The sequence below is a fragment of the Paenibacillus pedocola genome (genome assembly GCF_031599675.1).
GTDB lineage: Bacteria > Bacillota > Bacilli > Paenibacillales > Paenibacillaceae > Paenibacillus_AQ > Paenibacillus_AQ pedocola.
Window position 1 is genome coordinate 4,151,410 of the sequence record NZ_CP134223.1, and the last position, 56,256, is coordinate 4,207,665.

The window sequence follows — 56,256 nt, forward strand, 5'->3', positions numbered from 1 at the left end:
ACCCAAAAGCTGCATGCCCGCGGCCCGATGGGTCTGCCCGCACTCACCTCGTGCAAATATAAAATCCGCGGCAACGGTCAGATTCGGGGATAACAGGCATACTTCCGCAGTAAATTTGCCGATGTTTATCGGCGGCAGTATGCTGAACAATACATTTAGGGGGAACTTATTGCATGTGTCAGCAACCGACTATTCCACTTATTAATGATAAAATCGTCTTCTATGGCGCCGGGTCGATGGCCGAAGCAATTGTACGGGGTATGATAGCCCGCAGCGTAATTGCTTCGGACAATATCACGATGCTCAACCGCAGCAGCAGCGAACGGCTGGCTGAGCTGCGAAGCCGTTACGGCGTAAGGGGCAGCAATGATTCCGAACAGAAAGCTGAAATTCTGGCAAATGCTAATGTGATTGTCCTGGCGATGAAACCAAAGGATGCCGCTGAGGCGCTTCGCGGACTCGCTCCGCTGCTCTCACCCGGACAGCTCATTGTCTCTGTTATTGCAGGCCTGACGATCCGTACGATTCAAGCCCTGCTCGGCACAACACAGCCTGTGGTGCGCACGATGCCCAACACCTCCAGTACGATCGGACTTGGAGCGACCGGCATTGCCTTCTCCAAGGAAGTTGACGACTCCGGCCGCCGCCTGGCGCTCAATATCTTTGAATCCGTCGGCATCACTTCCGTGATTGAAGAAGAACGGATGGAAATCCTGACCGGGATCTCCGGCAGCGGACCAGCTTACATCTACTACATGATGGAAGCGATGACCGCCGCGGGTATCCGGGGCGGACTGACACCGGAGCAGAGCGCAGAGCTAACCGTGCAGAGCGTACTGGGGGCAGCCCGTATGGTACAGCAGACAGGTGAAGAACCGGCTGCCTTGCGGAAAAAGGTTACATCTCCAAACGGTGCAACACAAGCCGCGATTGAAACCCTTGAAAAAGGTGATTTCTTCGAGACGGTTATTGCAGCGGTGAACAGCTGCGCCGAACGCTCCCGTGAAATGGGCGCAGCCGTTGAGAAAGAACTACTCTAATCTTGCCCTTTATTATGTAAAACCCGCAGGTGCTCCTCATTAAGGATGCGCCTGCGGGTTTTTTATTGTGTATCCTATTCAATCCGAATCACATAAACATACAGTCTGGTTATTAATCCTCCACCGTAAAAAATAACCCTATTGCACTTGGATCAACCCAAGGCAATAGGGTTATTGCATATCATCAATTCTTATCTTCCGCGGAAGTTCTGTGAGTAGTTCTTCACATCCTGGGCATTCTTTACCCGGTTGCGTGCCCATTCGAGCAAAATCCGGTCAATGTAGCGGAAGTGCACCTTCCCAGCAAATACGGATTCTTTGAGCGCAAGCAGGATGAGCTCCTCCGGATAACGGTCCTGATCTACCCAGCCGGATATCGTCTCACATTCCATCGGCGACAGCGGACGGCCAAATTCCTTCTCAAAAATACTGAACAGGTTGCGGCTCTCCTCGGCTTCTCCGGGCGCTGCTGCAGCCGGATTTCCGGCATATCGCCCAGCTGTCCTGCTTGTCTGCGCATGACCCGCAGTCTTGCCTTGAGCAGCTTCCTGTGCAGCCTCCGCAAGATAAGCACCAAGCTTGCTGTACAATCCCGAGAAATTGTACTGCTCATAATGAATATCTCTCAGCTCGTCATTATCTCCGTCGATGCTGATGAAACCTTCCTTCATCAGCTTCTGCAGCTCCCCGGCGATTACGGATATGCTCCGTCCGGTCACATTTTGCAGTTCCTCCAGCGACGGGAATTCGATGCCTTCCACCTGCCGGAAAGACAGCAGGTGGATAAGCAGCATCGCTTCGCTGCCGCTAAGATTCAGCTTCCGGTAATATTTTAAGAGTGCATAAGGAATGACGGCCATCCCGTTCTGAAGACCGAAAGCTGCGCCTTCACCCCAGGTATTCCATCCTTTGCCGTCCATACTCCAGCCCCCTTTGCGTTATTTACGGGTAGAGACGGTACAAGGTACGCGGGAACGGTATCGTTTCACGCACATGATCCAGGCCGCAAATCCAGGCTACCGTACGCTCAAGTCCAAGGCCGAAGCCGGAGTGAGGCACAGAACCGTAGGTCCGCAAATCCATGTACCATTTATAGGTATCCATTGATAGATTATGCTCTTTGAAACGTTGCTCCAGCAGCGCAGGATCGTCGATACGCTGCGAACCGCCAATAATCTCACCATAACCCTCAGGTGCGATCATGTCTGCGCAGAGTACAACCTCTGGGCGCTCAGGATGCGGCTTCATATAGAATGCCTTGAAGGAAGCCGGATAATGCGTAATGAACACTGGTTTATCATTGGCCTCCGCAATTGCAGTTTCATGCGGTGCGCCGAAATCATCGCCCCAGGCAATCTCATGGCCATTCTCATTCAGGAACTTAATCGCATCATCATACGTAATCCGCGGGAACGGCGCTTTGATGTTCTCCAGTTTGGAGATATCACGGCCTACCGCTTCAAGCTCAGCGCGGCAGTTGGTTAATACGGATTGCACGATAAAGCTGATGAAGTCTTCCTGCACCTTGAGACTTTCTTCGTGATCCGTGAAGGCCATTTCAGGCTCGATCATCCAGAACTCAATTAAGTGACGGCGGGTCTTCGATTTTTCCGCACGGAAAGTCGGACCGAAAGAATACACCTTGCCCAGTGCCATCGCAGCAGCTTCCATGTACAGCTGGCCGCTCTGTGTCAGGTAGGCGTCCTCATCAAAATACTTCGTGTGGAACAGATTCGTGGTTCCTTCAGCCGAGGTTGGTGTCAGGATCGGCGGATCCACCTTCGTAAAGTCATTCTGATTGAAGAACTGCTGAATCGCACGGATGATCTCCGCACGGATAACGAGTACCGCACGCTGCTTCGCGGAACGCAGCCAGAGATGACGGTGATCCATCAGGAAGTCCACGCCATGCTCCTTCGGGGTAATCGGATAATTTTCGGTGAGATGCAACACTTCTATTCCGGTAACAGTCATTTCATACCCGGATTGGCTGCGCGGTTCCTCACGGATAATGCCGGTCACATACAATGAGCTTTCTTGGGTGAGGCTTTTCGCATCATCCCAGACCTGCTCAGGCACTTCCGATTTCACCACAACACCCTGGATATAGCCTGTACCATCCCGAAGCTGCAGGAATTGAATTTTACCGCTGGAGCGTTTGTTGTTAACCCAACAGCCGATAACAACACTCTCTCCGACATGCTCATTCACATTCTTGATTACACTCTTGTTAGCCATGCCTAAGATCTCTCCTCTAATTTAGCCGTTAATTCCTTGCACAAGGCGATAGGTATCGCGTGCAATGACAAGCTCTTCGTTTGTCGGAACCACAAGCACCTGTACCTTGGAATCAGCTGTAGAGATGCGGCGCGGATCGCCGGAACGAACCTTGTTGGCCTCAGCATCAAGCTCAATGCCAAGGAAGGTAAGATTATTCAGTACTCTTTCGCGCAGCAGCGATGCATTCTCGCCGACACCTGCTGTAAAGACGATGACGTCCACACCGTTCATAGCGGCTGCATAAGAACCGATATATTTGCGCAGGCGGTATTCGTACATTTCAAAAGCAAGCGTGGAGTTAGGCTCGCCCTTCTCCGCACCATCGATAATATCACGCATGTCGCTGCTCACACCGGAAATAGCCAAGAGACCGCTGTGCTTATTAAGCATGGAGTTCACTTCGCCAACGGACAGCTCTTCCTTGTTCATCACATAAGGAACGATAGCGGGATCAAGGTCACCACTGCGTGTACCCATCATCAGACCTTCAAGCGGGGTCATCCCCATTGAGGTATCGATAGATACTCCGCCTTGAACCGCAGTTACGCTTGCGCCGTTACCGATATGACAGGTAATGATCTTCAAGTCCTCGAGCGGACGGTCCAGATATTCGGCTGCAGCTTTGCTGACGAAATCATGGGATGTGCCGTGTGCGCCGTAGCGGCGGACTTTGTATTTGTTGTACAGCACTCTAGGAATTGCGTACATATAAGCTTTTTCAGGCATAGTCTGGTGGAACGCAGTATCGAAAATAACAGCCTGCGGAACACCCGGCATATTGTTTTCAGTAGCTGTGATCCCCATTACTGCAGCAGGATTGTGCAGCGGTGCAAGGTCAAACAGCTGGCGGATCTTCGATTTGGCATCGCCGTCCACCAGTGAGGATTCCTTGAAAAATTCTCCCCCGTGTACAACACGGTGGCCCACAGCATTGATTTCATCAATGGAGCCAATTACACCATGCTCACTGTCGGTCAGACACGCCAGTACTTTGCGGATCGCCGTATTATGCTCCAGGATTTCACTAACTTCCGTCACATCCGGTTTACCGGTCGGTTTGTGGGTCAGAATGGATGAATCCATCCCGATACGTTCTACCAGACCTTTTGCCAGAACGGATTCATCCGTCATATTGTACAGCTGATATTTTAAAGAAGAACTACCCGAGTTGATTACTAAAACGTTCATATCCGGTCACCATCCTTGTCATACTTGAAGAAGCCTTCGCCCGATTTTGCACCCAATTGTCCTGCACGTACCATCTTCTTCAGAATAGTCGATGGACGGTACTTCAGTTCACCGTATTCACGGAACATGTTTTCAAGTGCGGCAAGCACGGAATCCAATCCGAAACGGTCAGCCATTTCAAGCGGTCCATGCTGGAATTGGTAACCAATTCGCATTGCATCATCGATATCTTCAGGAGAAGCAACACCTTCTTGAAGCACATGCATAGCTTCGTTAATGAACAAGCAAATGAGGCGTGAGGATACAAATCCTGGGGATTCGTATATCATTACGCCTTTTTTATCAACGATTTCATCAACAAAGGCTTTGGTATCTTCAAAAGTGCTGTCGGAAGTTTTCAGACCGCGCACGATTTCAACAAGGTCCACCTTACCTACAGGATGTATAAAGTGCATGCCGATTACGCGTTCCGGATACATTGTAGAGCTGGCAAGCTCTGTCAAGCTGAGTGTCGACGTGTTGCTGGCCAGAATAATGTTGCTCGGACACACTGCATCCAGCTGATTAAATACTTTTTGCTTCGCTTCCAGGTCCTCGGTAATGGTCTCAATGACCATATCACACGAGCTGAGCTCCGCGAAATGTGTCACTTTTTGAATACGGCTCAGAATCAGTTTCTTCTCAGCCTGGGTAATTGCCCATTTCTCCAACTGTTTGTCGAGACTTGTCTCGATCATTCCGTAAGAGTAATCCAGTCTTTCTGCAGTTTTCTCCACCAGCATAACATCCAGGCCCTTGGCTGCCAGCATTTCAGCAATCCCTTGACCCATGGTTCCACCGCCGATGACGCCGATTTTTTTAAAATTCATGTAAAAGTCTCCATCCTTTCAGGTATCTATACTTTTGTATTGTACCTTGTCTGTCGTAAAAAATATGTAGCCCGACATATAATAATATCTTAGCATGTCTGAAAAGTAAAAAAAAATAACCGGCATAAATAATTATGCCGGTAATCTCACACTGTCACGAAATTGACAACGAAATTGCTCTCCGGAGAGGACTTCCTCCTTCATTAATATATCCAAAGAGTAGTCAAACACATTCCGCTGTTTCTCCAGCAGGTCTCGGGTGCGAATCATAAGCTCATCTAATATTTTACTATTTTCCTTCATTAATTCTTCTGTGGTAACCATTTCCAGATTAGCAATACCAAGCGAGGTAAGTCCGGATTTCATCATCGTCTCCACAATATTCAGCGCCTGGTCAAAATCGCCGCGTGAGCCGGTGCTTCTTCCGCCGTAATACATCTCCTCCGAAGCTGCCCCTCCAAGGGCAATCATAATCTGATGCTCCAGATAATCCTTGGTGTAGAGGTATTGCTCAGTCTGCGGATTATGTCGTACATACCCCAAAGCCTGTCCGCGCGGAGTCAGGGTAACCTGGCTTACACTTCCCGGACGCAGCAGCTCTGCCATAATTGCATGGCCAAGCTCGTGGATCGCCACCCGCTGCTTTTCTTCCTGGTTCGTCTCACGGTCTGTCTTTTCGCCCATCATCACCTTGTCGATGGCCAGCGAGAGATGCCGCTGTTCCACCTCTGTGAGGTTCTCACGCATCATGTAAATCGCAGCCTCGTTCATTACACTTTCCAGCTGGGCACCGGAGAACCCGTAGGCTTCCTCTGCTACCTTGTCCAGATTCACATCCGCGTGCAGCGGCTTATTCTTGGCATGCAGATCGAGAATCGATCTGCGCCCCTTCTTGTCAGGCATATCGACCTGGATATGACGGTCAAACCGGCCCGGACGGAGCAGGGCGGAGTCAAGCATTTCCTTACGGTTCGTCGCAGCAACCAGCAGGATGCGCGGGGTGTCGTTGTTGTAGATCCCGTCCATTTCAGTCAGCAGCTGGTTCAGCGTCTGATCATACTCGCGCTGCTGGCCGCCTTCACGCTTACCGCCGATTACATCAATTTCATCGATAAAAATAATTGCGCTTTGCTTGTTTTCTTTTAAGGCGCGGTTGCGGGCATCCTTAAATAAATCACGGATACGTCCGGCTCCGACACCCACGTACATTTCTACAAACTCACTGCCGGATGCCGCTACAAACACGGAATTAGTGTAATGCGCCGCCGCTTTGGCCATCAGCGTCTTCCCTGTTCCCGGAGGGCCGGTAAGCAGGATACCCTTCAACGGGCGAATCCCGAACTTGCTGATTTCCTCATGCCGGATCAGAAAATCCAATGCTTCGCGCAGCTCCTGCTTCGCATTGTCCTGTCCGCCGATTTCTTCAAAGGTAAGCTTGGAAGGACCGCTCTTCTTACGCTTCTTATCCCCGCCCGCATTTACGGTCAATCCTCCGCGCAGGTGGGCAATGAGCAGCAGTGCGCCGATCATGCCGGCGGCAATAATCACCGGAAAAATATTGATACCGACAAACGCCATAAAAATCAGCAGCACCGGAACAAATCCGGTCAGAACTTCTTTCCAATACTTAGGCATTGTTCCACACTCCTATCGCTCCTGGAACCCGGGGTAAAATAATAAATTTGCTCTCTTTACCGTTAGTAAGGCTTACATATACGTTGCTGTCATCAATTTCTGTCGTTGCAGTTACATCTTTATATTGCGAATATTCCGCGATAAGTCCATCCAGCTTGGCAGGGATAAGTGTATATTTACGGCTCTCCATCGCTTCAGCGACAGAGAACATCGCCTTGTCCCAATATTCGTCAAGCAGGGCGCTGGAGTGCTGATTCACATCAATCTTCAGGGTGCGTCCGTCAATAGCGGAACTGCCCTCTGTGTTCACATACTGCACCAGCTCACGCAATTTCGTGCCGGGTGCGAGATCCAGTTTCAAAGTGACCTCGTTACGGTTAATAGTAATATGTGAATCGTTGACTCCTTCGTAGGATGATACAATCTTTTGGAGCGGCTCCTGCACAGCGAACTGGCGATAGGAATACCATCCGCCAAAGAGCAGCGCAGCAGACAACAAAGACGTTAAAAGCACAGGCACAAGACGTAATTTCAAGAAACGTCCTCCTCTCAGATTTGGGGCTATAACTATATGAATGCAATAGATAGCGTGTCAAACAGGTTTCCGATTCTGACATGCTCTTCGGCATGTCTTAATACAAATAGTAGTATATCATATGTGTATATACGAATCCGAATAAAATTGTGAATATATTTAAAATTTTCGATACTAATTTCTGGGTGTTTTATTGCTCTTTGCCCCTTTATCGACAAAAAAGACCTGAATGATTAGTTCATTCAGGTCTTTTTGCCGATCATTTGCAAATTCGCGTTAATATTATTTAAGCAAGATATTAATTTTACTAGTCATATAAACGGGGAAGTCCCGGCATTCTGTACTGTAACCTCATCATCGCAGGATGCTTCGCTATACTCCGCAAAACTAAGATATGTATTACTGGTACTTATATATCAATCATATATATCATTTTCTATATCAAGCATCATCAATACAACTTTATCAGAAAAGAAAACAGCAGGTAAACAGTTGCCTGTCCACCCGCCGCTCGTTCCTCTTATGCTGTCTTATTTGCTTGGCAAACTGTAGCCCTCGCCGATCGCCGTACCATCCGCGAACCGGTAAAACTGGTAATAATACCTGTTGTCCAGCTTGTAAAAGACCTGCCAGGCGTATTCACCGTTAAACACACCCGGAAGGAGCCTCTTAATTGCTGCACCCGGTAGCTGAGCGGCTATAATAGCGCGGATTTCCTGCTCCGAGGTCCCTTTTGACAGCTCCTCCGCATAGATATCGTTGGCGCCTCCAGCCGGCTTACCGTCAAGTGTAAAACGGACCCAGACCATAAGCTTCGTCCCGGCACTGTTTTTTCCCGTTAGCACCCAGTAGACCGAGTTTTCATCCCAGACCGATTTCTGCGCTTTTGTGATCTCCGTCAGTCCGGCACGGGACTTAGCAACTTCCTTGGCTGCATTCCGTTCATTCCACTGGTCCTTCATGATATAGGCATAGAACTGCCCGAGTCCGAACAAAAGGAGCAGCACCACGCCAATCCCCAGCGGAAGCCATTTTTTCCTTTTCCTCAAAGTGCAGCTCCCTTTCCTTAAAATAACAACCTCAAATTACCGTTTGAGCAGGCTCTCGAAGGTTTCCTGCGCCTTACGGCGGATTTCTTCCTCATCCAGCGTCAGGCATTTACCGTGCTTTACAACCTGCTGGCCGTTAATCCAGACATGCTCTACATCCTTGGCACTTGCCGAATATACGGCATGGGAGAGCAGGTCAGAGTGCGGCAGCAAATGAGGCTGGTCAATATCAATAGCGATAAAATCTGCCTTCATGCCTGTGGCAAGACGCCCGACATTGTTCAGATAGATCGAGGCAGCGCCATATTCTGTCGCCATCAGCAGTGCTTCCGGTGCCGGTACTGCAGTAGGATCTCCGCTTACGCCCTTATGGATCAGCGCTGCAAGCCGCATTTCCTCGAACATATCCAGGTTGTTGTTGCTAGCTGCTCCGTCAGTTCCGAGCGAGACCTTCACTCCGGCTCTCAGCAATTCAGGCACACGGGCAACTCCGCTTGCGAGCTTCAGGTTACTGCCCGGATTATGGGATACGCCAACCTTATAACGGGCCAGAATCTCAATTTCTTCATCATTCAAGTGTACACCATGGGCAATCAGGGATGGTCTGGTGAACATACCGAGCTTCTCCAGATGGGCCACAGGGCGCAGGCCGTAATCGGCTACGTTCTGCTCCACCTCATGGCGCGTTTCGGACATATGCGTATGCATCGGCAAATCCAGATCATGGGCTGCCTGCACAAATTTCATGAAAAATTCCGGCGGACAGGTGTACGGAGCGTGGGGCGAGAGCATTGCCGTAATCCGGCCGTCTGCCTTGCCGTGCCAGTTCCGGGCGAACTCTACGGCTTCGGCAAGCTTCTGGTTCTGCACATCCTCCGGACATAGACCGATCGCGCCGCGCATCAGCACCGCACGGATGCCCGACTGCTCTGTTACCTCTGCAACACGGTCCATATGATCGTACATATCCAGGAAGGTCGTTGTGCCGCCCTTCAGCATCTCGAGAACAGACAAGGCAGTCCCCCAGTATACATCATCTCCGGTGAATTTCGCTTCCATCGGCCACATTTTTTCCTGCAGCCAGCTCTGAAGCACCATATCATCACCATAGCCGCGCAGAAGCGACATCGCCGCATGGCCATGAGTATTGATCAGACCCGGCATAAACAGCAGGCGGCTGCCGTCAACGGTCAGGACACCCTCTTCAAAGGCGGGTTTGTCTTCCCCTATGTATGTGATCAGGTCATTTTCTATAGTCATATAACCGTTCAGGACGGGTTGCACCGAACCAGGTACGAGGAAGCGTCCATTTTCGATTACTGTCTTATTGCTGCTCATCCGTATGTTCTTCCTTTCCATCATGCAAATAATATGCCAGACTCTGGAGGTCGGTTGTAAAATCCGCTGCATGAATGCGAATCGTTGGCGGGGTCTTTAAAATTACCGGTGCAAAATTCAGGATAGCTTCGATCCCCGATTCCACCAGAATATCAGCTACATTCTGCGCTTCGCTGTCCGGAACGGTGATAATGCCAATCCGGATACCCTGCTCACGAATCGTCTGGCCCAGCTCTTCCATTGGCTGAACAGTCAGGGAGTTGATCTTCTGTCCCACTTTAGGCGCATAAGAATCAAATACAGCTGTAATTTTCATTGTATCCTTCAGATAGGCGTTATAGTTGGACAAGGCATGACCGAGGTTACCGGCACCGACCAGAGCCACGTTGATTTGCTGGTCAAGCTTAAGGATATGGCGGATTTTCTCGATCAGGTAGGATACATCATATCCAATGCCCTTTCTGCCAAAATCACCGAAATAAGCCAGATCCTTACGGATCTGCGCCGGGTTAAGATCCAGCTTCTGCCCCAGCTCCTGAGAGGAAACTGTGGCGATTTCACGTTTCTGGAGATCGTTCAGAAAACGCAGGTACACAGGGAGCCTGCGAACAACTGCCTCCGATATTTTATCTGATTTCATGTTTTCTCCTCCTAAAATAAAATCACTCTGATGCGCAGCTTATGAAATCCGCAAGGCGCGTTCCAGCAGCATAACCGGGAACGCGCATGCGGAGATTAGAACATTTATGATCAAACGATCAGAACAAAACAGTACAAGATAATTGCAATTCCCGGTTCCTGAAGGAGGTCATTGAATGTTGGACTCATTGCCGCCTTCAAGCCATTCTTCAATTCTCGGAACCATCTGATCAGTCAGCATATGCTCCATTTTGGGACCCGGAAGAGAATACAGGAAATACTTCCCGTAATAAGCTTCGATGACCCTGGTATCATATACAATGACAATTCCCCGATCCTGAGCCGTCCGAACCAGCCGGCCAAAACCCTGTTTGAAACGGATAACCGCCTGCGGAACAGACAGCTTCATGAAAGGATTCTTCTTCTGGGCCTGTAACAGCTCGGACTTCGCCTCCGCAAGCGGATGGTTCGGCGGCTGAAACGGAAGTCTGACGATCGCCAGGCAAGTCAGTGCCTCTCCGGGGATATCCACACCTTCCCAGAAGCTGCTGGTCCCGAGCAGCACCGAAGCCGAACTGTCCTGAAACCTCCGGATCAGCTTACTGCGGCTGCCTCCCTCCACGCCTTGGCCAAGGACCGTAATATCCTCTGATGCCAGTGCCTCCTTAAGCGGGTCATAGACCTGACGCAGCATCTTATAAGAGGTGAACAGCACAAGCATGCGGCCTTTGGTTGCGACCGCAGTTTCCGCCAGTGAATGCACCAGCTTATCCACAAAGCGGGCATCACCCACACTGCCTTTGACACTTGGGAAATCACGCGGAATAACAAGCAGCGCCTGTTCGCGGTATTTGAACGGCGAAGGCAGCAGTGCTGTCATCAGACGGTCTTGTTCGGCAGCCTCGTTAAGCCCAAGATTATCGATCATGAACTGGAAGGATTTATCCACGGAAAGTGTCGCAGATGTCAGCACAATACTCTTCTTCTTGTCGAAGAACAAATCCTTGAGCTGTGTACTGACATCGACCGGAACGGCATACAGCTGCAGTGATTTGCCGCGGTAGTTGCCGCTACCCTCCATCCAATAAACGATATTCTCATCATTTAAACCCATGAAGAAACGGATCTGTTCACGGATTGAGGCTAAATCCTTAAACAAGCCGCCAATATCCGTCACCAGACTGTCCGAGGAGGACTGGCTTTCTGTATCACGCATCTCGCTGAGCATTTTATCGCCTCTGCGGATAATATCGCTAAGGCTTAAATTCAGCGTATTCTCTAATGCTGCCAGCTCTTCCCAATCCTTCGGCTTCTTACCGGGATGAAGGCGTGTCACCAGCTGCCCGGCTTCACCCGCCGCTGCGTCACTTCGTTCAGGCAGGAGACCAAACAGCTTGTCGCTGAGCGCATCCCAGGTTTCCTTAACCGTCAGCAGGTCCGGATAGATCCTGTCGATCACACCGCTCCACTCGGAAGCCTCTTCGCTGCCGGAGGATTGCAGGGTCTGCCGCAGCGCCGGCAGCTGTCCGTTACGGCTGTCTTTATACAGCCGCGTCAGGGTGTGGGCTACCGTGAAATACTTCATCTGCATGCCAAGATGCTTGCCTGCCACATCCTCCAGATGATGAGCTTCATCAATCACAAGATGTTCATAAGCAGGAAGCAGCTGATGTCCGGCCTTCACATCGGCGAACAGCTTGGAATGATTGGTAATGACCACATCCGCAATGCCGGCTTCATGCTTGGCCCTGTGGTAATAGCATTTGCGGAACCATGGACAGGCGCGGCCCAGGCAGGAGTCCGTATCACTGGCCACAGTCTCCCAAAAGTCGCCGCCACGGCCGTTCAGATTCAGCTCCTCGTCATCACCCGATTGGGTCTGGGTCAGCCAGACAATCATTTGTGCCGCGGTGAGGGCTTCTTCTCTGGGGCTTACAAAGTCTCTTTTATTAATTTTGTGTTCAAACTTGCGCAGGCACAAATAATGCCCTCTTCCCTTAAAGATTGCAGCTTTGAACGGAAACGGCACCACGCTCGTAAGCAGGGGGATGTCGCGCTCACGCAGCTGATCCTGAAGATTGATGGTGTGGGTGCTGACCATTACCTTCTGGTCAGTGCGCACGCTCTGATAGATTGCCGGCAGAAGGTAGCCCAGCGATTTACCGGTACCGGTGCCCGCCTCAATCAGCAGATGCTTCTCCTCCTGAAGAGCGGTCTTCACCTCACCGATCATAATCTCTTGGGCTTCCCGGCTTTCATATTGCGGCAAAGTATCTTTAAGGCGTTTGGTTACTTCAGCCATATAGTCTTCAAAGGATATATTCTCCAAAGGATTGCTGGCACCTTCTTCCCTCGGCGGGACAAGCTCAGTCCAGTCTCCTACAGCCAGTGCCAGCTGCCGGTGAAAGGTCAGCTCGCCTTCCGGCTGAAAGGTCTCCATTTCCCGTTCCCGCAGGAGGCCGTCAAAATACCAGGCGAGATCACTGTCTTCTTCAGCAAACAGCTCAGTCAGCCGCTGGATAGTCAGCAGAGGCAGGCTGTATAGCTCTTCCAGACATTGAAGCAGCACCAGGGCTGTTGCCAGTGCATCACTGTCCGCCTGATGCGGACGTTCATGAGTAAGCCCGAAATGCGAGCTAACCGCTCCCAGCTGGTAGGTCGTCAGTGACGGAAAGCAAATTTTGAGAAAATCAATCGTATCGAGAATTCTTCCCTGAAACGGCAAATAGCCGCAGCGGTCCAAAGCACTCTGTAAAAAATGAAAATCAAAAGCGACATTATGTCCAACAAGCACCACATCATCCAAAAGCGGGACAAGCTCCATCATCATTTCGTCCAGCTCCGGGGCATTCGCTACATCCTCATCGGTTATGCCAGTCAAGCCCGTAATAAAAGGTGGAATCGGCGTTCCGGGCTTGACATAGGAACCATACACCCGGGAGATGGACCGGTCTTCTTCTATAATGGCAAGGCCAACCTGGATGATCTCACCCACGGATTGGGTTCCCGTAGTTTCAAAATCAAGCACGGCAAATTTCATTATAAGTTCTATTCCCTTTCACTTGAGACTCCTTATCAGCATAACAGAAGTTACGTAAAAAGGCGATGCAAGCCGCTTGTTCAAGTGGGTGCATCGCCTAAATGAATGGCTATAATTACAACAGCGAAACAAGCTGATTCCCAAAATGAAGCTTCCCGCCCCTTTTGCGGCAAACCTCCAGATTGACACTCGGCTCCGGTAAAGCGGGATCATGCAGCAAAGAAAGGCTGAACAATTCACTTGCTTCCTTGAAGCGCTCCTGTGAGGCTCTGATGCAGCCCAGAGCATTATAGATCATTGCCTTGAGCTTGCTCTCGCGGATCAGCGCCAGCATATGGTTCAGATGGCCCCAGGCCGTCTCTCCGTCACCTTCCTGCAAGTAGGCCATGGCCAGGTACAGGCGGGCTGCCAGACTGTCCGGATGCTGCTGAATCACTTCCTTGAACTGCTCAATACATTTGCCGTACATCAGCAGCTTATAATACCCCTGTCCCCTGACAAAAGAGTCCATGGCAAGCTCAGGAGCTTCGTGCTGCACCGCTTCCTCCGGCTGAACCGGAAAATCGGACTGCTCCCGGAATTGGCTTAATTTCTCGGCAAAGGCCAGCCACTCATCCATCACTTCATCGCTAAGCCTGTGAAGCATATTGTACTTGCATAACAGATCATTCCGGCGCGCCCCTTCCGCAGAAGGATAGTCCGTGACAATCTCCTGGAGCATCTTGTTCATCTCAGCAAATAAATGTTGAAACATCGGGACATCCCCCTTTACTGAAAATGAAATCAGCCTAAGCTTGCCTGCCTTCATTTTTCGCAAAGTACGGGTACTTCATCCCTGCCATTGATTACATGGCTCAAAAAACAGCTGGTTAAGCGATAGTTGCGTGCACTTCATGATCAACCAGCTTCACCGGCTTGTTGCCGGCATCCACAAACACTACAGTCGGCTTATGTCCGGCCAGCTCTTCGGATGACAGCATGGCGTAGGAAATAATAATGACCGTATCACCAGGCTGCACAAGCCGGGCGGCTGCTCCATTGAGACAAATCACTCCGCTGCCGCGCGGTCCCGGAATGACGTAAGTTTCCAGACGCGAGCCGTTATTGTTGTCAACAATTTGTACCTTCTCGTTCTCAAGCAGATCAGCGGCCTCCATCAGGTCTTCATCGATGGTGATGCTGCCCACATAGTTCAGATTAGCTTCGGTCACCGTTGCACGGTGAATTTTGGACTTCATCATATGTCTAAACAAGAGCATGAGCCTCCTTAGGGATAAATACATTGTTATCAATCAGGCGGGTTCTGCCGAACTTCACAGCCAGTGCCATGATGATTTCACCGTCAGCATCCGTTAAAAGTGAGCTTCCGTCCAGTGTCTCCAGTTCAGGGAAGGTCAGGATTTCCGCGTAATCGATCACTGCAAGCGGAGAAGAAGATATCACCGAAACGAGCAGCTCCCGAGCTTCATCTACGGTACGGACTTTACCTTCCTCCATGGCCTGGCGTACGCTCTGAAGTGAGCGGGACAGTACAAGTGCCTGGCTGCGCTCCTGCGCCGACAGATAGACGTTACGCGAGCTGAGCGCGAGCCCGTCATTTTCACGGACAATCGGACAGGCGATAATTTCCACATTCATGTTCAGATCAGAAACCATCCGGCGGAGTACAGCCACCTGCTGGGCATCCTTAAGACCAAAGAAAGCATAATCCGGCTGTACCATATTAAACAGCTTGCTGACAACCGTGGTTACGCCGTCGAAATGGCCCGGACGGGAAGCACCGCAGAGCTGGGTAGTCAGCGAGGATACCGACACCTTCGTGCGGATCGGCTGCGGATACATTTCTTCCACACTTGGAATAAATACAATATCCGCCCCTTCGCGTTCCGCAAGCTCCAAATCCCGGGCTTCATCGCGCGGATAAGAGGCAAAATCCTCATTGGGTCCAAATTGCAGCGGATTGACAAAAATGCTCATTACAACCGTGCTGCTCATTTCCCCTGCCCGCCGCAGCAGACTGGCATGTCCTTCATGAAGATATCCCATGGTTGGCACAAAACCGATGGGAGTATGCCCTCCTTGACGCATATATTCAAGCGCTTCACGCAATTGTGCTACTGTTCTGACTACTCTCATCTTATTTCGCTCCTTTTCCGGAGGCGCCGTATAAAGACTCCAATACATGCTCATCCGCATTAAAAATATGATTCTCGGCAGGGAAGGAACGCTCCTTCACTTCTTTAACGTAGGTGCTGATTCCTTCACGGATTAGGCTTCCCACATCAGCATAGGTTTTGACGAACCGTTTCTCCCGGTAGGGTGAGGCATACCGGAGTATATCATGGAATACCAGCACCTGACCGTCGCAATACCGGCCTGCACCGATGCCGATCGTCGGAATGCTGAGCGCCTTCGTAATGGCTTCCGCCACCTCTTCGGTTACCAGCTCCAGCACAATCCCGAATGCCCCGGCCGCTTCAAGCGCTTTGGCCTCGTTTATCAGCCTCCGGGCATCCTCAGGATCTTTACCTTGGATCCGGTAGCCGCCGATCATGTTGACAGACTGCGGAGTAAGACCAATATGTCCAAGCACAGGCACACCGGCCTTCACCACAGCAGAGACCGTATCACAAATTTCCAGCCCGCCTTCCATCTTGACGGCTTGCGCCCGGCCTTCCTGCATCAGCCGGCGCACACCGCGCAGGGTCTCATCAACGCTGCCGTGGTAAGTCATAAAAGGCATATCCGTTACAATAAAGGTATCCGGTGCCCCCCGGACGACTGAACGTGTATGGTACACCATATCGTCTATCGTTACCGGCAGGGTAGTATCGTAGCCAAGGACCACATTCCCTAAAGAATCTCCGACCAGGATCAGATCAATCCCTGCCTCTTCAGCTAAACGTGCCGACGGATAGTCATAAGCGGTCAGCATGCTCAGGGGCACACCGTCCGCTTTCATTTTTTTCATTTTCACAATATTAGTAGCGTGTTTTTCAGCCATTCGCTCCCGTTCCCCTTTTCGCAGTTAAATTACGCGTAAACGCGCAAACAAAAAAAACCCTTTAGCATAGTCCGCTAAAAAGGTCCGATGGGCAAAAAAGAGTCACTCGCGATCGTCCCTTCTGTCTCGGTCCTTACGGCTCAGAGCAGAATCCAACGTAACCGTGTAGTACAGTTATGAAGGTGTATCCCATAGCAATTTCTGAAGTAACAAAAAATTTCCGGAGTACAGTTCGTCAGAGCGATACCGTCTCTGTCCATAGTATAGCAAATCCAGCCGTCAATTACACCAAAAAAATGTGACAAGGGATGGAACCCTTGTCACTTCAGATCATTTCTATTTCACCGGACAATATACTGATGATCTTCCCGGAGGCGTCCTGCAGCAGTAAACCGCCGTTCTCATCCAGACCGATCGCAGTTCCTTCGCTGCGCCCCTGAGGCGTGCTGAACGAGATTTGGCGGCCCAGCGTCACCGACATGGCTTCCCAGAGATCCTTAACCGGCTTAAAGCCCTGCTCTATGTAAAGCGTATATAAATATTCCAGCTCTGTCAGCACAGCTTCTGTAAGCCGGGTTCGGTCAACAGGAATCCCCCCGCCTTCGATCAGCAGCGAGGTGCCGACTCCCTGCAGGTAGTCCGGATAATCTTCCTTGGTCAGGTTAGCAGAAATACCGATGCCCGCGATAGCATAATGCAAGCCGCCTTCCCTTAGAGAGGATTCCAGTAAAATCCCGCAGAGTTTGCGCCCGCCGGCCAGCAAATCGTTCGGCCATTTGATTCCGGCTGGCACACCGGTAACTTCACGAATGGCCCTGCACACTGCTACTCCGGCAAGCAGCGTAAGCTGCGGCGTCAGGGACAGCGGCAGGTCAGGGCGGAGCACGACGCTCATCCAGATGCCTTTTCCGGCTGGCGAGTGCCATTTTCTGCCAATCCGCCCGCGGCCGCCAGTCTGTTCTTCAGCCCGGATCGCCGTTCCTTCGGGCGCCCCCTTCTCGGCCAGCTTCTTCGCTTCCTCCTGGGTAGACACCACTGTCTCCAGCAGCTGAATATTGTCTTTCCAGCCGGAAACGAAATGCTCACGGTTCAGCCGCGTCAGGTGCTGGGTGTCATCGCTTTTCATTTATATCCATCCTTTTTTGCTTCCTGCAGCAATAATTGTTTGTCGTTAGGAATATCTCCGGCTGCTACAGCATGCAGCAGCCGCTGCAGCAGCTCCCCCAGCCATGGCCCGGGACGTTTGTCCAGGGCTGCAGACAGCTCTTTTCCTGTCACTGCCAGCTCCGCCAGCGAGCTGAGCGGCATGCCTGCCATCCAGGAGCGCAGGCGGCTAGGCGGGATGTGTAGCGGCGCAGCCGCACCGGGTGCGTCCGGGACAGGCGCTTGTGTCCATTGTGAAGCAGACGCGACTGATGCGGACTTATCATGCCGCTGCACGATTGAATCCGGGGCTGGCTGCCGGAAAAGCACATCGGGCTCACCGGCTGTGCCCGAGCCGGACTGACTGCCCGGCGGCTGCGCGCCGCCCAGCGTAACGCAGGCGGCCTGCGGCACCGCCTCCAGCAGCGTCAGCCACCCTTCGGCGGCTTCCGTGCCGCAGGCCAGCACAGCGGCGATCCAGCGCCGCCGCAGTGCCTCCTCCGCGCCGGGTCCCCCCGGCGCAGAGGCCAGTGCCGCGTCCCATGCTTCGCGGACGCGCAGCACCCGGGCGACGGCGCTGCGCGTCGCCCCCGGGAACGTCCATGCCCGCAGCAGCTCATCGGCCGAAGCGGCCGACTGCCCCAGGGCATGGAGCAGCAGCGCCCACCGCAGGCGGGCGCTCTGCAGTTCCCCGATCCCGGGCAGGATGGCGGCGGCTGCCGCCAGATCGCTGCCGGTCCAGGGGAACGGGGCTTTGCCGCGCGATAGCAGGCCGCTGCGCGCGAGCAAGCCGAGGCCGCGCCAGGGATGCGGCCCCTCGATGATGCGCTCCGTCTCACTGCGGACGCGCTCAACGGCAATATGCGCCAGCTTGTCCCGCTGGCGCAGCAGCCCCCGCCAGGTGTTCTTGGCGACGGCAAAGTCCAGCACCGACGCGAAGCGGATGCAGCGCAGCATGCGCAGCGCGTCCTCGTCGAAGCGCTCCTCCGCTGCGCCTACGCAGCGGATCAACCGGGCGCTTAAATCCCGCGCCCCCCCAAAAGGGTCCACCAGCACACCGTCCAGCCCGCAGCAGATGGCATTGATGGTGAAATCACGCCGCCGCAGATCTTCTTTAACATCGCTTACAAAAAAGACGTGCTCCGGGCGGCGGTGATCGGCATAGCCGCTTTCCGTCCGGTACGTCGTCACTTCAAAGCTGAAACCATCCTGTAATACCGTAACCGTACCGTGCACAAGTCCCGTCGGGATACAGCGGGTGAATATGGCCATGACCTCCTCCGGCAGCGCGGAGGTCGTCAGATCCATATCATGCACCGGTCTGCCCAGCAGTTCATCACGGATGCAGCCCCCGACAAAATAAGCTTCACGGCCGCTCTCAAGCAGGCCGGTCATCACCTTGCCAGCTGCTTCCGCCATACCGGATGGTGCCATTGTCCATTCCATGAAGCACTCCTTACCCCCGGATGGTATCCATTCCGAGCACCTTGCGCCCTAGCACACGGTAATAAATATCCTCATATTGGTTCGTAATACTGTCTCTGCTGAAATCATTGCAGGATCGTTCCAGACAAGCCTTTCTAAACTGCTCGGTCATTGCTTCATCCGACAGCAGCTTCACTGCATATTTTGCCATAGCGGCCGTGTCGCCGATAGGAGCGAGGAAGCCGGTTTTGCCATGCTGGATCAGCTCCGGAATACCTCCGGTCTGCGAACCAATCGTTGGAACACCGCAAGCCATCGCTTCCAGCGCAACAAGACCGAAGCTCTCCTTCTCTGAAGGCAGCAGGAGCAGATCCGCCAGAGAGATTACCTGGGCAATCTCATCCTGCTTACCCAGGAAGCGGACTTTGTGCTCCAAGCCCATTTCATTAATTTTCGCCTGAATCTTCGGCAGCTCAGGACCTTCACCTACAAGCAGCAGCTTCGCAGGAATCTCCTTGCTCACCTTGGCAAAAACATCAACAACATCACTAACCCGCTTGACCGGACGGAAATTGCTGATATGCATCAGTATCTTCTCATCCGGATTGGCAAAATCGCCGCGGAGATCGGTTACGTCACGCGGGTAATACACACGCTTGTCGACAAAGTTATAGGTCAGATCAATATCACGGGTAATATCCAGCACGCGCCGGGTTTCCTTGATCAGATCCTGAGAGACAGCTGTAACCGCATCACTTTCATTGATGCCGAGGCGGATCAGGTCCTTAAGCGATTCATCCTGGCCCAGAACGGTAATATCCGTCCCGTGCAGGGTTGTGACTACCTTGATGTCATTGCCGAGCATCTGCTTGGCCAGGAACGCACACACGGCATGAGGCACTGCATAATGAACATGGAACAAGTCGAGCCCCTGCATCTTGGCTACCTGCGCCATCTTGGTTGCAAGCGCCAGATCATAAGGCGGGTAACGGAAGACATAGTAATCGTTAACCTCAACCTCGTGGTAAAATATATTTTTCTGAAACGTTCCAAGCCGGAACGGGATACTGTGTGTTATAAAATGGACTTCATGGCCCTTTTCAGCCAGAAGCTTCCCCAGTTCAGTTGCCACTACCCCCGAGCCGCCCAGAGACGGATAACAGGTGATGCCTATTTTTAGCCGGTCCATAGCTCCGTCCCCTTCGTTAACTTATCTCTTACTTCAAGTAATGATATGAGTTTATTATAGTTGCATCTCAGGAGGAAATAAAGTTTGTTCCTAATGGCCCCCGCTTATAAATAGATCAACGGCATGGGGAACCTTCGCTGCGAACCCTTCAGCATAGGGAATAAGCCTCCGCTGTCCGAGCAGCATATCCCTTGAGCGGACACGTTCGATATAGCCCTCGTTAAGCGGTGTCGATACCACATCCTCACCCGGGATCTTCTCAAATTGCGAACGGTAGCAGGACAACGCCTGCTCCTTCAACCCATATTGCTGAGTCACATCTACTATAAGGTCGGTACGGCCCAGGTCATTAATAAAGTAAAAATAGAGCAGCGGTGCAGGTATGGCCGGCTTGTCCGGCATATATTTGCGCAGCTTCGAATTGAATACAGCTTCCTCCACCAGCTTACTGCAGGCGATATGGTCAGGATGACGGTCTTCCCAGTAAGGGGCAAACACAATGGCCGGGGCAAATTCCCGGATTTCTGCAGTCACTGCAGCCAGATGCTCCTCTGTCAGGTACAGGCCGCGGTCCGGCAATCCGAGATTGGTACGTACGGATGCCCCTAGCACTTCAGCGGCCTGCTGAGCCTCCTGCTTGCGGCGTTCCACGGTTCCGTTCGAGGACATTTCCGCTGCAGTCAAATCGCACAGGCCTACCTTCAGACCGGCAGCAGTATGCTTGGCAATGGTTCCCGCCATCCCGATCTCAGCATCATCTGCATGAGCCCCGAATACAAGAATGTCCAGTTTCATTATTCATCCACACCCGGCTTGTATTTATGTACCAGCTCCCGCCATCCGAAATCGCCGCGGTCGATCGCCTTTACCAGAATTTCAGCTGTAGCGATATTGGTCGCTACCGGAATACCGTACACATCGCACAAACGGAGCAGTGCCGTGATATCCGGCTCATGCGGCTGTGCCATTAGCGGATCACGCAGGAAGATAATCAGATCCAGCTCATCCTGAGCCACCAGCGAACCGATCTGCTGGTCTCCGCCGAGCGGTCCAGACATGAAACGGTGAATTTTAAGCTGGGTTACATCCATAATCCGCTGGCCCGTAGTTCCCGTTGAATACAATTCCAGCCCGGTAAAAACATTCTCATAAGCGGTAACGAAATTGACCATCTCTTCTTTTTTCCGGTCGTGTGCAATAAAGGCAATCTTCAACATGATGAATTCTCCCCTGTCTATTCAATAAAATGCTCAAAGCCATAGATCAAGCCTGTGTATTCCATCACTTTCTGGATACCCATTTTGACCCCTGGCATGTAACCTGCCCGCTCGTATGAATCATGGCGGATTTTTAGCGATTGTCCAAAACCGCCGAATACTACTTCCTCCTGGGCAAATACGCCGGGAAGACGGACGCTGTGAATCCGGAAGCCGTTGTAAAAACCGCCACGCGCCCCCTCAATAATCTCCTCTTCCTGCGGATTACCCTGGCGGAGCTCCTGCCGGGCTTCAGAGATCATCTCAGCCGTTTTGATCGCTGTACCTGACGGGGCATCCAGCTTCTGATCACCATGATACTCGATAATTTCCAGATGCGGGAAATACTTAGCCGCTTGTGCGGCGAATTTCATCAGCAGAATCGCACCAATGGAGAAGTTCGGGGCAATGAGCCCGCCGATTCCCTGCTCCTGACATTGCTTGTCCAGCTCGGCAATCTGCTCCGGGGTGAACCCGGTCGTCCCTATGACCGGACGCACCCCGTATTTGATTGCAAGCGAAGTGTTGGCATAAGCCGATTGCGGAATTGTAAAATCAACAAGCACATCTCCGCGGCTTCCTGCCAAGGCAGCTTCCAGATCCGAAGTAACTGTTATTCCGCACTCCTCTAATCCTACCATGCGGCCTGCATCTGTTTCGCCTGCTGAACGGTCTACCGCCGCCGCAAGTTCCAGTTCTTCATCCTGCAGTACCAGCTTAACAACCTCTTTACCCATTCTGCCTCCTGCTCCGGAGACAATCACTCTGATCTTGTCGCTCACCTTTATTTCCTCCTCGCTTTCACTGGTTCCATCATTAGTGGATATATTTTTGCAATGATCTTTGCAGGTCTTTCATAAGCTGCCGGAGACCGGAGTCATCCGGGTGGAGGGCAATAACCTCTTTCATCGCGGCAATCGCCTGTACATGCTCATTCATCCGGCTATGCGCAATCGCAAGCCAGACATAGGCGTCCCCATACAGAGGATCTAGTGAAATCGCTTCTTTCAGGAGTGTGACCGGCCGATATGGATTAAGCGTCCCTCCTGCTTCATCCTCCAGCAGACGTTTAGCCTCCTGAACAAGCTTAAGGGCCTGCAAATGCTGGAGATGCAAATGGTATTCCGGCTTGCCGCTATCCAGCTTCACCGCTGCGAGCGCATGCTCCAGCGCCTTATCCATCATCCCGCTGCGTGCATAGGTAATCGAACACCGGTATCTTACCTCGGCGTCGTCCGGGCTGGCTGATATCGCAGCTTCAAAATATTGAATTGCCTCTTCAAAGTCGCTGCGTAAAATAGACCGGTATGCCGCATTGACATAATCGTTATGATTCATATACTCACCATCCTGACGGCTAAATCCCGTTCGTTTGGTACAGCATATGTTATAGAGGCCTAATCGGTGTTTTTAAGTGTCCACCGTCCGGCGTCACGGGTATTGAACTTGTGCATCACTTTATTATGGGCTTCCGTCAGGTCAATGCCCAGAGAATTGGCGAAGCATACGGTTATGAACAGAATATCACCGAGTTCAAGTTCAATAGAATTGTCCGCCTCGTCTGCCTTTTTAGGCTTTTCGCCGAACTGATGGTTCACTTCGCGGGCCAGCTCACCCACTTCTTCCGACATACGGGCCAGCATTGACAACGGGCTGAAGTAACCTTCCTTAAACTGTGAGATATAAGCATCGACTTCGCGCTGTATCTCACTAAGACTTTTATCCATAATTTGTTGCTTCGCCCCCCTATAAATTCTTGCCTTCTGTTTGCCCCTATGTTATCGTAAAGACGTTTTGAAGACAAATCTTTTTTACATTTGCAGCTCTACACCATGAGAAAAATGCTTGTATAAAATGCCCGTCAGAGGGCTTAGGCGAGGGATTATATGAAATCATTAAATGCAATGAATATCGGCAAAACAGTAGCGCCTATCATGCTGGGTGCGGCAATATATGCGTTCGGGCTCCTGTACTTTATCGTCCCCAATCAGCTGATGGAGGGAGGAGTAACGGGGATTACCATCCTGCTGAACTATGCCTTTGATATTCCGATCTTCCTGACTACGCTGCTGCTGAATCTTCCGCTGTTCCTTCTGGGCTGGAAAGTGCTTGGTTCACATCAGATTGTCTATACCGGTGTCGGTATTGGGGCATTGTCTTTTTTCCTGTGGGTTTTTGAACGGCTGATTGCCGCAGGCTGGCTGGTGCCCTTCAGCACCGAGCACGATTTTATTCTCGCTTCATTATATGCCGGGGTCACACTTGGCCTTGGACTCGGTATCGTCTTCCGGTACGGCGGGACCACTGGCGGCGTTGACATCGTGGCCCGGATTCTCGGGCGCAAATTCGGCTGGAGCATGGGCCAGATTATCTTAGCTGTCGACGTTATCATTATCGGCGCATCATTGCTCTACATACCCCGTGAAAAAATATTGTATACCCTTGTAGCCGTATTCATCTCTTCACGTGTGATTGATTTCATCCAAGAAGGCGCTTATGCCGCCAAGGCTTTCACAATCATCAGCGACGATGCTCCACAAATCGCGGATCTGATCACTGCCGAAATGGAGCGCGGTGTGACGCTGATCCCGGCCATCGGCGCGTATTCGAAGCAGGCCAAGCATATGGTGTATTGCGTTGTCTCCCGCCAGGAAATCCGCCGGCTCAGCCAATTAGTGAAGTCCGTTGATCCTACGGCATTTGTAATTATCAGTGATGTTCACGATGTTATGGGCGAAGGCTTCCGGGAATCCTGATTACATAATGGTATATTAACGGCTGAATCTCCAATGAACTATTCAAGGGTTCGAATCCTATTGCAAAAGAAGAAGGCTCTCCTTTCCGTGTCACAAACACGAAAAGGGAGAGCCTTTTGATTATACATATAATAGAGAGTCAATAATGTCCATCTTCACCGCTAGACCGGCTTCAAATCCTCCTGCTCTCCACGGTACTTGCGGTATCCGGCATAAGCCAGTGCGGATAGGATAAAAGCTCCGGCAAGCATGCCCCAGGCTCCGTATTTCTGAGGCGACAGCGGAAGCGACAATACGGGCTCATCCCGTTCCTTGCTGAACATCACCCTTACAGCATCCTGACCGTAAGAGATAATTTCAAGCAGCCGCGATCGCTCAGGGGGCTGGGCGGAAGATGTCACTCCCGCTGCATAGGACAGCCAGGAATCAAAGGCATTTACGACTTCCGGACGGCTGGAAATAACAACCGCAGGCCGGATGGTGTCATATCTGCTTTGCAGCCGGGTTACGGCTGCCTTCCAGCCCTCCAGATCACCAGCCGCAGCGCTTTTCTCCATATCGTTCAGATCCTCACGAAACAGCTTGTAATACTGCTGCCACATAGGCTGACGGGGATGATTCAGGCTGTTTGCAGCAAGCCGGACTTTGGCTGCCGCAGCTTCTATTTTCTCCGGAACAATCTGCGCAGCCGCAAAGGCAGCCTTAAGGTCCACAATGACCCCTGACAGTGCATTAACCCCTTCAACCGAAGTCTGACCCTCAAATGAAGAGGATACAAAGATCTTTGAGATCTCTTCACTCTCCTGCCTTGCTTTGGCGATATCGCCTTTAAGAACATAATTATATAAAGCTTCAGCCGCTTGTTCCAGGCGCTGCGCACCGCTTCCGCCGGTCTGCACCGGTGAACCGCTCCCGGCTGCTTCTGAAGCACGCCCGAGCTTATTGACGGCTTCTCCGGGGCTATACACCCCGTACGCCGATACTTTCCCGCCGTTCAATCCGGCAAGCAGCCAGCACAACACTAATCCTGTCAGTACAATATATCTCCTGCGCCGCATGAGACATCCCCCCTACTCTAAATGTATGGGAGAAGGACAAGAGATAGAACAGCCTGTCAGCGTCTCATGCCAGCCCGCTGAAGGGTATGTGCCGCCCTGGCTTTTGACCCGAAAACCCAGGCCGCTGCCGCGCTCAATAAAGTTAGAAGGATTGTGAAGTTCTGCACTTTGAGGATATCATCATCAAGCTCCGACGGCAGCCAAGGATAAATGCCAACTGAATAATCCACCATATCGTTCGCCAGTGTCCAGAGCACTGCCAGCGGAAGCATCCGCCGGAATGAGAAGAACCGTGCATAGATCAGTGCCTCAACCGCCATACCGGTATGTGACACTACCAGCATCCAGTCCTGCCAGCTCACGGTATCCCCCTGATAGCCGCCGGCAAAAATCATACTAACCGCCCAAATCCCGTACTTCACAGAAGTGACAACTGCGAGCGCTTCGATGAGTTCACGCACCAGTGTTCCTTTAAGCCCTTTCGGGGGATATAGCATCAGGAGCAGTGCAATCGTAAAGAACAGGCTTGCCGTCGGACTGTCCGGAACAAACGGGAGCAGCCATACCGGGTAATTCTCTGCTGTAAACGCCAATTGATTGCCATACCATATGTATCCGTAAATCGTCCCGAGGAAATTCACAATAATTAGCAGCCATATGATCCCCCGGTGCTTGAACAGCTTGTCTACAACCGACATACAAATTCACCCTCCACATCATGACAGACTCATCTCCACACAGACAAAAACCTGACCGCATATACGATCAGGCTGCGCTAATATTATTTTACTGTTCGCTTTTTTGTTTGGCAAGCCAGCCGGCAAGCGAGTCAATATCCTGTTCGGTGAGTCCTGCCCCCATGGCTGTTTCATACATCGGCGGCATCTGTCCCTGACCTTCTTTGATGATGGTCAGAATCGCTTCCTTGTCGTGGGTATCCCCCACACCGCGCAGTGACGGGCCTCCTCCGCCCTTCAAATCCACAGCGTGACAGGTAACACATGTAGCCTGCTTGAAGAGCGCCATTGCCGGATCATCCTTGTCCACGATCGCAATATCCTTGGCCTGCACGGCACTTGTCGTGGGCAGGCCCTTGGCCCTGTTCTCAGCCGCTTTCTCCTCACGCTGCACATCTTCGGGGATCTGGCCCGTTTCAGCCATCTCATGCTGATATTCTGTCCAGGCAGTATTGGTTAGATAGATGATTGCCACAAGCGACAGGAACATCAGCGAAGAAGCGATCGGCCGCCGGTAGAACCGCCGTTCACGGCCTGTATCCAGGAACGGGGCAAGCAGCAGAGCGCCAAACGCCACCCCGGTTACCCCCAATGTGCCCAGAACGATATAATCACCCGAGGCGTATGGCAGCTTCAAATATTGATACAGAAACAAAAAGTACCAGTCAGGGATCGGGATAACTGTAGCTCCGGCATCAGCAGGGAACCCCAGCGGTGCTGGCTCTGAAATTGTAAGTACAAGAATGCCAACCAAGACCACTACCCCAACCATCCACTCCTTCAAAAGAAAATTCGGAATGAAGGCCTCCGATTTACCAGGATATGCCGTATAGTCAGGCGGTGTAATGAACCCGTTGCCCTTCTTGACACGGGAATCGCCGACAAATACGACCTTTTCTTCAGAGCCGTCCTTGCCCTTATGTGCCATTCAAGAGTCCCTCCTTTTCGTCAATTGATTTACAACGGACCGGATATACCCTGTCTGCGGATCATAATAAAGTGTCCGACGAGCAGTATAAGCAGGACCGCCGGGAGGAAGAATACGTGAAGAGCGAAGAACCGGGTCAGCGTCTCGGCTCCGACAATCGTACCGCCCTGCATCAGTTCCTTTAGCACGGGTCCCATGACCGGAACGGAATTGGCGATCTCAAGCGTAACCTTAGTGGCGAAATAAGCTTTGTTGTCCCATGGCAGCAGATATCCGGTAAGTCCCAGACCCAGCATGACAAAAAAGATCAGCATGCCCACCACCCAGTTCATCTCGCGCGGGGCCTTGTAGGAACCTGTAAAAAACACCCGCATCGTATGCAGGAACATCATCACAATAACCAGACTTGCCCCCCAGTGGTGCATGCCGCGTACGATTTGCCCAAAAGCAACCTTAGTTTGTAAATATTCCACACTGGCATAAGCATTTATAATGTCTGGTACATAATACATGGTCAAAAACATGCCCGATAAAATCTGAATCACGGTTATAAAAAAGGTAAGTCCGCCAAAGCAATACACGAACGCCGAGAAGTGATGCGCCGGATTGACGTGCTCGGGAACCTCGTGATCGGCAACATCTCTCCAGATCGGCGTAATATCCAGACGCTCATCAATCCAGTTGTAGACATTTTTAAACATCAGGATCACGCCTCCTTCTTAGCTTCGGTATTGGGGATGATATCGCCAAGATATACCCAGCCGCCGTCGATCTTGGTCTTGTACTGGTCCAGCGGCTTCGGGGCGACCGCAAGATTCTTGCCAAGCTTCGTGTACCTGGCTCCATGGCAGGGGCAATGATATTCGTCAGGAAAAGCTTTATCATTGTTCCATCCGACCGTACAGCCCAGATGCTTGCAGATGGGTGAAAGCGCATAAATTTCTCCGCTCTCATCTTTCCGGATCCATGCCGTCAGCGTCGCTGTACTGGCGTACCACCCGTCCTGCTGTTTGAGCTCAAAATTAAACTCCTGCGGCTCATTGGTTATTTTGGAGGCTTCCGCAACCTTGATGAATTCTCCTTCACCCTTCTTATGTAATATCGGGTCTACAGCGAACCGCACCATAGGCAGGATGGCGCCGGCTCCCATAAATGCGGTTGCACCGCCAAGCGTATAGGTCAGAAACTGTCTGCGTGACATCTCTTTTCGGCTGGGCGGTTCTTGCGGATTCAATTCATGCTCTTCATTGTAGCTGCTCATACGGTGTGTAACCCCCTTTTCAAAATTGAGAAGGCACCTGCAGTGTTCCAAAGGAATTATCTGTTAATAATACGTTTACAATGACATAAATCACATGTCACATCAGTTCACCCTTATCATAGCTTAGGCCCTATTACCCGTCAAGAATATTGTCTAAATTGTGACAGGCTGAACAAAGGGTTTTTACTAAAATTGTTGAATTTCTGTCACATTTAACTCATTTTCCCCGTTGCCACATCGCTTGAATTTTATCGCTTATTTCAGACTTAACCAATCCTCTCTGCGAGGACTCAAATCCGGACAGGGAAAGGACTAAATCGCTTTCATAAAGCTCGCCGGAAGATAGCTCCGCGGCTGCTGTTGCCACGATCACGAACTGGAATTGATTGGATTTGACTTTCCTGCAGACATCATTCAGTGTGGCTACACTATGCTCCGTAGCATACTGTACTGCCGGGTAGGTAACTATACGTCCCTGAAAAGGCTGCTCCACAAGCTCCAGCAGGTCACGGAGCTGCTCCAGTATCGCCGCCGCTTCGGACGGACTCTCCCCCCCATGCAGTCCCGTAAACGGAAGCAGACAGGTATCATAGTACTTGTTGTTCTCTTCCCAGCTCTCTGCGGTAAAACTGCTGAACTTCATTTTGGATCATCCCCTCACATGAATTCCTATTAATAATAAGCTACTTCACCCCCCGTGAAACGAAAAAAAGAAATGCGCTAAGCGCATTTCGTTATGCCAAACTCTTCAGTTCTTCAGTCAGATACCGGAAAGCCGCTTTATCTCCGGCCGCCAGCGCTGTGTCGATCTCCCGGTACAAGATGTCGGTACGTCGCTTTCTAAGCGCTTCATCCCACACCATTTCTGCCGCAAGCCCTAGCATCACTTCATAGGTAGCCTTCATTTTGTCCATTCGATACACCTCCGCTGTTTAGAAGATTCCATATTCCTTTGCTTTGTTCACATAACTTTCGCTGGTGCGCTTCATTCTTTGCAGGTCTTGTTCGGTCAATTCCCGGACCACTTTAGCAGGAGAACCCAGGGAAAGAGTGTAGGGCGGGATAATTTTGTTTTCGGTTACAATAGAACCGGCTCCTATTAAAGCATATTCACCAATCTCTGCTCCGTTCAAAACAATTGCTCCCATTCCGATTAATGTGCCATTGCCTATCCTGCAGCCATGGATAATCGCGGAATGTCCGACCGATATATCATCACCCAGCATAAGCGGCAATCCCTCGGCTACATGTCCTACAGTTCCGTCCTGAATATTGCAGCGCTGCCCGATAATCACCGGAGCAAGATCTCCCCTAAGCACGGCATTAAACCAGATACTTGAATGCTGCCCCACCGTCACGTCACCTACCAGCTTTGCACCTTCTGCCACGTAAACAGATTCGTCAATACGCGGTATGTACTTCCCATAAGCAATCCGCATTGTCCTCCCCCTTACTTAGGCAGCCGCCTCGGAGTAGCCGCTTCCATTCCCCATGGGGTCATCATGACTACCGGCCCACCCGGTGTCTCACCCAGCCGGATCATCCCCAAATGCAGCATCATCCTTAATATACGCTGTTCCAGGATTGAAGCGGCATCATCATAGTAGAACGGTTTAATGAGCCAGCCTATTCCTTCTACCAGAGAAGAAACGGTTACCCACTCACCGGCACTCTTACTAATCCAGTATACGATTGACGGAAGATTGGGAACAGCACCTTTATAAAGTTTTAACCAAAAGAGGAATATCTGCATCAGTCTTTCCGATTTTCCTTCGGCCAGTAATGCCTCTCCTGCCAAAGTCACCTGTAATCGGTAGCCTTCTTCAGCAATAAAGCGGCGGTGCCTGGCATAATCATACAGGAGGGCTAATCTGGGCGGGTAATGCTCGCAGGCTCTGCCGTAACCAAATCTCCAGCCCCCTTTACCGAGCAGCGGTTCCGGAATTTGAAGTGCATTCATCAGCCCCTGCTGATACCGTTTATAGAGAGCCCCCTCCTGATTTAGCTCGGGATTATTCTCCTTCACATAACGCAGGAACAGCAGCAGATCTTCTGCCAGTAAATCCCCTTCCCCGCGGTACATTGCCGGTTCACAGCTGCCGGATACCTTTTCTTTGATGTATTCGCCCATCCGCTCACGGAAACGGTTCTTCAAATCCTCCGGAACCTGGAACAGATACTTGCTTTGCTGTGAGGCACCGCTGAACAGCCAGCCGCCGCTTTTGAACCGGCTGACCATCTCACGGTATCCCCCTGTTGTGCCGGCAGGAGCATCGAAGGATGCCTGTCTTGCCGCAGCCAGCAAATCTTCAAGACTGAAATGGCTGCGTTCGTCAAACAGCAGTGTGTTCAGGAACCGTAATTCCTCCGGTGTACAGCTCCGGATATGGGATTCCATGAAATCCCGGCTTCCAAGTGTGATGAGAATGCTCTGGATCAAATCATGTTTCGAATTCCGTTTGCAATCGCATTGATAGCGTCCCGCTATGGCGGTAAGCTGACCAATGTCTGCGTAAGTGAGCATATCCGCCAGATTCATCATTCATCGCCTCACTGTTTTACTACCATTATGGGAAATACAGCCCTTTTTATTCCTTATTTCTCAAAAAAAATAACCCGAAGATTCGGGTCACCGCTGATTTTGCAAAATATGACGGGTGCAATTATACAGAAGCGGCTTCCACTCCTGCTCGTTCTTTTCGATAATGGTCAAGGACAAATTGCCGAGCCGCTCCGTGTACTTGTCTTTATAGAGCGCAGTGTACAGCTGGGCCAGGAAACCTCCGTGAGAGATGACCAGCACATTGCTGCCTTGATACCGGGTGGAGAGATCCTCCATAAAGGCAAGTCCGCGCAGCTGCAGCTGCTCGTCTTTTTCCTGCCCAAGCTCCAGCAGATTCCATTCCTTGCCCCATTTCGCTTCGCGCTCCAGGGCGGTCATTCCCTCAACCTGTCCATAAGCGCGTTCCCGTATACGCTGATCAGGCTCGAGTAACGGGATACCCAGCTTGGCGGCAATGATCTTCCCTGTCTCTTCTGCACGGGACAAACCGCTTGTGATACAGTAGTCCCAATGGTAGGGTTCATGCAACAGCCGCTCACCCAGCATATCAGCCTGCCTCCGGCCCTCGTCGTTAAGCGGAATGTCACTTTGTCCCTGTATTTTCCCTTCCGCGTTCCAATCCGTCAGTCCATGGCGTATTAAGCCGATCAGCATCGCATATCACCCTTTCCATCCAATATGTTTGCTTAATAATGTATCATGAATGAAAACAAATGTCTTCTTTTTGAACTATAATGCTGCGTTTTGAATAAAATTACAGGCTTAACGGCAACAAAAAAGTCCGCTTTACCTGAGTAAAGGGACTTCATCATTGTCTGCGGTAACGGTTGAGCCGGGTCAGCAAAAAGATAGACAACGCCACGCCCAGCATGGACAGCACCATCCAATACTGCGGATGTGTCGGCCCCATGCTCACAACAAGCGGCTCGATAATGCCGCCCTGGGATTCTGACACCGGATAGGAAGATGACCACTCCAGTGTAAGACCGGCTACCCCTGTTTCAATAATGCCGCTCTGTGCCGAACTCGTGTTATCCGGTGTTTTGAACATCGTAAAGTACAGGAAACTCGATAAAAACACTGCCAGAAAGCAGGCGATCCAAAGGCTCAGGCGTTTGCGGAAAACGGCAGTACTGCCTGCAGACTTCCCGTCCCCGGGCATCAGCCAAGGGCTTTCCAGATAAATACGCTCCATAACCTTGAGATTAATGGCTTCAGCGCGTTCCGCGCTGATCTCCACCCTTGTATCTTGCATAAGCTCGCTGCTCTCCTGCCATAAAGCCCATTCAGCAGTACAGTAAGAACAACCCGCGATATGCCTCTCCAGCTCAATCCGCTTAGGGTCAGTGGGGGGAGCGTCCCACAAAAGCGGAATGGAATCTTGCGCTTCCCTGCAGTTCATTGGCCTTACACCCTCTCAGCCTGCTCTTCTGCTTCAGGCTCATAAAAATAGGATTCGAGTTGGAGCTTCACACTGCTCCTTGCACGGAACAACAGTGATTTCACGGAGCTGACACTCTGATCCAAAATAATGGCAATTTCCTGATAATCCATTTGATCGTATTCACGCAGAATCAGCGCTGAGCGCTGTTTCTCCGGAAGATTATTGATGGCTTCACGGACCAGGTTCATCCGTTCCTTACGCAGTGCAGCCTGTTCAGGAGCTACTTCAGCCGGTGCTACCGGCGTGTACCCGCTCTCTTCGAGAGAGACATTGCCTGCACGGTTCTTGCGGAGCTCGCTGAGCACTGTGTTGCGGGCGATCGTGTACAGCCATGTCGAGAATGAAGCATCTACCTCGCGAAAGGAATGCAGGCTCCGGAATGCTTTGTAAAATGTCTCCGAGCAGAGATCTTCGGCAATCAGCTCCATATGGGAGTTCTTAAGCATATGATAGACAAAAGCCAGTATTTTACGTTGGTATCTTCGCATCAGTTCCGAATATAGTTCTGTGTTTCCTTGCTTGATTAGCTGGATCAACTGGGAATCCGTCATGGTGAGTTCGGCCCTCCTCGCCCTAGCACGATTAATCCCGTCCGGTCCGTACCTAATTATACCGGGCAGGTTTGAAAAAGTTGCGTTGAATCCTCTACATTTGCAATAAATAAGGCAATACTTCCTATGTATATTCCGAGTCCTTTGAAAAAAGATATGCTGCATTTAAATACAGGCAGAAAATGCATCTTTACAGATTCCAGAGCTCCGGTAATCCCATGCTGGAAATACCAGGAAGAAATCTATAAACATACTTAACCTAGTATAGCATACATTCTAACAGGATGACATTAATAGACTTAAGCCAACAGCAGGATGGCCTAATTATCCATATGGCGTCGAAAGCTGGAGAATCCCACCCGGCATCTGCTGAATAGCATAGCCAGCTTCAATAAGCGGCTTAGAAAAATAAGTTTATAGAAACGGTTGACAAAATGTAAACGGATACATATAATAAAAGTACAGTATGGTTTCTCTCCACTCCTATCCAAACACTGTACGATTCCAATATCAATTGTGAATTGTAGCCGCTTACTTTGTAAGCGGTTCTTTTTTTTGGGTAATTACCCGTCAAGTTATTGATAAGGTTGTGCAATGATTCCCCGCTGAACATCCAGTTCTTCTTTGATATCCGCAAAAACCTTCTCCAGCGATTCAAAAAACAGCAGCGTATTTTGGCCAATATAACTCAACACCAGCTCAGTACTCTTGGCAAACTCCTCGATATTCGGACTTTTAACATTTCTTAAGATTAAATCACATAAGGTTATTAGGTTTAAATAAGCAGATAGGATACTGTTTTGCATATACAGCTCATTCTGTTTTAATCTTACCCAGGCATATGTTCCTGAGCTTACATACTCTATCGGCATCTCTACATATTCAATTGAGGAATTATTATGAATAAAATATTTAAGCTGTTCTTCGATTTCATCGAACGATTGATTGATATTAGCCAGAACGCCCAATTGACCTTCCTCCGCTTCTTTGTTTGAAGACCTTTCTGCAAGGCGCCCATTGCAATCCTGTGATCTGCTTCAAGTATATACTTTTTTCGAGAAGTATGTTGTTTTCCTCATTTTGGCACTACGCTATAACAAAAACAGCGTGTACCGTAAAAGATCGGCACACGCTATCCGCACAGATATATAAATCTGTCTATTACATGATGATGGAGGACCCGGCTGTGTCCGGCTCCTATACGTACACTGTATAATCGTTATGCTGCAGCAGAATTTTGGCCCGCTCCATATCGTTCTCCTGGCGGAAAGACAGCCGCATAATGCCTGGAACATCCTCACGGCTCTCAATGATCTGCACGTTGCTGAGGTTGATGCCCTGATCCCCCAGCTCGGTTGCGATACGGCCAATGATCCCCGGATGATCGGGAACGTCAATATGAAGATCGAACAGCGGAGTAATCATCCCTTTGCGCCGTTCCGGCAATTGGCTGCGGAAACCGTTCGCTTCATGGAAGGCTTCCTCTATTCCGTCTCCGTCCGCATCCTCAAGCAATTGAATAAATGATGATACCTCTTCATTCCAGTCCTTCAACAGACGCAGCATCACCGAGCGGTTATTCAGTAAAATATCGCGCCAGATGATCGGATCGCTGGACGCAATCCGGGTAATGTCACGGAAACCGCCGGCAGCCAGGGTGCTGTACAGCGAATCCTCAGAATCATAAGCGTGAATCTGATTCACAAGCGCAACTGCAATAATATGCGGCAAATGGCTGATTGCCCCCACAATTTCATCATGGCGCTCCGGATCAAGTCTGACAATCTGTGCTTTCGTATGTAGGAGCAAGGTTTGAAGTGCCCCGTAAGCCTCCTCCGGCACTCCTGGCGGAGGGGTCAGCACATAATAGGCATTCTCGAACAGCAGTGACGAGGCAGCTTCTACCCCTGAGCGTTCCGAACCTGCCATTGGATGTCCGCCTATGAAATGGACACCGGGAATATCCAGCGAAACCGCACATGCTGCGATACTGGCTTTGGTGCTGCCGACATCTGTGATGATACAGCCCGGCTTGAGCGGAAGCTTGCTTAATTGCTGCAGATAATTCTCAAGCATGCCTACAGGAACACACAGAAAGATGTAATCGGCGCCCAGCGCTGCTTCCTCAACAGAAAGGGTAGCCTGATCAACTACGCCTCTGCTGACATATTTAATCGCGGATTCAGGGCGGTGGGCATGGCCGACGACGGTCAGACCCGGCTTGCCTTTGAAGCAAAGGGCCAGTGAGCCTCCGATCAGACCGACACCGAAGATTGCTATTTTAGTCGTCATATCTTTGTACTACCTGCCTTCTATGGTATCGTCTTGAACGTTTCCCTCTTACGCCCTTACTTCCTGCTCCTTGAGCGTCTGTTCCAGAGCTGTAATAAAGGACTTATTCTGCTCGGCCGAGCCTACAGTAACGCGTATGCAGGTCGGGTATAGCCGGTGTCCGGCTCTCACGATGATCCCAAGGCGCAGCAGGGCATCAAAGACTTCGGAAGCTGGCTTACGCACATCCACCATGATGAAATTACCGTGCGCAGGGAAGGATTTGAGACCCAGACGCTTGAATTCTCCCTCGAGCTGTACAATGCCTTCACTGTTGAGGCGGCGGCACTGTTCCACATAAGCCTGATCGGCCAGAGCAGCCAGAGCACCAGCCTGGGCCAGACGGGAGGTATTGAACGGTTCACGTACCTTGTTGATTAAGTTAATAATTTGCGGGCTGGCAACTCCGTAACCGATCCGGAGTGCAGCCAGGCCATAAATCTTGGAGAAGGTCCGCAGCACAACCAGGTTCGGGTATTGATCCAGCAGCTTGATTCCATCCGAATAGGACGGGTCAGTCACATATTCAAAGTAAGCTTCATCCAGCACAACCATTACCCCGGCAGGCACCGCATTCAGGAACTTCACCAGCGCCTCTTCCGGCACAATCGTCCCGGTAGGATTATTGGGATTGCAAATCCAGATAACCTTGGTCCGTTCGGTAACCCGGGCCAGCATGCCGTCAAGATCATGCGTTCCGTCTACAAGCGGCACCTCAATAGTAACGGCACTTTCGATATCCGCATTGCTTTTATATACGGAAAAGGTCTGATCAGCCATAATCGTCTCATCGCCCGGCAGGAAAAATGCCCGGGCAATCAGGGCGATAATCTCATCTGAGCCGCAGCCGAAAATGATATTGTCACTCTGCACTCCAAGATGGCTGGCCAGCGCAGCAGTCAAATCAGCGGCTGATCCGTCAGGATACAGAAACAGATTGTCCAAATCCGCGATAATTGCGGCTTTTGCACTCGGGGACGCTCCATAAGGATTCTCGTTAGAAGCCAGCTTAATAACCTCGTCTAAGCCAAGCTCTTTTTTGACCTCTTCGATTGGTTTTCCCGGCTTATAGACTGGGAGGTTAACAATATTCGGTTTCGGATTCATCTGTGGTCCTCGCTCTCCAGTGATAATTACAGCTTTTAAAGGTCTGTCAGACCATTATGGCTTTAATTGTGCCACAAATTCACGAATTTGCAACAGTCCTTCACTTCGTGTGGCTGGATTATCCAGCAGCGGAATAACATCCTCCACCTTGCGGACTATGGCGCTGCCCACGACAACCCCGTCGCAAATCTGCGCAAAACGCGCGACCTGCTCGCTGGTGGAAATCCCGAAGCCTACCGCTACCGGAAGGTCTGTCGCCCGGCGTACGGAAGCAATGAAATCATCGACACCGGTATGAAAGGACGATCTTTCCCCCGTTACACCCAGGGAGGAGACGCAATAAACAAAGCCGCTGGCTCCCGAAACAATCCGCTCAATCCGCTCACTGGAGGTAGGTGCAACCAGCGGAATGAGGTTCACTCCAGCTTCACGGCTGCGCTTACGCATCTCCTCCGACTCTTCCACCGGCAGATCGGGAATAATCAGCCCGCTAATCTCATGAGTATCGAGCTCGGCGAAAAACGTATCCAGTCCCATTTGCATTACCGGATTATAATAAGTGAACAGAATAAACGGCAGCTCACTGCCCGCCTGGCGGGCTTTCAGTGCAGTCTCCATACAGGTGCGCAGATGAATATTGCCGCGAAGCGCTCTGGACGAAGCCCGCTGGATAACAGGTCCGTCGGCCAGCGGATCGGAATAAGGCACCCCCAGCTCCAGAATGTCTGCACCAGCCGCCTCTAATTCGGCAATAATAGCGAGCGTAGTATCCAGATCGGGGTCCCCTACTGTAAGAAAGGGAATCAATGCAGCCTTTCCTTCGGCTTTGAGCTTGCGGAAGGTCACATCCATCCGGTTGGTTGTTTCTGTTGTCATCACTTATCCGCCCCTTCCGTATAAGCCATGATCGATTCCACATCTTTGTCCCCGCGTCCCGAGAGGCAGATGACTACAATGTCATCCTTAGTTAGATCCGGAGCAATCTTCGCTACATGAGCTATGGCATGGGCCGATTCCAGCGCCGGGATGATTCCTTCGGTTACACACAGCAGCTTAAGCGCATCAAGGGCTTCAGCGTCGGTAACCGGCACATACTTGGCACGTTCAATATCTTTGAGATAGGAATGCTCCGGTCCGACTCCCGGATAATCCAGGCCCGCGGAGATGGAGTGAGCCTCTGTAACCTGACCGTATTCATCCTGCAGCAGATAGCTTAAAGACCCTTGGAACACGCCTTGGCTGCCTTTGCTCATTGTTGCTGCATGAAATGGAGTATCAATTCCCTTGCCGGCAGCCTCTACGCCGATCATCCCCACCTGCTCATCCTCCATGAATGGATAGAACATGCCGATGGCATTGCTGCCGCCGCCGACTGCAGCAACCAGCAGGTCCGGCAGACGGCCTTCGGCCTCCAGGATCTGGCGGCGGGTCTCGTCACCGATAATCCGCTGGAAATTGCGGACCATCATCGGGTACGGGTGAGGACCGACTGCTGACCCCAAGATATAAAAGGTATCTTCCACATTGCTGACCCAGTAGCGGAGAGCTTCGTTACCTGCATCCTTAAGGGTCCGGGAACCGGACGTCACCGGAATCACCTCGGCGCCAAGCAGCTTCATGCGGAAGACGTTAAGCGCCTGACGGCGTGTGTCCTCTTCGCCCATGAACACCTTGCATTCCATGCCCAGCAGTGCTGCCACTGTTGCTGTAGCCACCCCGTGCTGGCCGGCGCCTGTCTCGGCGATAACCTTGGTTTTGCCCATTCTTTTAGCTAAGATCCCCTGACCAATCGCGTTGTTGATCTTGTGTGCTCCGGTATGATTAAGGTCTTCACGCTTCAGGTAGATCTTGGCTTCCCCAAGCTGCTTGCTGAGACGCTCTGCATAATACAGCGGGGTCTCGCGTCCGGAATACTGTTTCAGTAAATAATCTATTTCTTCCTGAAAAGCCGGTTCTGCCGAATATTTCGCATAGGCTTCCTCCAGCTCAATCAGTGCATTCATTAAGGTTTCAGGAACGAAGCGGCCTCCGAAAGAACCAAAACGTCCGTACTTGTCCGGTACTTGTATCATGATTGCTTCACCCTTTCCACGAAAGAAGTCATTATATTGAGGTCCTTAATCCCGCCGCTTTCCACGCCGCTGGAGACATCTACGCCATCAGGTCTGTAGGCTTCCAGCAGTTCACTCACATTGTCCGGATGAAGTCCCCCTGCTATAAATAAAGGCAGTCCATGCGCTTCCGCAGCAGCTTGGAAGACCGGAATCTGCCCCCAATCAAAGGTGCGCCCCGAGCCGCCGCTTCCCTGCGGATCATAAGTGTCGAGGAGCAATGCATCAACAGAACCGGTATAGCTTGCCACATTAGCGGGCCCATCGGGATCGCCAGCCTGACCCTTGCCTGCCACGGAGATGGCCTTCCAGACCTTAACCTGCGGAAAAGCCTGCTTGACCTCCCGGCAGAACGCTGCGCTCTCCTGTCCATGCAGCTGGATCACATCCAGCGGCACAGTTGAAAGCAGCTCCTTCAGCTCTTCCAGGCCGGGGTTGACGAATACCCCTGCTGCACCAGGAGACTTCCCCGCCTCCCATGCCGACAGCTCGGCAACGAGCTCCGCTGCCTGTACAGGTGTTACCCTGCGGCGGCTGGGTGCAAATACAAATCCGATATAATCAAGCGGTAATCGCTTCATAGATTTTAGCACTTCAACGTCCTGAAGTCCACAGATTTTTACCAATGTATCAGCCATGAAAAGCACGATCCTTTCCGGCGGATACCGGGCCGAGCAGTTCATTCACCGCCTCTTCGACGTTCTGCTGCCTCATCAGATACTCTCCCACCAGTACACCTGTGGTACCGGTCTGGCGCAAATACTTAATATCATCCGGTCCGGCAATCCCGCTCTCGCTGATCACCGGAACTCCATCCGGCACCAGAGCCGCCAGCTCTGCTGTCGTTTCCAGTCTCGTCTCAAACGTGCGCAGATTGCGGTTATTAATACCTAGCAGCACGTGGGGCTGCTCCATTTTCCCTGTACCTGCTACAAGCTCAAGCTCGCTGCGGTCATGGATTTCTATAAGCACATCCAAGCTGAGTGAAGCTGCCAAATCTGTAAAGGAAGCTATTTGTTCCGGAGTTAGAATAGCCGCGATTAGCAGGACAGCATCCGCCCCCAATATACGGGCCTCATAAATCTGACGCTCGTCGATAATAAAATCCTTGCGCAATAAAGGAAGGTTTACCGCTGCCCTAACCTGCTGCAAATACAAACCGCTGCCTTGAAAATAGTCTTCATCCGTTAGCACCGACAAGCAGTCGGCCCCGCCTGCTTCATAACCTTGGGCGATGGATACCGGATCAAAGTCCGCACGGATCAGCCCTTTGGAAGGCGAAGCCTTCTTCACCTCCGCGATAAGGCCAATCTCCCGGTTCCTCCGCCTAACAAGTGCCTCCCGGAAACCTTTTGTGGCCGGCAGCCCGGCGATTGCCTCTTCTGCGTCAGTCAGGGAAAAGGTTTTGCTTAAAGCTTCAACCTCTTTGATTTTGGTAGCGACAATTTTATCAAGATACATAATCAAGCTCCTTCGTCATGGCTTTTAGCTGTTCCAGCTTAAGCAGCGCACTGCCGGAATCGATCATACGGCGCGCCTCCTGGACACCTGCACTCAAGCTGTCCGCCAAACCGGCAACATAGATGCAGGCACCCGCATTAGCCAGTACGATATCACGGTATGGAGTTAAGGCTCCTTCCAGCACTGCAGTTATAATTGCAGCATTCTCGGCTGCATCTCCCCCCAGCACATCCTCCAGCGGATGCCGGCTCAGGCCCAGAGCCTCAGGGGTAATTTCATAGGTGGTGACAATGCCGTCTTTCAGTTCGGATACCTGGGTAGGCGCCGAAATGCTTATTTCGTCTAGACCGTCCAGACTGCTGACAATCATCGCCCGCTTGGAGCCCAGCTCCTTCAGCACATTGGCCACAATTTCTGTCTTATCGCGGTCGTAGATACCCATAAGCTGACGGTCGGCTCCTGCCGGGTTGGTCAGCGGCCCCAGCATGTTGAACACTGTCCGGAAGCCCAGCTCGCGGCGCGGCGCAGCAGCATATTTCATGGACGGATGATAGATCTGGGCAAAGAGGAAGCAGATGCCGATATGGTCCAGGCATTGCCGGGCCTGCTCTGCGTTCAAATGAATGTTGACGCCCAGCGCTTCCAGTACATCCGCGCTGCCGGCTCTGCCGGAGGCGGAACGGTTGCCGTGCTTAGCCACGCGCACAGAAGCCGCTGAAGAAATAATTGCCGAGGCGGTCGAAATATTGAATTTATGAATGCCTGAGCCTCCGGTACCGCAGGTATCCAGCAGACGGGTGCGCTCTGTGAGCACCGGTGTCCCGAATCCGCGCATCGCTTCCGCGAAGCCGGTGATTTCCTCGACGGTCTCCCCTTTGATCCGCAGTGCAGTCAACAGCGCACCGATTTGCGCCGGGGATGCCACCCCTTCCATAATGGTCCCCATGATCTCACGGGCCTGGGTCCGGCTAAGATCTTTGCCCTCGATCAGCCCGGCAATTCCTGATTGTATCATTTGACTTGCATCCATAGTCTTTTTCCTCCTAAAAGTTTTGTTAGGATAACCTCGCTGAACCGCTTCGGACAAAACTCTCTCCGAGAGCATTTGCTAAGTTTTATGGAGCATTCTCTGCTCAGCTCTTCTGTCCTGTTCTCTGATTAAGGCGTATATTCGTACATGTAATCCTGATTGATTACCTGTTTTTCTTTGATCTCTACCGGGAACATGGCTTCCGCCATCCGGATGGCTTTGAGCATGGCCTTCGCTTTGTTAAGGGTCTCTTCATATTCCTTCTCCGGTACCGAGTCCCACACAATCCCTGCTCCCGCCTGCACATAGGCCCGGCCCTTACGGAAAATGATGGTGCGGATGGTAATACAGGAATCCATATTCCCGGAGAACCCGAGATAGCCGATAGCTCCGGCGTAGGCGCCTCTGGCTTCCCGCTCCAGCTCGGAAATGATCTCCATCGCCCGCAGCTTCGGTGCGCCTGAGACGGTACCGGCCGGCAGGCATGACAGGAAGGCATCGAAGAAATCCTTATTGTCGTCCAAGGTCCCCGACACATTTGAAACCATGTGCATGACATGGGAGTACTTCTCAATCTCCATAAAGGAGTCGCATTTCACCGTGCCGAACTTCGATACCCTGCCCAGATCGTTGCGGCCGAGGTCAACCAGCATCAGATGCTCCGCCCGCTCCTTTTCATCCTCCAGAAGTTCAGCTGCGAGAGCCCGGTCCTCTGCTTCATTCGCCCCCCGCGGTCTGGTTCCGGCAATCGGGCGGGTGGCCACTCGGCTGCCGTCCACCTTCACCAGCGCTTCCGGAGAGGTACCGACGATGATCTCTTCATCCATTTTGAGATAATACATATACGGAGAAGGATTCAGTGTACGCAGCATCCGATAGACATGCAGCGGGGATACTTCCGTCTCAATATGCAGGCGCTGCGACAGCACCACCTGAAAAATATCTCCGGCCCGGATATATTCCTTGGCCTGCTCAACATTGGAAATGTACTGTTCCTTAGTAAGGTTGGAATGAATCTCGCCCAGCTCGATATCCTGGGGAATGCTGCGGCGGTTAACGTTCTCCTTCGGCCCTTCCTTCTGCAGCTCCTCGGCGAAGTCCTCCAGCTTGCGGTTCAAAGCCTCATAGGCTGTACGGATGTCAGAGTCCGTATCCCCGTCTTTGATGTGCAGGTTGCCTACGAGCAGGATCTGCTGTTTCACATGATCGAAGACAATGATCCGGTCGCAGAACATGAAGCGGATATCATCCGTGCCGAGATCATCTACCGCATGCGGCGAGAGTTTCTCATAATATTGCAGCAGATCATATCCGAAGAATCCGATCGCACCGCCGGTAAACGGAGGCATCCCTTCCAGCTTTGGACTGCGGTAGGAGCGGAGCAGTGCTTTTAGCTCCTCGATCGGTTTGCCTGTCAGCCGCTTCTGCTCCCCGCCGACCTTCACGTGAATGACATTCTTTTTCCCGGATATCATCAGAAACGGATCACTGCCGATAAAAGAATACCGGGCCCATTGAATGCCGCCTTCTACACTTTCCAGCAAAAACGCGTGGGACTCACCGGCAAACCGCTGAAACAGGCGGATCGGAGTCTCCATATCAGCAAGCAGCCGCTTCACTACCGGAATCAGGTTATATTCCCGCGACAGTGATACCACTTCTTCAACACTAGGATTAGTCATTTTGGGATACCTCCTTGGAATGTACGAGTATATTATCCGAAATACAGAAAAACCTCTACCGAAGTAGAGGTTGTTGTAGGTAAGTATATGAAAAAGCGCTCAGGACCGGGCATTATTCCAAACTATGCATAAACTGTCTGATTAAGGATATACGGGTAGCGTAAATAAACCGTTAATACTATCCAAAAAGACATATGCAATTCAATGGAATGCCTCAGATTTAACATCCTGCACTCGTCTCAGCTATACTCAACTAGGCTAAACTCAACTAGGGCTTTACTCGGCTAATTACACTATACATGATGACGGTGTTCATTGACAACCCGGAACCGATAATAAATTACTTGCTCTGTGAGAGATCCGGACGAAGCTTCTGCGCCTCATTCAAATAGACATGGCGGATATCCCGCTGCGACTTATCCGTATTGACCTGTACCATCAGCCGGATGCACATCGGCAGACCGCCTTTGACGGGAATCTCAACGGAGCACATCAGCGGCACCAAATCCCAGCCCTCAATTTCTCGGATGGCCCGCGCCGGGAAAGTAGCATCCAGATCACCCGTCACGGTAATCCATACACTGCAGATATCTTCGGCAATAACATCATTGCGCTCGACTATTTCCCGCAGCAGCACAACGGTTTCGCGCAAAATTTCATTTTCCTCGTTTTTGGTTACGGTAGTTGCACCGCGTATCCCCCGGTTCACCATGGGCTTCCCTCCTTCTTAAGCTGTGCGATAACCTCACGCACATCACTCTGCTGCACATTATTCACGATGCTGACAGCACCTATAGAATCCGGCACGATAAAGGTCATCTTGCCTTCCTTGAACTTCTTGTCATGCATCATGGCATCCATCAGCTCATCCTCGCTGAACTCTGCGGGCAGACTCACCGGCAGCGATAATGCGGACAGCATAGAGACGGTGTCCTCATAAATGCCCTGATCGCGGCCCAGCTTGGCAGCCAAGAGTGCCGAACCGGCCATCCCGATGGCAATCGCCTCACCATGCAGGAATACACCGTAACCGCCTACCGCTTCGATGGCATGTCCGATCGTGTGTCCCAGGTTCAAGATCGCCCGCTGGCCATGCTCGCGTTCATCATTGCCGACGACTACTGCCTTAATGGCGCATCCGCGCTCCAGGGCATAGCCCAGCGCCTCTGCATCCAGGGCAAGCAGGTCCGCTGCATGCTCACGGCACCAGTACGCAAATTCACGGTCCAGAATCAGACCGTGCTTCACCACTTCAGCCAGGCCGGATGAGACTTGGCGCGGCGGCAGCGTACTCAGGGTATCCAGATCATAGAGCACCATCAAGGGCTGGTAAAAGGCCCCGACCATATTCTTCGCCAGCGGATGATTGACAGCCACTTTGCCGCCCACACTGCTATCGTGTGCAAGGATCGTCGTTGGGATCTGAATGAACCCTATGCCCCTCATGTAGGATGCGGCTACGAACCCCGCCAAGTCTCCTACTACACCGCCTCCAAGCGCCAGCACCGCTGAACTGCGGTCCAGACCAGCCTGAATCGCAGTCGTAATCACTTCCTCGTAGACGGCAAGTGACTTAGAAGCTTCTCCGGATGGAATAACGTGGCTTACGACCGAATAACCTTGTTCGTGAAGCGAAGCTTCGACTTCAGCCAGATAGCGCGGGGCTACTTCGCTGTCGCTGACGACCAGCAGCGGGCTGCGGAGCGGAATGCCGGCTTCCCGGCAACGTTCCCCGATCTTGCGCAGCAATCCGCTGCCGATATGAATTGGATAAGAGCGCTCGCCTAAATCTACAGTAATACTGCGCATAATCAGTAGCTCTCCAGCTGCGCCAGGTAACTATTGTAGTTTGCTCTAATCTCCTCAAGTGAATCGCCGCCGAACTTCTCCAGGAATGCTTTGGCAATCTCCCAGGCAACCACGTTCTCCAGTACTACACAAGCTGCCGGAACAGCGCAGGCATCCGAGCGTTCCACCTGCGCGGTGAAAGGCTCCTTGGTGTCGATATCCACACTTTGCAGCGGTTTGTACAGGGTAGGAATCGGCTTCATGACACCGCGGACTACGACCGGCATTCCGTTAGTCATGCCGCCTTCAAAGCCGCCCAGCCGGTTGCTTGCCCGGTAATATCCCCGGGAGGCTTCATACATAATCTCGTCATGGACCTGTGAGCCGCGCAGGATGCCGGCTTCAAAGCCGATCCCGATCTCCACACCTTTGAAGGCATTGATCGACATGACGGCTCCGGCAATGGCTGCATCAAGCTTACGGTCGTACTGTACATAGCTTCCGAGTCCGACAGGCAATCCTTCAACGATGCATTCGACAATTCCGCCGATAGAGTCGCCTTCCTCCTTGATCTTGTCTATGTATGCCTCCATCTTCTGTTCCGTCTCTTTATCCACGACTCGTACGGAGGACTCTTCCGTCCGGGCAATTAATTCATCGATAGGCAGATTATTCGCAGGCGCTTCAATCTCCCCGATCCGGATCACCTGTCCGGCAATCTTGACACCGAACTCTGCCAGCAGCTGGCGGGCAACAGCGCCTACCGCCACTCTTGCGGCCGTTTCACGTGCGCTGGAACGCTCCAGTACATTCCGCAGATCGGTATGGTTATATTTCAATCCGCCGTTTAAGTCGGCATGTCCGGGACGCGGCCGGTTTACCCGCCGCTTCTCTTCATCACTGCCGGGAATCGGCTCAATATTCATAATATTCTTCCAGTGTGTCCAGTCCTTATTCTCTACTACCAAAGCTACCGGAGCACCTGTGGTATAGCCATGGCGCACACCGCCGACGATCTGTGCGGTATCCTTCTCGATCTGCATCCGGCGTCCGCGGCCGTAGCCCTTCTGCCGCCGCAGCAGCTGAAAATTAAGCTCTTCGAAGTTAAGTGTCAAATTGCTGGGCAGTCCCTCAATAATTGCTGTAAGCTGGGGGCCGTGCGTTTCCCCCGCTGTTAAATAGCGTAAACTCATGCTGCGTTCCCCTTTCACACTTTTAAACTGTAAACCGCTAAAATATTAAAACTCTTGCCTCATTATAGTATAGCCTTCCCGCTTTGACAAGAAAGGGATCGTGGGCAAAAGTCAGACTTGCGTCCATATAAGAACAGCGCCGCCTTACTCTTTCGAGCAAAGGCGGCGCTGCTAAACGTCCCGGTTCAGAGCCCTGAATCAGCTTCCGATCTTTCGCTGTGCAGGAGGAACAGTCTGCTTGCTCTCCTCAAGCTTAAGCAGGCTTTGCAGCTGCAGCTCTTCGACACCAAGAATTTGCCCGCATTCACGGACGGTCAGAAACCCGCGTCTGTATGCGGCAATGACCTTACTTTTGTCCATCTGGATTAACGACCTTTCGCATGGCATAAAGTACCTGCTATTCAGTATCACTGAAAGATTACGAAAGTATACCTATTTTTTCCGGTAGAAGAATGTTTCCGTTGACTCAAATCCGTATTGTGCAGGAGTGAAGATCTGTTCCGTGCTACCTACAAACAAATAACCGCCCGGACGCAGGCTGGCTGAGAACTTATGATAGAGCTTGTTCTTCGCTTCCTCTGTGAAATAGATCATTACATTTCGGCAGATGATCAGGTCAAACCCTTCATCGAATTTGTCGAGCAGCAGATTTTGCTTACGGAAATCAATATTCTTCTTCAGCGATTCACTAACCTTGAAAACTGGGCCCTCCGGAGTAAAGTACCGGTTCGCCACATCCTTTGGCACATCTTTCAAGGAACGTTCCAGATAGAGTCCCTGCTTCGCCTTCGCCAGTGCCCCGTCATCAATATCCGTAGCCAGAATGCCGGTCTGTGACAGGATGTTTTTGTCAGACAGGATCATAGCCAGCGTATACGGCTCTTCTCCGGTTGAGCAGGCAGCGCTCCACAATTTCATCCTGCGGCCTGAGCGCTGCAGTTCCGGCAGTATAACATCCCGCAGTACTTCCCAGCGGTTCGGGTTGCGCCAGAATTCTGAGACGTTGATCGTCATCCGGTCCAGAAATTCATAGAATAAAGATTTATCCTTCATCATTGCAGCAAAAAATTCAGCAAAAGTATGATACCCGTTCTTTGTCCGGAGCGTCGTCAGACGGCGCTTCATCTGAGCTTCCTTGTATTGGGCCAGATCAATTCCGGTGCTTTGCTTAACATTATGAATAAACCCGGTGTAATCCGGGTCTGGTGCTGTTGAATTCTCTTCATGATCAGCCATTATAATCCCTGCCTCCCGCCTGGAGTTACATCCAGACTGCGATGTCTTTGCTGTAGTCTGCCAGTTCTTCCGGAGCAAAGAAATTAGCTATTTCGCGCTCTGCACTTTCCGGCGAATCCGATCCATGGATCAGGTTAAGCGGAGTATGGCTGGCAAAATCACCGCGGATCGTGCCCGGCAATGCTTCGCCAACTTTCGTTTTGCCGATCATCAGACGGGACAACGCGACTACATCATCGCCTTCCCATACCATAGCGAATACGGGACCGGAAGTGATAAAGCTTACCAGTCCAGGGAAAAAGTCTTTGCCTTCATGTTCTGCATAATGCTTTTTGGCTTGCTCTTCCGTAACGGTAATCAGCTTCGCAGCAATCAGCTTGAATCCCTTATCCTCCAGGCGGGCGACAATACGCCCGATCAATCCGCGCTGTACGCCATCGGGCTTGATCATCAGATACGTTTTTTCCATAGAGTCACTCTCCATTTTCGCTTAGTCCAATAAATAACCGGTTTGAGACAAGTCCCAGCTTTATATTATGGTTATATTTTCTGATATTATCAGAAACCCTGCCATCTGTGAACGTTTAATATTTTGGGGAATAAGAGGCTTAGTAAGCACGTCCGGTTACAAAAAAGGCAATATCCCGCAGATTCCGTTTGGTCTTGTTAGTCGGAAGCTGGTCCAGCGCGGCCAGTGCTTTGTCGATGTAGCGTGAAGCCAGCGCTTCTGCACGGGTAATTCCGTCTCCGGACAGGATCAGATCAATGGCACGGCCAACACCGGCTTGCTCTGCGCGGATAGAGGCCAATTCCTCCAACAGCGGCGCTCGCAGGCGCGTGTCCTCCAGACTGTAAATCACCGGAAGCGTAATATTGCCCTGCCTCATATCACTGCCCGGCGGTTTGCCGATCTGCTTCTCTGTTCCCGAGAGATCCAATAAGTCATCGCGGATCTGAAACGCCATCCCGACATTATAACCGTAATTATAGAGCAGGCGGGCAGTTTGTGGCTCTGCGTCCGCAGCCAGTGCACCAAGCTCGCAGCTGATAGCGATAAGGAGCGCTGTTTTGCGGCGGATCCGCCGCAGATAATGGCGTACACTTTGCTCACTGTTGAAGAAATCGCGGATCTGTTCCATTTCTCCGATGGACATCTCCACCATTGCTTTCGAAAGGATCTGATGAATCCGCGGATTTTTGAGTTCAGAGGTGATGACAAGTGCCTTGGCATAGATATAATCACCGGTATACATGGCGATCTTATCGCCCCATTTGGCCTTGACGGTAAGCTCTCCCCGGCGAAGCTCGGCATCATCGATGACATCATCGTGCACTAGTGAAGCGCTATGTATCAGCTCCAGCGGAATTGCGACACGCTTCAGTTTCTCCAGATCATATTGTCCGAATTTGCCGCCCATGAGCACAAATACCGGTCGTAGCCGTTTGCCGCCTGCCTTCAGCAGGTGAAGAGAAGTCTCGGTCAGCAGTTCGTCGTCACCTTGAACACTGCGGTATAGCTCTTTTTCAATCTGATCCATATCCTTATTCAGCAATCCGAATATTTGCATTCGCTTCATTCTTTCACCCGTGTCAGCAGATTGTGGCTCCAAAGCTCCATCTTCACTTCCTGCGGCAGCAGGCCCAATTCATAGGCATAGCGGAAATAGAGGTTCAGACCTTCCTGCTGCCTTTCCCCAAAGTCATAACATAAATTACTGAAGTACCCGTGCCAATATTCAGGTGTGCCTCCAACCGAGGAGCAGGCCTCCCGGATAATCGGAGCAAGCTTGTTTACCCCGCGTACTTTACTCTCTACAAAAGCCTCGGCAATTTCGGCGATCGCCTCCGGCTTGTCTCTCGCTGCCTCACGGTTAACCGCCCAGACTGCAAAGGTCATGCTGTGTCCGGTCCATTCTTTCCAGACCTCGCCAAGATCCGTGACGATGTAGCCCTGATCCTGCCAGGTAGCCTTGATCGCATTGTCGCCAATCAGAAGACAGGCATCCGCCACTTCCATCATCCTGTCCAGATCGGGTTCTGCCGTCACATATTCCGGTTTGCAGCCGGCCGCCTTCTCCAGCAGAATCTTCAGCAGATTCACTGAAGTCGCTGAGGTGTTGGTTACCGCTATTCTTCCATGCCCAATCTGCGTGTAAGGCACGCGGGAGAACAGCATGATGGATTTTACCGGGCCATCCGCACTGACAGACAAATCCGGCAGCAGCAGCAGCCGGTCACTTAACGCCGCATAAGCAAAAGAAGATAAGGCGCCTACATGAATCGTCCCCCGGGCCATCCCCTGATTAAGAATGGCAGGCACTTCACTCACCATCTCTGCCGGATAGCTTAACGAAGAGGGGTGGAAATTGTGAAATACCGGCCATGAGTTGGTATAGCTGATTTTGCCAATAACGGTATGCTGAGGATTACTCATTCGTCTCCCCCCATCTGCGGAATAAATGGTGTTCAATGTTAAAGCTGTCCAGCACTTTCCCAACCATGAAGTTAACCAAATCATCCATGCTGGTCGGGCCAAAATAAAAGGCTGGCATTGCCGGTATTAGCTTGACTCCTAGCCGCGAAAGCTTCAGCATATTTTCCAGATGAATGGCATGAAGCGGTGTCTCACGGGGCACAAGCACCAGGGGTCTTCCTTCCTTCAGCATCACATCAGCAGCCCGCGTCATCAGGTTGTCCGAGCTTCCATGCGCTACAGCAGACAGCGTTCCCATCGAGCAAGGCATAATAATCATTCCTTCTGTACGGAAGGAGCCGCTGGCAATGGATGCCCCGATATCCGCAATAGGGTGATAAAGCAGAGAACCGGGATAGCCTTTGAACTGTTCGTTCAAAAAGCCTTCCCGGTCTGTGGCGGCAAAACCCAGTTCTTCTTTGAACACCCGCCAGCCTGCATTGCTGACCACAAGATGGACCGTATACCCCAGTGCAAGCAGGGTTTCCGTCAGACGGACGCCGTAAATTCCGCCGCTCGCCCCGGTGATTCCTACGACGAAGTGTTTCGGTTTCAGCTCTGTCATCAGTAAAACTGCACCACCAAGTCAATCAGAGTAAAGGAAAACACGACGATGCTCAGCACACCGTTCATTGTAAAAAACGCTGTCTGCAAACGGCTTAAATCGCTTGGGGACACAATATGATGTTCATAAAACAGGATAATATAAGCAATCAGCATTCCAGCCACATACCACCAGCTTAAATCAGTAATAAAGAGCAGGGAAACAAATCCGATACCCGTCAGAATATGGAATACCTTAGCAATATCCAGTGCACGGGCCACTCCAAAGCGCACAGGGATGGAATACAAGCCTTCTTTTACATCAAACTCAACATCCTGGCAGGAATAGATAATATCAAAACCGGCGGTCCAGAACACAATAGTGAAATAAAAAATCATGGCGGTCCAGTCTACATTGCCCGTAACCGCAACCCAGCCCCCCAGAGGAGCGAGCGCAATGGTTAATCCGAGGATCAGATGGCAGGCCCAGGTAAAACGCTTAGTGAAGGAATAGAACACCAGCAGAAATACAGCAATAGGCAGAAGCTGAGCAGATAGGGGATTCAGCTTAAAGGCTGCCCAGAATAATAAAAAGAACGAAATTGCGATGAACACTGATACTTCTCCAACCTTCAATAGCCCTGCGGGAATTGCCCTTCCGGCTGTCCGGGGATTCTTCGCATCACTAATCCGGTCTATCAGCCGGTTCAACCCCATAGCCGCGCTTCGTGCACCGAACATGGCGATAATGATCCAGCCAATCTGTGACCAGGATGGCAGCTGGCCGAACATTACAACGGATCCTAACAGCGCACCCATAAAGGCGAACGGTAAAGCAAATACAGTATGTTCAAACTTAATCATTTGCAGGAAAACGCCGACTTTTTTAAACATTACAATTCTCCTTGAACCCAATATGTAATGCAGCGATGCCTCCGGTCAAGGGGAAGGATTCCACTTTCTGCAGCCCGGTTTCACGAAAAATCACCGATAGCTGCTCTCTGTCCGGGAAGAGGGCCAGTGATTCCGGTAGCCATTTATATTGCTCATATCTTTTGGCAAACAGTTTACCCAGGAGCGGAAGCATCCGCTCAAAATAAAAATAATAAATGCCCTTGAACGGCTGCTTCATCGGTTTAGAAAGCTCCAGACAGACAACCATTCCTCCCGGTTTCACCACACGCTTCATTTCATTCAACACTTGAACGAGATCAGGCACGTTGCGAAGCCCGAAGCCTATTGTTGCATAGTCAAAGGAGTTGTCACCAAACGGAAGATCCATGGCATTGCCCTGGATGAGGGAGATACGGTCCTGAAGGCCTTGCGATTCAACTTTGCGCCGGCCCACTTCAAGCATTCCTGCACTGAAATCCAGTCCCATCACGGAACCGGTCTGGCTCGCCTCTGCGAGTGCGATACTCCAGTCACAAGTGCCGCAGCAAAGGTCTACTGCCGAATCGCCCCGCTTCATCGCCATCTTGCGCATGGTGAATTTACGCCAGGCTTTATGGCGGCGGAAGCTCAAAATATCATTCATCAGGTCATATTTACCTGCGATGCTCTCAAATACGGAATGAACAAATTGCTCTTTCGGCTTAACACCTTTATCACCCAAAGCAGAAGTCTTCTCTATCGTCATACTCTACCCCTCCACGGCTGCTTGTCCAGAAATTTTCATCTGCAGGAGGAAGCGGTCCAGCACTGTGCTGAGCTCACTGATCAGATGCTCGTCCTTAATACCCTGCAGCAGTCCTTGGATGGACTGAAGCGATTCGTGAAGCTTGTCGGTCAGCAGGGTGTCACATTTGTATTTCATTTTCAGTTTCTTCCAGTCCTTAAGGTCCATGTTCTGCCCGCGAAGCAGTTCAACCTCATCCTCCGATGCACTCTCCAGCATTTTCCAGTAACAGTACCCTTCCCGGGCATTTCCGGGATCATTACTGCGCCGCAGTTCGGAGCACACCGTTTCACAATGGCTAAACTCGGCCAGCAGCTTCTCCCAAAGTTCGGTGAGCGCCCCTTCAATCATCGGTGTAAAAGAAAGGAACAGCCGCATATTGAGCTGAACCGAATGCCGCAAATATTGTTCCGCGGAGAGCAGCATCTCCTTCATTTTGCCGTATAAACGGGCCTTCATCACGTTAAAGTCAGCGATCGCCGAACTTAAACTGCCCACCATCTCAATCTGTCCGCGTTTCGCAAGCAAGTGATAGAACCAGCCGCTGAAATAGTCGCCGGCCAGCACTTTAAGCTGCCGGGAACGCATAAGGTCGCCACCGGGATCATCCTGAGTACGGTCGATGATCTCATGCGTATCGAGAGCGAGCTGCACAAGGCCAGTAACAAGCGTGTAGAGCTCCCTGTTACGGTCTTCAGCTTCAGTGCCGTAACTCAGAAAAATATATAACAAATGACTACGCCCATCCGAAAACGGCGGCAATTCCGTATGCCGCTGAATCATGTCGTAGTCTGTGTAGGGTTGAACTAATTGCGGTATGCGGTACGGTTTCATTTCAGCCTCCGAAGCCATTGACGTTATTACAATATCTTTGTTCACAATCTTGTCTATTATATCACATGTTTTTTTGTCACGCACGATGGGGCGTCCTAGTTTCTTTTACCCATATCAGGGATAAATGAACTGCTTCCGCCACAGCTCGCTTTCACTAATACGGAAGCCTTTCTTAAGGCGGTCAGGCAACGGCCCATTGCCGGCCCATTGCAGCTCCTGCTGCAGCTGGAGCGACCATTCCTTACGGCGGATATCCCCGGCGAGCAAGAGGCGCCGGCTGTCCAGCCATTTATCCTCCGCTACGATACGCAGCAGCAGCTGGTCAATATTCTCCGTGTCTTGAAAGGCAAAAGAAACCGCCAGTGCCATGTTCTGATATAACTCCTGAGGCTCATGATCGTTGCCAGTTACCTTTAGATCCAGCGACAGGATCTGATTCTTCCAGCCGACACTGTCAATGTCGAGGCTGAAGGGCAGCTTGCTTATCACATCTACGAGATTATCATTTGCAAGCGTGGTACTGCCCCTGCCAAGGGTCTCCACCGAGCGAGACTGCTGCAGAGCTGGTTCGAGGGACGCCAGACGCGGCAAGATTACAGCAACCGCAGCGGTCAGCAGCATTGCAATTCCGATCAGCCAGCTCCGGTTCATAGCCCGCCCCCTATCCATAGTTTCCGCCAAGCAGTGACATTATACGATCATACAGACTTGCCTATATCTAGTTATATTTTGAAAAAAAGCAGGCTATGCCTGCTTTTCAGCTTTCACTCTCCAGTTGTCCGTGTTTGCTCCATATTTCTGCTTTACCGCGGATTTTCATAGCTGAGGTATGATCGGTGAATTGAGCGATCAGCACCTCTCCTTTATCCAGCTTCTCCGTGTGGTGAAACCGCGTATCCAGGCCCCGGGTAAGGCCGATTACCTGAACGCCGTTCTCCTTGGCCTTTACCACGATGTATTCGCTGCCGGCCGGTGCAGGGCTAACGCCATTATTCTTCTCGGTCATGTTTAATCCTCCTTAACGTTTTAGTCCTGCAACAACAAATGCCGCCTTGGAGGGCGGCATCGTCAATACTCGGAAAGAGACTATAGGATTGATATGTAGAAATCTCTATTTGATTCCGTCTTTAAGCGCTTTACCTGGTTTGAAAGCAGGTACTTTGCTTGAAGGAATTTCGATTTCTTCACCAGTTTGCGGGTTGCGGCCTTTACGTGCGGAACGTTCGCGCACTTCAAAGTTTCCGAATCCAACCAGTTGTACTTTATCGCCGCTTTGCAGAGCTCCTGTGATCGCTTCGAAAACGGCATCTACCGCTTTAGTAGCATCTTTCTTGGGAAGTTCAGTTGCTTCTGTAACTACGTTGATCAAATCTGATTTATTCATGTCTTCTCACCTCCCTGGGCAAATTTCCGGTATCATACACTGTTTCCGTTTCAACGCAAAATATACGTGATAATCCCGTTTATTACTAGATACTGGCGCCCTTCTTCCTAGAAGCGCAACAAACTTATAGTAATACAGCCCACCCATAATTTCAAGGCGTTACTCAAAAAAGGAGCAGAAAGTATCATTTGAGGAGAGAATATCCGCTGAAATGATAGACTAATACTGTTAGATTCTTCAATTTAAGTACAAAAAAGAGAGCGGATTATCCTCCGCTCCCTTTTCTGACAACTGGTTCATCAGGTATCGTTGATTTATAAAATAATGGCGATAAGTCCGCCTGAGCCCTCATTAATGATTCGTCCAAGCGTTTCCTGCAGCTTATAGCGGGCATTGTCCGGCATCATGGCGATTTTGCCCTGTATGCCTTCACGCACGATGGAATGCAGTGAGCGGCCGAAAATATCTGACTCCCAAATTTTAATGGGGTCATTCTCAAAGTCCTGCATCAGATAGCGCACCAGCTCTTCACTCTGCTTCTCAGTGCCGATAATCGGCGAAAATTCCGATTCCACATCAACCCGGATCATATGAATGGATGGGGCTGTCGCCTTCAGGCGGACTCCAAAGCGTGATCCTTGGCGGATCAATTCCGGTTCATCGAGCGCCATTTCAGCCAGCGACGGTGCAGCAATACCGTAGCCTGTTGTTTTGACCATTTCCAGCGCTTCTGAGAAACGGTCGTATTCACGCTTGGCATGTGCGAAGTCCTGCATCAGCTGCAGCAGATGATCTTTGCCGCGGATTTCAACACCGACCACTTCCATGAGCACCTGATCGTACAGCTCTTCTGGAGCGTACAGATCAATTTCAGCCACTCCCTGACCCATGTTCATGCCGCTGAGTCCGGCTCTGTCAATGAAGTCATATTCGGTAAACTGGGAGACCAGACGGTCGACATCCCGCAGACGGCGGATATCTTTTACCGTATCCCGGACGGAATTCTCGTAGCTGCTGCGCAGCCAGTGGTTCTCGCCAAGCACCATGACCCAGCTAGGCAGATTGACGTTAACCTCATGTACCGGGAATTCATAGAGCACTTCCCGCAGCACACCGGTCACATCCTCCTCCGTCATATTGGCGGCGCTGAGCGTCATCACCGGAATATCGTATTTCAGAGCCAGCTCACTGCGGAGCTGCTGTGCTTCCTCACTGCGCGGCCGTGTAGAGTTGATTACAAGCACGAACGGCTTGCCGACCTCCTTCAGTTCAGCAATAACACGCTCTTCCGAGTCAATGTAGGAGTGGCGCGGAATTTCAGCAATTGTGCCGTCCGTAGTCACTACTACACCCAGTGTGGAGTGCTCCTGAATCACTTTGCGTGTGCCAATCTCCGCCGCTTCCTGAAAAGGAATCGGTTCCTCAAACCAAGGTGTGGAAATCATACGGGGCCCGTTTTCATCCTCGTAGCCCTTTGCGCCTTCGACGGCATACCCTACACAATCGACCAGCCGGACATTCACTTCAAGGCCTTCCGCAACCTTGATCTGCACCGCGTTGTTCGGCACAAATTTCGGCTCTGTTGTCATGATTGTTTTGCCAGCTGCGCTCTGCGGCAGTTCATCCACAGCTCTTACCCGGTCTGCTTCGCTCGTTATGTTCGGCAGAACAATCGTCTCCATGAAGCGTTTGATGAATGTCGATTTCCCCGTGCGAACCGCGCCGACGACGCCAAGATAAATGTCTCCGCCGGTACGCTCGGCAATGTCCTTGAAAATATCCACTTTTTCCAAAAGAGATCCCCTCCTCATATTACTCCGAAGAAAAAATGCCTGAAGAGCATCGACTTCGCGTTCCGCCGGTAAACTGACCCTTGCAGGACATCCACCGGACTTGGCATTGCCCGCCAGGGAGCCTAGCCTGCCTAAGCGGAACATTCTTGCCCCGCGCTAAACTCCGAATGCTCGGACATGCATTTGGACTAGTATCATCATATGTATCCGGAACGGATTTATGACCCGCAGCTGAGCAATTTATACACGAATTTCACAAAAGCCAGCTGCTGCCCGGAAACCTTCTCATCAAGCATATGAAAAACGGGCGGCGTATAGAACTGATTCACTCTTTTCAAAGCACAGGCAAACACAAATAAGCCCCCTGAGTTAGGGGGATGGTTATACACTGCTGATTATTTACTTATGGCTGGGGAACAGGCTTGCCGCTGACCCACAGATAGGGTAAGGACTTCACCGGCACATAAAAAGAAGCCGTCTCCAGTTCGGTTCTCAAGTCCTTATCGGGCCCCGGGGTACTCCCATTTTTGTCTATTGCAGACATAATATCAAGGACATAATCAACATACACCCTGCCGTTCTTATCCATCATAAACTCCAGCGGCTCTCCGGAATAAACACTCTTCAGTGTAATCCCAGACGTCCCCGCCTGCTTGGAATCGATGGAAAAAAGCCCCGGATAAC

Annotated in this window: 63 protein-coding genes and 1 pseudogene (2 of these 64 cut by a window edge); 3 read left to right on the top strand and 61 right to left on the bottom strand. The window is 51.3% G+C overall.

What is annotated here, in order from left to right:
- Window positions 1-93, top strand: the 3' end of a protein-coding gene (locus QU597_RS18375) for a glutamate-5-semialdehyde dehydrogenase (protein WP_310829287.1). The gene continues 1,155 nt to the left of window position 1, outside the view; 93 of the gene's 1,248 nt are visible here — the last part of the coding sequence; its start codon lies beyond the left edge, outside the window; its stop codon occupies window positions 91-93.
- 80 nt (window positions 94-173) lie between these two features.
- Window positions 174-1,040: a pyrroline-5-carboxylate reductase gene (proC, locus tag QU597_RS18380; RefSeq protein ID WP_310829288.1), complete on the top strand. Its 867-nt coding sequence runs from the start codon at window positions 174-176 to the stop codon at window positions 1,038-1,040.
- A gap of 191 nt (window positions 1,041-1,231) precedes the next feature.
- Here the strand turns inward: proC and QU597_RS18385 are convergent, their stop codons facing one another.
- From QU597_RS18385 to QU597_RS18490, 22 genes are all read right to left on the bottom strand, one after another.
- Window positions 1,232-1,960, bottom strand: coding sequence for a DnaD domain protein (locus QU597_RS18385; protein WP_310829289.1), 729 nt, complete (start codon window positions 1,958-1,960; stop codon window positions 1,232-1,234).
- Window positions 1,961-1,982: 22 nt separating this feature from the next.
- Window positions 1,983-3,278 (bottom strand): asparagine--tRNA ligase, encoded by a 1,296-nt coding sequence (asnS, locus tag QU597_RS18390; protein ID WP_206100803.1) that lies wholly within the window; start codon window positions 3,276-3,278, stop codon window positions 1,983-1,985.
- A 21-nt stretch (window positions 3,279-3,299) separates the two neighbouring features.
- Complete coding sequence (locus QU597_RS18395; RefSeq protein ID WP_310829290.1) at window positions 3,300-4,508, bottom strand: acetate/propionate family kinase; 1,209 nt, start codon at window positions 4,506-4,508, stop codon at window positions 3,300-3,302.
- Entirely contained in the window at window positions 4,505-5,377 is an 873-nt protein-coding gene (locus QU597_RS18400; RefSeq protein ID WP_310829291.1) for a 3-hydroxyacyl-CoA dehydrogenase family protein, read from the bottom strand. Before QU597_RS18400 ends, QU597_RS18395 begins: the two co-directional genes overlap by 4 nt.
- 132 nt (window positions 5,378-5,509) lie before the next feature.
- Window positions 5,510-7,012 (bottom strand): AAA family ATPase, encoded by a 1,503-nt coding sequence (locus QU597_RS18405; protein WP_310829292.1) that lies wholly within the window; start codon window positions 7,010-7,012, stop codon window positions 5,510-5,512.
- On the bottom strand, window positions 7,005-7,547 hold the full coding sequence (locus tag QU597_RS18410; RefSeq protein WP_310829293.1) for a hypothetical protein: 543 nt from the start codon (window positions 7,545-7,547) through the stop codon (window positions 7,005-7,007). Before QU597_RS18410 ends, QU597_RS18405 begins: the two co-directional genes overlap by 8 nt.
- 530 nt (window positions 7,548-8,077) lie before the next feature.
- On the bottom strand, window positions 8,078-8,596 hold the full coding sequence (locus tag QU597_RS18415) for a cell wall elongation regulator TseB-like domain-containing protein (RefSeq protein ID WP_310829294.1): 519 nt from the start codon (window positions 8,594-8,596) through the stop codon (window positions 8,078-8,080).
- Between the two features lie 36 nt (window positions 8,597-8,632).
- Entirely contained in the window at window positions 8,633-9,934 is a 1,302-nt protein-coding gene (locus QU597_RS18420) for an amidohydrolase (RefSeq protein ID WP_310829295.1), read from the bottom strand.
- A complete protein-coding gene (locus QU597_RS18425; protein ID WP_236331587.1) occupies window positions 9,921-10,574 on the bottom strand; it encodes a redox-sensing transcriptional repressor Rex in 654 nt (217 codons plus the stop codon). The genes QU597_RS18420 and QU597_RS18425 overlap by 14 nt, the downstream gene beginning before the upstream one ends.
- A 168-nt stretch (window positions 10,575-10,742) precedes the next feature.
- Window positions 10,743-13,613, bottom strand: coding sequence for an ATP-dependent DNA helicase DinG (gene dinG, locus QU597_RS18430; RefSeq protein WP_310829296.1), 2,871 nt, complete (start codon window positions 13,611-13,613; stop codon window positions 10,743-10,745).
- A 115-nt stretch (window positions 13,614-13,728) separates the two neighbouring features.
- Window positions 13,729-14,367: a tetratricopeptide repeat protein gene (locus tag QU597_RS18435; protein WP_310829297.1), complete on the bottom strand. Its 639-nt coding sequence runs from the start codon at window positions 14,365-14,367 to the stop codon at window positions 13,729-13,731.
- 115 nt (window positions 14,368-14,482) lie between these two features.
- Window positions 14,483-14,866: an aspartate 1-decarboxylase gene (gene panD, locus QU597_RS18440; protein ID WP_054941327.1), complete on the bottom strand. Its 384-nt coding sequence runs from the start codon at window positions 14,864-14,866 to the stop codon at window positions 14,483-14,485.
- Complete coding sequence (gene panC, locus QU597_RS18445) at window positions 14,859-15,701, bottom strand: pantoate--beta-alanine ligase (protein ID WP_370656276.1); 843 nt, start codon at window positions 15,699-15,701, stop codon at window positions 14,859-14,861. Before panC ends, panD begins: the two co-directional genes overlap by 8 nt.
- A gap of 49 nt (window positions 15,702-15,750) precedes the next feature.
- Window positions 15,751-16,617 carry a 3-methyl-2-oxobutanoate hydroxymethyltransferase gene (gene panB / locus QU597_RS18450; RefSeq protein WP_310829299.1) on the bottom strand — a complete coding sequence of 289 codons (867 nt, stop codon included), beginning with the start codon at window positions 16,615-16,617 and terminating at the stop codon, window positions 15,751-15,753.
- 325 nt (window positions 16,618-16,942) lie between these two features.
- On the bottom strand, window positions 16,943-17,743 hold the full coding sequence (locus QU597_RS18455; protein ID WP_310829300.1) for a biotin--[acetyl-CoA-carboxylase] ligase: 801 nt from the start codon (window positions 17,741-17,743) through the stop codon (window positions 16,943-16,945).
- Window positions 17,740-19,206: a CCA tRNA nucleotidyltransferase gene (locus QU597_RS18460; protein ID WP_310829301.1), complete on the bottom strand. Its 1,467-nt coding sequence runs from the start codon at window positions 19,204-19,206 to the stop codon at window positions 17,740-17,742. Before QU597_RS18460 ends, QU597_RS18455 begins: the two co-directional genes overlap by 4 nt.
- Before the next feature lie 10 nt (window positions 19,207-19,216).
- Window positions 19,217-20,374, bottom strand: a complete 1,158-nt coding sequence (gene bshA / locus QU597_RS18465) for an N-acetyl-alpha-D-glucosaminyl L-malate synthase BshA (RefSeq protein ID WP_310829302.1) — start codon at window positions 20,372-20,374, stop codon at window positions 19,217-19,219.
- A gap of 90 nt (window positions 20,375-20,464) precedes the next feature.
- Window positions 20,465-21,169 (bottom strand): bacillithiol biosynthesis deacetylase BshB1, encoded by a 705-nt coding sequence (bshB1, locus tag QU597_RS18470; protein WP_310829303.1) that lies wholly within the window; start codon window positions 21,167-21,169, stop codon window positions 20,465-20,467.
- Complete coding sequence (mgsA, locus tag QU597_RS18475) at window positions 21,169-21,591, bottom strand: methylglyoxal synthase (protein ID WP_054941333.1); 423 nt, start codon at window positions 21,589-21,591, stop codon at window positions 21,169-21,171. Before mgsA ends, bshB1 begins: the two co-directional genes overlap by 1 nt.
- Before the next feature lie 17 nt (window positions 21,592-21,608).
- Window positions 21,609-22,412, bottom strand: coding sequence for a 4-hydroxy-tetrahydrodipicolinate reductase (gene dapB / locus QU597_RS18480; RefSeq protein ID WP_236331607.1), 804 nt, complete (start codon window positions 22,410-22,412; stop codon window positions 21,609-21,611).
- A 34-nt stretch (window positions 22,413-22,446) separates the two neighbouring features.
- On the bottom strand, window positions 22,447-22,968 hold the full coding sequence (locus QU597_RS18485; protein WP_206100820.1) for a tetratricopeptide repeat protein: 522 nt from the start codon (window positions 22,966-22,968) through the stop codon (window positions 22,447-22,449).
- Between the two features lie 59 nt (window positions 22,969-23,027).
- Window positions 23,028-23,357, bottom strand: coding sequence for a nucleotide pyrophosphohydrolase (locus tag QU597_RS18490; protein ID WP_206100821.1), 330 nt, complete (start codon window positions 23,355-23,357; stop codon window positions 23,028-23,030).
- A 159-nt stretch (window positions 23,358-23,516) separates the two neighbouring features.
- On the opposite strand from QU597_RS18490, the gene QU597_RS18495 reads away from it, so the two are divergent.
- Entirely contained in the window at window positions 23,517-24,386 is an 870-nt protein-coding gene (locus QU597_RS18495; protein ID WP_236331609.1) for a YitT family protein, read from the top strand.
- Window positions 24,387-24,547: 161 nt separating this feature from the next.
- Here QU597_RS18495 and QU597_RS18500 read toward each other — a convergent pair whose 3' ends face one another.
- The 39 genes and pseudogenes from QU597_RS18500 to QU597_RS18685 all read right to left on the bottom strand — a co-directional run.
- Entirely contained in the window at window positions 24,548-25,444 is an 897-nt protein-coding gene (locus tag QU597_RS18500; protein ID WP_310829304.1) for a sporulation protein YpjB, read from the bottom strand.
- 56 nt (window positions 25,445-25,500) lie between these two features.
- Window positions 25,501-26,142: a DUF1405 domain-containing protein gene (locus QU597_RS18505; protein WP_310829305.1), complete on the bottom strand. Its 642-nt coding sequence runs from the start codon at window positions 26,140-26,142 to the stop codon at window positions 25,501-25,503.
- A gap of 88 nt (window positions 26,143-26,230) precedes the next feature.
- Window positions 26,231-27,109 (bottom strand): menaquinol-cytochrome c reductase cytochrome b/c subunit, encoded by an 879-nt coding sequence (locus tag QU597_RS18510; protein WP_310829306.1) that lies wholly within the window; start codon window positions 27,107-27,109, stop codon window positions 26,231-26,233.
- A gap of 29 nt (window positions 27,110-27,138) precedes the next feature.
- The gene (gene qcrB / locus QU597_RS18515; protein WP_020427667.1) at window positions 27,139-27,810 is read right to left on the bottom strand and encodes a menaquinol-cytochrome c reductase cytochrome b subunit; all 672 of its coding nucleotides are present in this window, start codon (window positions 27,808-27,810) and stop codon (window positions 27,139-27,141) included.
- Between the two features lie 5 nt (window positions 27,811-27,815).
- Window positions 27,816-28,370: a QcrA and Rieske domain-containing protein gene (locus QU597_RS18520; protein ID WP_236331615.1), complete on the bottom strand. Its 555-nt coding sequence runs from the start codon at window positions 28,368-28,370 to the stop codon at window positions 27,816-27,818.
- A 217-nt stretch (window positions 28,371-28,587) separates the two neighbouring features.
- Window positions 28,588-29,013, bottom strand: coding sequence for a DUF2487 family protein (locus QU597_RS18525; protein WP_310829308.1), 426 nt, complete (start codon window positions 29,011-29,013; stop codon window positions 28,588-28,590).
- 91 nt (window positions 29,014-29,104) lie between these two features.
- Complete coding sequence (locus QU597_RS18530) at window positions 29,105-29,284, bottom strand: IDEAL domain-containing protein (RefSeq protein ID WP_038594463.1); 180 nt, start codon at window positions 29,282-29,284, stop codon at window positions 29,105-29,107.
- 18 nt (window positions 29,285-29,302) lie between these two features.
- Complete coding sequence (locus tag QU597_RS18535; protein WP_054941342.1) at window positions 29,303-29,809, bottom strand: gamma carbonic anhydrase family protein; 507 nt, start codon at window positions 29,807-29,809, stop codon at window positions 29,303-29,305.
- An 11-nt stretch (window positions 29,810-29,820) separates the two neighbouring features.
- Window positions 29,821-30,909: a hypothetical protein gene (locus QU597_RS18540; protein ID WP_370656277.1), complete on the bottom strand. Its 1,089-nt coding sequence runs from the start codon at window positions 30,907-30,909 to the stop codon at window positions 29,821-29,823.
- Window positions 30,910-30,999: 90 nt separating this feature from the next.
- Window positions 31,000-31,587 (bottom strand): histidine phosphatase family protein, encoded by a 588-nt coding sequence (locus tag QU597_RS18545; protein ID WP_310829310.1) that lies wholly within the window; start codon window positions 31,585-31,587, stop codon window positions 31,000-31,002.
- A 154-nt stretch (window positions 31,588-31,741) separates the two neighbouring features.
- The gene (locus QU597_RS18550; RefSeq protein WP_232380883.1) at window positions 31,742-32,188 is read right to left on the bottom strand and encodes a hypothetical protein; all 447 of its coding nucleotides are present in this window, start codon (window positions 32,186-32,188) and stop codon (window positions 31,742-31,744) included.
- A 51-nt stretch (window positions 32,189-32,239) separates the two neighbouring features.
- A pseudogene (locus QU597_RS28855) lies at window positions 32,240-32,335 on the bottom strand (hypothetical protein); the annotation flags it as partial.
- A 5-nt stretch (window positions 32,336-32,340) separates the two neighbouring features.
- Window positions 32,341-32,928, bottom strand: coding sequence for an RNA polymerase sigma factor (locus QU597_RS18555; RefSeq protein ID WP_054941346.1), 588 nt, complete (start codon window positions 32,926-32,928; stop codon window positions 32,341-32,343).
- Between the two features lie 575 nt (window positions 32,929-33,503).
- A complete protein-coding gene (locus QU597_RS18560) occupies window positions 33,504-33,896 on the bottom strand; it encodes a hypothetical protein (RefSeq protein ID WP_310829311.1) in 393 nt (130 codons plus the stop codon).
- A gap of 229 nt (window positions 33,897-34,125) precedes the next feature.
- Window positions 34,126-35,220 carry a prephenate dehydrogenase gene (locus QU597_RS18565; RefSeq protein WP_310829312.1) on the bottom strand — a complete coding sequence of 365 codons (1,095 nt, stop codon included), beginning with the start codon at window positions 35,218-35,220 and terminating at the stop codon, window positions 34,126-34,128.
- A gap of 48 nt (window positions 35,221-35,268) precedes the next feature.
- Window positions 35,269-36,366, bottom strand: coding sequence for a histidinol-phosphate transaminase (hisC, locus tag QU597_RS18570; RefSeq protein WP_310829313.1), 1,098 nt, complete (start codon window positions 36,364-36,366; stop codon window positions 35,269-35,271).
- Window positions 36,367-36,420: 54 nt separating this feature from the next.
- On the bottom strand, window positions 36,421-37,242 hold the full coding sequence (gene trpA, locus QU597_RS18575; RefSeq protein ID WP_310829314.1) for a tryptophan synthase subunit alpha: 822 nt from the start codon (window positions 37,240-37,242) through the stop codon (window positions 36,421-36,423).
- Window positions 37,242-38,438 carry a tryptophan synthase subunit beta gene (gene trpB, locus QU597_RS18580; protein WP_310829315.1) on the bottom strand — a complete coding sequence of 399 codons (1,197 nt, stop codon included), beginning with the start codon at window positions 38,436-38,438 and terminating at the stop codon, window positions 37,242-37,244. Before trpB ends, trpA begins: the two co-directional genes overlap by 1 nt.
- Entirely contained in the window at window positions 38,435-39,115 is a 681-nt protein-coding gene (locus tag QU597_RS18585; protein ID WP_310829316.1) for a phosphoribosylanthranilate isomerase, read from the bottom strand. The genes trpB and QU597_RS18585 overlap by 4 nt, the downstream gene beginning before the upstream one ends.
- Complete coding sequence (gene trpC / locus QU597_RS18590; protein WP_310829317.1) at window positions 39,108-39,938, bottom strand: indole-3-glycerol phosphate synthase TrpC; 831 nt, start codon at window positions 39,936-39,938, stop codon at window positions 39,108-39,110. The genes QU597_RS18585 and trpC overlap by 8 nt, the downstream gene beginning before the upstream one ends.
- Window positions 39,928-40,968, bottom strand: a complete 1,041-nt coding sequence (gene trpD / locus QU597_RS18595) for an anthranilate phosphoribosyltransferase (protein WP_310829318.1) — start codon at window positions 40,966-40,968, stop codon at window positions 39,928-39,930. The genes trpC and trpD overlap by 11 nt, the downstream gene beginning before the upstream one ends.
- A gap of 128 nt (window positions 40,969-41,096) precedes the next feature.
- Window positions 41,097-42,650, bottom strand: coding sequence for an anthranilate synthase component I (trpE, locus tag QU597_RS18600; RefSeq protein ID WP_310829319.1), 1,554 nt, complete (start codon window positions 42,648-42,650; stop codon window positions 41,097-41,099).
- A 340-nt stretch (window positions 42,651-42,990) separates the two neighbouring features.
- Entirely contained in the window at window positions 42,991-43,362 is a 372-nt protein-coding gene (gene aroH / locus QU597_RS18605) for a chorismate mutase (RefSeq protein WP_206100838.1), read from the bottom strand.
- On the bottom strand, window positions 43,356-44,459 hold the full coding sequence (gene aroB / locus QU597_RS18610) for a 3-dehydroquinate synthase (protein ID WP_310829320.1): 1,104 nt from the start codon (window positions 44,457-44,459) through the stop codon (window positions 43,356-43,358). The genes aroH and aroB overlap by 7 nt, the downstream gene beginning before the upstream one ends.
- A 2-nt stretch (window positions 44,460-44,461) precedes the next feature.
- On the bottom strand, window positions 44,462-45,631 hold the full coding sequence (gene aroC / locus QU597_RS18615) for a chorismate synthase (protein ID WP_310829321.1): 1,170 nt from the start codon (window positions 45,629-45,631) through the stop codon (window positions 44,462-44,464).
- 198 nt (window positions 45,632-45,829) lie between these two features.
- The gene (locus QU597_RS18620; RefSeq protein ID WP_167347619.1) at window positions 45,830-45,991 is read right to left on the bottom strand and encodes a hypothetical protein; all 162 of its coding nucleotides are present in this window, start codon (window positions 45,989-45,991) and stop codon (window positions 45,830-45,832) included.
- A gap of 72 nt (window positions 45,992-46,063) precedes the next feature.
- Window positions 46,064-46,867, bottom strand: a complete 804-nt coding sequence (locus tag QU597_RS18625; RefSeq protein ID WP_310829322.1) for a CheR family methyltransferase — start codon at window positions 46,865-46,867, stop codon at window positions 46,064-46,066.
- Between the two features lie 25 nt (window positions 46,868-46,892).
- Window positions 46,893-47,336 carry a nucleoside-diphosphate kinase gene (gene ndk / locus QU597_RS18630; RefSeq protein ID WP_054941360.1) on the bottom strand — a complete coding sequence of 148 codons (444 nt, stop codon included), beginning with the start codon at window positions 47,334-47,336 and terminating at the stop codon, window positions 46,893-46,895.
- A gap of 139 nt (window positions 47,337-47,475) precedes the next feature.
- On the bottom strand, window positions 47,476-48,444 hold the full coding sequence (locus tag QU597_RS18635; RefSeq protein ID WP_206100842.1) for a polyprenyl synthetase family protein: 969 nt from the start codon (window positions 48,442-48,444) through the stop codon (window positions 47,476-47,478).
- Window positions 48,441-49,301 (bottom strand): menaquinone biosynthetic enzyme MqnA/MqnD family protein, encoded by an 861-nt coding sequence (locus QU597_RS18640; protein ID WP_310829323.1) that lies wholly within the window; start codon window positions 49,299-49,301, stop codon window positions 48,441-48,443. The genes QU597_RS18635 and QU597_RS18640 overlap by 4 nt, the downstream gene beginning before the upstream one ends.
- Entirely contained in the window at window positions 49,294-49,905 is a 612-nt protein-coding gene (locus tag QU597_RS18645; RefSeq protein WP_310829324.1) for a UbiX family flavin prenyltransferase, read from the bottom strand. The genes QU597_RS18640 and QU597_RS18645 overlap by 8 nt, the downstream gene beginning before the upstream one ends.
- Window positions 49,905-50,777 (bottom strand): UbiA-like polyprenyltransferase, encoded by an 873-nt coding sequence (locus QU597_RS18650; RefSeq protein WP_310829325.1) that lies wholly within the window; start codon window positions 50,775-50,777, stop codon window positions 49,905-49,907. The genes QU597_RS18645 and QU597_RS18650 overlap by 1 nt, the downstream gene beginning before the upstream one ends.
- Window positions 50,770-51,522: a demethylmenaquinone methyltransferase gene (locus QU597_RS18655; RefSeq protein ID WP_310829326.1), complete on the bottom strand. Its 753-nt coding sequence runs from the start codon at window positions 51,520-51,522 to the stop codon at window positions 50,770-50,772. Before QU597_RS18655 ends, QU597_RS18650 begins: the two co-directional genes overlap by 8 nt.
- Before the next feature lie 3 nt (window positions 51,523-51,525).
- Window positions 51,526-52,395, bottom strand: a complete 870-nt coding sequence (locus QU597_RS18660) for a heptaprenyl diphosphate synthase component 1 (protein WP_310829327.1) — start codon at window positions 52,393-52,395, stop codon at window positions 51,526-51,528.
- A gap of 114 nt (window positions 52,396-52,509) precedes the next feature.
- Window positions 52,510-53,046 carry a hypothetical protein gene (locus QU597_RS18665; RefSeq protein ID WP_310829328.1) on the bottom strand — a complete coding sequence of 179 codons (537 nt, stop codon included), beginning with the start codon at window positions 53,044-53,046 and terminating at the stop codon, window positions 52,510-52,512.
- Between the two features lie 106 nt (window positions 53,047-53,152).
- Complete coding sequence (mtrB, locus tag QU597_RS18670; protein ID WP_206100849.1) at window positions 53,153-53,401, bottom strand: trp RNA-binding attenuation protein MtrB; 249 nt, start codon at window positions 53,399-53,401, stop codon at window positions 53,153-53,155.
- 105 nt (window positions 53,402-53,506) lie between these two features.
- Window positions 53,507-53,779 (bottom strand): non-specific DNA-binding protein Hbs, encoded by a 273-nt coding sequence (hbs, locus tag QU597_RS18675; protein WP_019909963.1) that lies wholly within the window; start codon window positions 53,777-53,779, stop codon window positions 53,507-53,509.
- Between the two features lie 314 nt (window positions 53,780-54,093).
- The gene (spoIVA, locus tag QU597_RS18680) at window positions 54,094-55,572 is read right to left on the bottom strand and encodes a stage IV sporulation protein A (RefSeq protein WP_206100850.1); all 1,479 of its coding nucleotides are present in this window, start codon (window positions 55,570-55,572) and stop codon (window positions 54,094-54,096) included.
- 403 nt (window positions 55,573-55,975) lie between these two features.
- Window positions 55,976-56,256: the end of a YphF family lipoprotein gene (locus QU597_RS18685; protein ID WP_310829329.1), read on the bottom strand. It continues 460 nt past the right edge of the window; 281 of the gene's 741 nt are visible here — the last part of the coding sequence; its start codon lies off the right edge, out of view — the gene reads right to left on this strand; it ends in the stop codon at window positions 55,976-55,978.

What these genes read in the sequence shown, in the direction of transcription:
- bshA (WP_310829302.1), bottom strand. Translation starts at nt 20,374, where the DNA reads ATGGACCGGCTAAAAATAGGCATCACCTGTTATCCGTCTCTGGGCGGC.
- QU597_RS18660 (WP_310829327.1), bottom strand. Translation starts at nt 52,395, where the DNA reads ATGAAACCGTACCGCATACCGCAATTAGTTCAACCCTACACAGACTAC.
- QU597_RS18535 (WP_054941342.1), bottom strand. Translation starts at nt 29,809, where the DNA reads ATGCGGATTGCTTATGGGAAGTACATACCGCGTATTGACGAATCTGTT.
- panC (WP_370656276.1), bottom strand. Translation starts at nt 15,701, where the DNA reads ATGCGTCAAGGAGGGCATACTCCCATCGGTTTTGTGCCAACCATGGGA.
- qcrB (WP_020427667.1), bottom strand. Translation starts at nt 27,810, where the DNA reads ATGTTTAAAAATGTCTACAACTGGATTGATGAGCGTCTGGATATTACG.
- QU597_RS18425 (WP_236331587.1), bottom strand. Translation starts at nt 10,574, where the DNA reads ATGAAATCAGATAAAATATCGGAGGCAGTTGTTCGCAGGCTCCCTGTG.
- QU597_RS18500 (WP_310829304.1), bottom strand. Translation starts at nt 25,444, where the DNA reads ATGCGGCGCAGGAGATATATTGTACTGACAGGATTAGTGTTGTGCTGG.
- QU597_RS18385 (WP_310829289.1), bottom strand. Translation starts at nt 1,960, where the DNA reads ATGGACGGCAAAGGATGGAATACCTGGGGTGAAGGCGCAGCTTTCGGT.
- ndk (WP_054941360.1), bottom strand. Translation starts at nt 47,336, where the DNA reads ATGGAAAAAACGTATCTGATGATCAAGCCCGATGGCGTACAGCGCGGA.
- hbs (WP_019909963.1), bottom strand. Translation starts at nt 53,779, where the DNA reads ATGAATAAATCAGATTTGATCAACGTAGTTACAGAAGCAACTGAACTT.
- QU597_RS18460 (WP_310829301.1), bottom strand. Translation starts at nt 19,206, where the DNA reads ATGGAATGGACAATGGCACCATCCGGTATGGCGGAAGCAGCTGGCAAG.
- trpA (WP_310829314.1), bottom strand. Translation starts at nt 37,242, where the DNA reads ATGACAACAGAAACAACCAACCGGATGGATGTGACCTTCCGCAAGCTC.
- QU597_RS18665 (WP_310829328.1), bottom strand. Translation starts at nt 53,046, where the DNA reads ATGAACCGGAGCTGGCTGATCGGAATTGCAATGCTGCTGACCGCTGCG.
- QU597_RS18395 (WP_310829290.1), bottom strand. Translation starts at nt 4,508, where the DNA reads ATGAACGTTTTAGTAATCAACTCGGGTAGTTCTTCTTTAAAATATCAG.
- aroH (WP_206100838.1), bottom strand. Translation starts at nt 43,362, where the DNA reads ATGGTGAACCGGGGGATACGCGGTGCAACTACCGTAACCAAAAACGAG.
- aroC (WP_310829321.1), bottom strand. Translation starts at nt 45,631, where the DNA reads ATGAGTTTACGCTATTTAACAGCGGGGGAAACGCACGGCCCCCAGCTT.
- trpE (WP_310829319.1), bottom strand. Translation starts at nt 42,650, where the DNA reads ATGACTAATCCTAGTGTTGAAGAAGTGGTATCACTGTCGCGGGAATAT.
- QU597_RS18650 (WP_310829325.1), bottom strand. Translation starts at nt 50,777, where the DNA reads ATGTTTAAAAAAGTCGGCGTTTTCCTGCAAATGATTAAGTTTGAACAT.
- QU597_RS18400 (WP_310829291.1), bottom strand. Translation starts at nt 5,377, where the DNA reads ATGAATTTTAAAAAAATCGGCGTCATCGGCGGTGGAACCATGGGTCAA.
- QU597_RS18530 (WP_038594463.1), bottom strand. Translation starts at nt 29,284, where the DNA reads ATGGACAAAATGAAGGCTACCTATGAAGTGATGCTAGGGCTTGCGGCA.
- proC (WP_310829288.1), top strand. Translation starts at nt 174, where the DNA reads ATGTGTCAGCAACCGACTATTCCACTTATTAATGATAAAATCGTCTTC.
- bshB1 (WP_310829303.1), bottom strand. Translation starts at nt 21,169, where the DNA reads ATGAAACTGGACATTCTTGTATTCGGGGCTCATGCAGATGATGCTGAG.
- trpB (WP_310829315.1), bottom strand. Translation starts at nt 38,438, where the DNA reads ATGATACAAGTACCGGACAAGTACGGACGTTTTGGTTCTTTCGGAGGC.
- QU597_RS18625 (WP_310829322.1), bottom strand. Translation starts at nt 46,867, where the DNA reads ATGGCTGATCATGAAGAGAATTCAACAGCACCAGACCCGGATTACACC.
- dinG (WP_310829296.1), bottom strand. Translation starts at nt 13,613, where the DNA reads ATGAAATTTGCCGTGCTTGATTTTGAAACTACGGGAACCCAATCCGTG.
- QU597_RS18640 (WP_310829323.1), bottom strand. Translation starts at nt 49,301, where the DNA reads ATGAGTAATCCTCAGCATACCGTTATTGGCAAAATCAGCTATACCAAC.
- trpD (WP_310829318.1), bottom strand. Translation starts at nt 40,968, where the DNA reads ATGGATGCAAGTCAAATGATACAATCAGGAATTGCCGGGCTGATCGAG.
- QU597_RS18585 (WP_310829316.1), bottom strand. Translation starts at nt 39,115, where the DNA reads ATGGCTGATACATTGGTAAAAATCTGTGGACTTCAGGACGTTGAAGTG.
- QU597_RS18545 (WP_310829310.1), bottom strand. Translation starts at nt 31,587, where the DNA reads ATGCTGATCGGCTTAATACGCCATGGACTGACGGATTGGAACGCGGAA.
- QU597_RS18420 (WP_310829295.1), bottom strand. Translation starts at nt 9,934, where the DNA reads ATGAGCAGCAATAAGACAGTAATCGAAAATGGACGCTTCCTCGTACCT.
- aroB (WP_310829320.1), bottom strand. Translation starts at nt 44,459, where the DNA reads ATGCGCAGTATTACTGTAGATTTAGGCGAGCGCTCTTATCCAATTCAT.
- QU597_RS18405 (WP_310829292.1), bottom strand. Translation starts at nt 7,012, where the DNA reads ATGCCTAAGTATTGGAAAGAAGTTCTGACCGGATTTGTTCCGGTGCTG.
- QU597_RS18540 (WP_370656277.1), bottom strand. Translation starts at nt 30,909, where the DNA reads ATGAATCTGGCGGATATGCTCACTTACGCAGACATTGGTCAGCTTACC.
- QU597_RS18455 (WP_310829300.1), bottom strand. Translation starts at nt 17,743, where the DNA reads ATGAAAAGCGATGACACCCAGCACCTGACGCGGCTGAACCGTGAGCAT.
- QU597_RS18645 (WP_310829324.1), bottom strand. Translation starts at nt 49,905, where the DNA reads ATGACAGAGCTGAAACCGAAACACTTCGTCGTAGGAATCACCGGGGCG.
- mgsA (WP_054941333.1), bottom strand. Translation starts at nt 21,591, where the DNA reads ATGTTGAAGATTGCCTTTATTGCACACGACCGGAAAAAAGAAGAGATG.
- trpC (WP_310829317.1), bottom strand. Translation starts at nt 39,938, where the DNA reads ATGTATCTTGATAAAATTGTCGCTACCAAAATCAAAGAGGTTGAAGCT.
- asnS (WP_206100803.1), bottom strand. Translation starts at nt 3,278, where the DNA reads ATGGCTAACAAGAGTGTAATCAAGAATGTGAATGAGCATGTCGGAGAG.
- QU597_RS18485 (WP_206100820.1), bottom strand. Translation starts at nt 22,968, where the DNA reads ATGAATCATAACGATTATGTCAATGCGGCATACCGGTCTATTTTACGC.
- QU597_RS18620 (WP_167347619.1), bottom strand. Translation starts at nt 45,991, where the DNA reads ATGGACAAAAGTAAGGTCATTGCCGCATACAGACGCGGGTTTCTGACC.
- QU597_RS18510 (WP_310829306.1), bottom strand. Translation starts at nt 27,109, where the DNA reads ATGGCACATAAGGGCAAGGACGGCTCTGAAGAAAAGGTCGTATTTGTC.
- QU597_RS18520 (WP_236331615.1), bottom strand. Translation starts at nt 28,370, where the DNA reads ATGAGCAGCTACAATGAAGAGCATGAATTGAATCCGCAAGAACCGCCC.
- mtrB (WP_206100849.1), bottom strand. Translation starts at nt 53,401, where the DNA reads ATGACCGAGAAGAATAATGGCGTTAGCCCTGCACCGGCCGGCAGCGAA.
- QU597_RS18635 (WP_206100842.1), bottom strand. Translation starts at nt 48,444, where the DNA reads ATGAAGCGAATGCAAATATTCGGATTGCTGAATAAGGATATGGATCAG.
- QU597_RS18555 (WP_054941346.1), bottom strand. Translation starts at nt 32,928, where the DNA reads ATGACGGATTCCCAGTTGATCCAGCTAATCAAGCAAGGAAACACAGAA.
- QU597_RS18505 (WP_310829305.1), bottom strand. Translation starts at nt 26,142, where the DNA reads ATGTCGGTTGTAGACAAGCTGTTCAAGCACCGGGGGATCATATGGCTG.
- QU597_RS18435 (WP_310829297.1), bottom strand. Translation starts at nt 14,367, where the DNA reads ATGTTTCAACATTTATTTGCTGAGATGAACAAGATGCTCCAGGAGATT.
- QU597_RS18655 (WP_310829326.1), bottom strand. Translation starts at nt 51,522, where the DNA reads ATGACGATAGAGAAGACTTCTGCTTTGGGTGATAAAGGTGTTAAGCCG.
- QU597_RS18525 (WP_310829308.1), bottom strand. Translation starts at nt 29,013, where the DNA reads ATGAAGTTCAGCAGTTTTACCGCAGAGAGCTGGGAAGAGAACAACAAG.
- QU597_RS18495 (WP_236331609.1), top strand. Translation starts at nt 23,517, where the DNA reads ATGAAATCATTAAATGCAATGAATATCGGCAAAACAGTAGCGCCTATC.
- hisC (WP_310829313.1), bottom strand. Translation starts at nt 36,366, where the DNA reads ATGAATCCGAAACCGAATATTGTTAACCTCCCAGTCTATAAGCCGGGA.
- QU597_RS18565 (WP_310829312.1), bottom strand. Translation starts at nt 35,220, where the DNA reads ATGACGACTAAAATAGCAATCTTCGGTGTCGGTCTGATCGGAGGCTCA.
- QU597_RS18550 (WP_232380883.1), bottom strand. Translation starts at nt 32,188, where the DNA reads ATGCAAGATACAAGGGTGGAGATCAGCGCGGAACGCGCTGAAGCCATT.
- panB (WP_310829299.1), bottom strand. Translation starts at nt 16,617, where the DNA reads ATGGCTGAAAAACACGCTACTAATATTGTGAAAATGAAAAAAATGAAA.
- QU597_RS18490 (WP_206100821.1), bottom strand. Translation starts at nt 23,357, where the DNA reads ATGGATAAAAGTCTTAGTGAGATACAGCGCGAAGTCGATGCTTATATC.